30 protein-coding genes (1 of these 30 only partly in view) are annotated in these 57,671 nt (G+C 36.9%); 10 read left to right on the top strand and 20 right to left on the bottom strand.

What is annotated here, in order from left to right:
• Together JM172_RS03875 and JM172_RS03880 are read right to left on the bottom strand one after the other, a co-directional pair.
• On the bottom strand, positions 1 to 77 hold the 5' portion of the coding sequence (locus JM172_RS03875; protein ID WP_214480780.1) for a response regulator transcription factor. 604 nt of this gene lie to the left of the window's left edge; 77 of the gene's 681 nt are visible here — the first part of the coding sequence; it begins with the start codon at positions 75 to 77; its stop codon lies off the left edge, out of view.
• Between the two features lie 543 nt (positions 78 to 620).
• Positions 621 to 1,511, bottom strand: a complete 891-nt coding sequence (locus JM172_RS03880; RefSeq protein ID WP_214480781.1) for a GNAT family N-acetyltransferase — start codon at positions 1,509 to 1,511, stop codon at positions 621 to 623.
• Positions 1,512 to 1,960: 449 nt separating this feature from the next.
• Here JM172_RS03880 and JM172_RS03885 point away from each other — a divergent pair, with 449 nt between their 5' ends.
• Positions 1,961 to 2,098 (top strand): hypothetical protein, encoded by a 138-nt coding sequence (locus JM172_RS03885; protein ID WP_214480782.1) that lies wholly within the window; start codon positions 1,961 to 1,963, stop codon positions 2,096 to 2,098.
• Between the two features lie 339 nt (positions 2,099 to 2,437).
• Here the strand turns inward: JM172_RS03885 and JM172_RS03890 are convergent, their stop codons facing one another.
• Positions 2,438 to 3,013: an MICOS complex subunit MIC60 gene (locus JM172_RS03890; protein WP_214480783.1), complete on the bottom strand. Its 576-nt coding sequence runs from the start codon at positions 3,011 to 3,013 to the stop codon at positions 2,438 to 2,440.
• A gap of 230 nt (positions 3,014 to 3,243) precedes the next feature.
• On the opposite strand from JM172_RS03890, the gene JM172_RS03895 reads away from it, so the two are divergent.
• Complete coding sequence (locus JM172_RS03895) at positions 3,244 to 3,651, top strand: hotdog fold thioesterase (protein WP_214480784.1); 408 nt, start codon at positions 3,244 to 3,246, stop codon at positions 3,649 to 3,651.
• A 105-nt stretch (positions 3,652 to 3,756) separates the two neighbouring features.
• Here the strand turns inward: JM172_RS03895 and JM172_RS03900 are convergent, their stop codons facing one another.
• From JM172_RS03900 to JM172_RS03920, 5 genes are all read right to left on the bottom strand, one after another.
• Positions 3,757 to 5,811 (bottom strand): M4 family metallopeptidase, encoded by a 2,055-nt coding sequence (locus JM172_RS03900; protein WP_214480785.1) that lies wholly within the window; start codon positions 5,809 to 5,811, stop codon positions 3,757 to 3,759.
• Positions 5,812 to 6,834: 1,023 nt separating this feature from the next.
• Positions 6,835 to 9,399, bottom strand: a complete 2,565-nt coding sequence (locus JM172_RS03905) for a M4 family metallopeptidase (RefSeq protein ID WP_214480786.1) — start codon at positions 9,397 to 9,399, stop codon at positions 6,835 to 6,837.
• Between the two features lie 656 nt (positions 9,400 to 10,055).
• Positions 10,056 to 10,394, bottom strand: a complete 339-nt coding sequence (locus JM172_RS03910) for a hypothetical protein (protein ID WP_214480787.1) — start codon at positions 10,392 to 10,394, stop codon at positions 10,056 to 10,058.
• Positions 10,395 to 10,878: 484 nt separating this feature from the next.
• Positions 10,879 to 11,496 (bottom strand): TetR/AcrR family transcriptional regulator, encoded by a 618-nt coding sequence (locus JM172_RS03915; protein ID WP_214480788.1) that lies wholly within the window; start codon positions 11,494 to 11,496, stop codon positions 10,879 to 10,881.
• Positions 11,453 to 12,733: an MFS transporter gene (locus JM172_RS03920; RefSeq protein ID WP_214480789.1), complete on the bottom strand. Its 1,281-nt coding sequence runs from the start codon at positions 12,731 to 12,733 to the stop codon at positions 11,453 to 11,455. The genes JM172_RS03915 and JM172_RS03920 overlap by 44 nt, the downstream gene beginning before the upstream one ends.
• 612 nt (positions 12,734 to 13,345) lie before the next feature.
• Here JM172_RS03920 and JM172_RS03925 point away from each other — a divergent pair.
• The gene (locus JM172_RS03925) at positions 13,346 to 13,600 is read left to right on the top strand and encodes a helix-turn-helix domain-containing protein (RefSeq protein ID WP_214480790.1); all 255 of its coding nucleotides are present in this window, start codon (positions 13,346 to 13,348) and stop codon (positions 13,598 to 13,600) included.
• Positions 13,601 to 13,678: 78 nt separating this feature from the next.
• Positions 13,679 to 14,167 (top strand): competence protein ComK, encoded by a 489-nt coding sequence (locus JM172_RS03930; RefSeq protein ID WP_214480791.1) that lies wholly within the window; start codon positions 13,679 to 13,681, stop codon positions 14,165 to 14,167.
• Positions 14,168 to 14,309: 142 nt separating this feature from the next.
• Here JM172_RS03930 and JM172_RS03935 read toward each other — a convergent pair whose 3' ends face one another.
• The 4 genes from JM172_RS03935 to JM172_RS03950 all read right to left on the bottom strand — a co-directional run bounded on the left by JM172_RS03935 (position 14,310) and on the right by JM172_RS03950 (position 23,125).
• Entirely contained in the window at positions 14,310 to 14,684 is a 375-nt protein-coding gene (locus JM172_RS03935) for a hypothetical protein (protein WP_214480792.1), read from the bottom strand.
• A gap of 404 nt (positions 14,685 to 15,088) precedes the next feature.
• Positions 15,089 to 17,500 (bottom strand): S-layer homology domain-containing protein, encoded by a 2,412-nt coding sequence (locus JM172_RS03940; RefSeq protein WP_214480793.1) that lies wholly within the window; start codon positions 17,498 to 17,500, stop codon positions 15,089 to 15,091.
• 87 nt (positions 17,501 to 17,587) lie between these two features.
• Positions 17,588 to 21,967: a S8 family serine peptidase gene (locus JM172_RS03945; protein ID WP_214480794.1), complete on the bottom strand. Its 4,380-nt coding sequence runs from the start codon at positions 21,965 to 21,967 to the stop codon at positions 17,588 to 17,590.
• 798 nt (positions 21,968 to 22,765) lie between these two features.
• Positions 22,766 to 23,125 carry a hypothetical protein gene (locus JM172_RS03950; protein WP_250886505.1) on the bottom strand — a complete coding sequence of 120 codons (360 nt, stop codon included), beginning with the start codon at positions 23,123 to 23,125 and terminating at the stop codon, positions 22,766 to 22,768.
• A gap of 573 nt (positions 23,126 to 23,698) precedes the next feature.
• Between JM172_RS03950 and JM172_RS03955 the strand changes: the two genes are divergently transcribed.
• Positions 23,699 to 26,887, top strand: a complete 3,189-nt coding sequence (locus JM172_RS03955) for an S-layer homology domain-containing protein (protein ID WP_214480795.1) — start codon at positions 23,699 to 23,701, stop codon at positions 26,885 to 26,887.
• Between the two features lie 1,224 nt (positions 26,888 to 28,111).
• Here JM172_RS03955 and JM172_RS03960 read toward each other — a convergent pair.
• Positions 28,112 to 31,873, bottom strand: coding sequence for an S-layer homology domain-containing protein (locus JM172_RS03960; RefSeq protein WP_214480796.1), 3,762 nt, complete (start codon positions 31,871 to 31,873; stop codon positions 28,112 to 28,114).
• Positions 31,874 to 32,356: 483 nt separating this feature from the next.
• Between JM172_RS03960 and JM172_RS03965 the strand changes: the two genes are divergently transcribed.
• A complete protein-coding gene (locus JM172_RS03965; protein ID WP_250886506.1) occupies positions 32,357 to 33,373 on the top strand; it encodes a C40 family peptidase in 1,017 nt (338 codons plus the stop codon).
• Between the two features lie 139 nt (positions 33,374 to 33,512).
• Here the strand turns inward: JM172_RS03965 and JM172_RS03970 are convergent, their stop codons facing one another.
• From JM172_RS03970 to JM172_RS03990, 5 genes are all read right to left on the bottom strand, one after another.
• On the bottom strand, positions 33,513 to 35,963 hold the full coding sequence (locus tag JM172_RS03970) for an S-layer homology domain-containing protein (protein ID WP_214480797.1): 2,451 nt from the start codon (positions 35,961 to 35,963) through the stop codon (positions 33,513 to 33,515).
• 93 nt (positions 35,964 to 36,056) lie between these two features.
• Entirely contained in the window at positions 36,057 to 37,493 is a 1,437-nt protein-coding gene (locus JM172_RS03975) for an S-layer homology domain-containing protein (RefSeq protein WP_214480798.1), read from the bottom strand.
• Positions 37,494 to 37,841: 348 nt separating this feature from the next.
• The gene (locus tag JM172_RS03980) at positions 37,842 to 41,363 is read right to left on the bottom strand and encodes a S8 family peptidase (protein ID WP_214480799.1); all 3,522 of its coding nucleotides are present in this window, start codon (positions 41,361 to 41,363) and stop codon (positions 37,842 to 37,844) included.
• A gap of 257 nt (positions 41,364 to 41,620) precedes the next feature.
• Positions 41,621 to 45,172, bottom strand: coding sequence for a S8 family peptidase (locus tag JM172_RS03985; protein ID WP_214480800.1), 3,552 nt, complete (start codon positions 45,170 to 45,172; stop codon positions 41,621 to 41,623).
• Between the two features lie 311 nt (positions 45,173 to 45,483).
• On the bottom strand, positions 45,484 to 48,993 hold the full coding sequence (locus tag JM172_RS03990) for a S8 family serine peptidase (protein WP_214480801.1): 3,510 nt from the start codon (positions 48,991 to 48,993) through the stop codon (positions 45,484 to 45,486).
• Between the two features lie 413 nt (positions 48,994 to 49,406).
• Between JM172_RS03990 and secA2 the strand changes: the two genes are divergently transcribed.
• Positions 49,407 to 51,761: an accessory Sec system translocase SecA2 gene (gene secA2, locus JM172_RS03995; protein WP_214480802.1), complete on the top strand. Its 2,355-nt coding sequence runs from the start codon at positions 49,407 to 49,409 to the stop codon at positions 51,759 to 51,761.
• A gap of 57 nt (positions 51,762 to 51,818) precedes the next feature.
• Positions 51,819 to 52,727: an accessory Sec system S-layer assembly protein gene (locus tag JM172_RS04000; protein ID WP_214480803.1), complete on the top strand. Its 909-nt coding sequence runs from the start codon at positions 51,819 to 51,821 to the stop codon at positions 52,725 to 52,727.
• A gap of 786 nt (positions 52,728 to 53,513) precedes the next feature.
• Here the strand turns inward: JM172_RS04000 and JM172_RS04005 are convergent.
• Both JM172_RS04005 and JM172_RS04010 read right to left on the bottom strand, forming a co-directional pair.
• Positions 53,514 to 54,221 carry a WecB/TagA/CpsF family glycosyltransferase gene (locus JM172_RS04005; protein WP_214480804.1) on the bottom strand — a complete coding sequence of 236 codons (708 nt, stop codon included), beginning with the start codon at positions 54,219 to 54,221 and terminating at the stop codon, positions 53,514 to 53,516.
• Between the two features lie 114 nt (positions 54,222 to 54,335).
• On the bottom strand, positions 54,336 to 55,610 hold the full coding sequence (locus tag JM172_RS04010; protein WP_214480805.1) for a nucleotide sugar dehydrogenase: 1,275 nt from the start codon (positions 55,608 to 55,610) through the stop codon (positions 54,336 to 54,338).
• Positions 55,611 to 55,856: 246 nt separating this feature from the next.
• On the opposite strand from JM172_RS04010, the gene JM172_RS04015 reads away from it, so the two are divergent.
• On the top strand, positions 55,857 to 56,822 hold the full coding sequence (locus tag JM172_RS04015; RefSeq protein WP_214480806.1) for an Ig-like domain-containing domain: 966 nt from the start codon (positions 55,857 to 55,859) through the stop codon (positions 56,820 to 56,822).
• Positions 56,822 to 57,517 carry an Ig-like domain-containing protein gene (locus JM172_RS04020; RefSeq protein WP_214480807.1) on the top strand — a complete coding sequence of 232 codons (696 nt, stop codon included), beginning with the start codon at positions 56,822 to 56,824 and terminating at the stop codon, positions 57,515 to 57,517. Before JM172_RS04015 ends, JM172_RS04020 begins: the two co-directional genes overlap by 1 nt.
• The last annotated feature ends 154 nt before the right edge of the window (positions 57,518 to 57,671 follow it).

The raw sequence follows: 57,671 nt of genomic DNA on the forward strand, positions 1-57,671 counted from the left end.
AAGCCTTCCTTACTCAAGTACGCACGAAGAACTCGTGCAATCGGCACCTCATCTTCAACTAACAAAACTGTATTCATGCTTCACCGCCTTTTCGGGTCAGTCCCCTAATGCTTTTATGCATTACGACAACGGGGTACTGTCTCCAATCGCAGTAATGCAGTTATTTATGAATGTATGACTCGTGTTAAAGCTGTTGATTAAGCCATTGTTGTAGGGTACGAGTGGGGCTATACAAAACCTTATATGTTACTTAGACTATTTTTGTAATTACTGCATGTTTGCAAAAAAACACATGCCTAAAAATTGACCTCATGACATCATTTCTCTTATCGATAGCTGTTGTATAAACCTCGAGCTTCTCTTCACATGAAGAACAAATTGCAATATCATTTACGCAAACAACGCTACGTACACGTACGATAAGCTAAATATAAATCATTTATTGCTACCCGATTTTTCTAGATGTTTACATATATTTTATTTGATAATTATGGAAGAAATGTTGTGGAATGATGTGATGTTATGTGATAATAGCAAAAGCTTATAAGTCCCACTTATAAGCTTTTGACTTTTGCATATTAATTTTTTCTCTTACTAAAAGATAATCTACTTACTTCTTCTTATTCTTCGAGCATGATTTTTTTCATATATACTTGTTCTACGCTCTTCTCAAATCCAGCCTCTTCAAGAAATGAGACTACCGATTGATTCGTAGCTGCTAAATTGACTGTAATTCGCTTTATTTTTTGATCAAACGGAGCAAATAATTGCGATAATAAACTTGCATTAATTTGTTGTCGGTCATGTCTATGAGGTGCTGCTTCACACTGATACAATGCTGTTGTGACATGAACGCCTTCTTCATTAAAAATACGCTTAAATAACGCATAGCCTATACTTTCACCAGTATGATCATCGACCGCAATGAATGCTTCTCCATCCCTCACGCTCTTAAACTGTGTTTGCCAGCAATACATATTTTTATAAAATGATAGGTTTTGAACTGCTGGTGGAACAGTTTTAATAAAGTTGTATGTAGCTAGGTGTTCTTCAAAAGGATTCGAGTCAAATGACCCTTCATGGGCGATAAATAGCAAATTATCTTCAATCTCATACCCAAGCTTTTTATACAAATGAATCGCTTTTTCATTTTCTTTAATCGCTTCTAATGTTGCGATTTCAACACCCTCTTCTTCATAGATTGCTATGGTTGCTGCCATCATTTTCTTCCCTACACCTGTACCTCTATATTGTGGTGCAACACCTGTTCCACCGTTCCATGACACCTTTTTACCATTGATGTTTCTTATGCCATTTAAGACAATGCCGATAGGTTCCTTATCATCAAAAGCAATAATTGAATAGTTGGCAGACAAACCTTCCTGTGTAAGTCGATTCAAAAATGAATCAATAGTCATCTGTAAATCGGTAAAATACCCTGTAAACCCCTCATTCCAAGCAGTAACTGCATCCTTTACAGAACACTCAGTTAAACGTTTAATCGTTATCAATATAGACACCCCTTTTATACCCTTACTCAAAAGCTTGTTTAAATACACATGCATTCAACTAAGGTTCGTGGTCAATGAACTACAAACTTCTTTCACTTCACATAAGGAACAATAGCTACAAAACTTAGTCTATCCCTTTTCACTCAATCTATTAACGGTATGCCTTTAGTTTATAAATAATCCCCCTATAATAACAAGTATATTTCCTTAGTAGCATAAAAAAGTTCAGCAATGTTTAATAACACATAAGTACACATTTAAAGTAGTTGGAAGTGAAATAACGTTGCGGTACTACATAATCGATGCAGCAATAAGCTGTTCAAAAAACTAACCTAATAGCATCGATCTTCTCTTTCTTGGACGAATCGTGACAACAGCAAAGCAAATGTATGTGACGTTACGAGCTATATTTCGATGTGAAAGAAGAGTTGAGTAGGGAGGTAATATAAATGATATTTAAACAAAGCGTTGCAGAAATCAAAAACACTCCACTTACTGTTTCGCCATTTCAATTTAAAATTATAAGCATCATTATCGGAATATTTATGGAGGAATTTCTTACAAAACATTTTTTCCTACGATACTGACATCTCTCAATATATCAATTGATATAAACCAAATGACTGAACAAAAAAGTAGGATAAATTCAGAATGCTATCCTACTCCATTATATTGAGATATTTGGTAAGGGAATTACAGTAACATCATCTGATCTACCAAACTTATAGCAAAATGAACAAGCTTACCAACTCATTTTTAAAAGATATTATGTTATGGTAGATGATCATACAATCGCTTTTCAACATTTAACAAAAGAAAGTCCACGCAATCAATAAAGCGGGACTTTCCTTATAAGTAACATATTCACTTAAACTATGATGTTATCCTCTTTGCTCGAACGAGTTTGCTAATTGTATTTGTCTAATTTATTCAGCTATATTACTCTCTAGCTGATCAGTGAATGCAGTGTATTCATCTAGCATCGTTGATAACGTACTAGTAATTGTAGCTTCATCATCATTTGCTACTGCATTATCTAAAGATGCTTTCAATTCTTCCATCTGCTGTTTATGCTCTTCGTGTAGCTGTTCATTTTCTTCTTTTTGTGCAGACCTGTTTGCTTTATATTCCTCGCATAACTGCTTAATGGCCTCTTGCCCTTCTTCACGAGCAATTTCACCATTCTTTATTTGGTCTTTTATGAGTTGTTTTTCGTCTTCAAACTCCTGCTTTTGCACTTCAAGATTGTCTTGTAGCTTTTCTTTAGCTTCCTTGCGTACTTCAATCGCAGCATTCCATGCGTCAAGCTGATCTGGAGTACGAGCTTCTACAATTGCCAGAATTTTTGTTGCCTTATCTTCATCTGAGATTTGGTTAATGCTTTCATTTTCTTGAATAATCGTTGATTGTTCACTTTCTACAGGCTCCTCTGCAAACACAGAAGCCGGGAGCATCATCCCTAGGACTAAGCTACCTGCAAGTAATTTCTTTTTGGTTAACATTACTAACACTCCTCTTTCATTAAAATGATTAAGACTCGATCGAGCAAATGATTTCATAACCTTTCATGCTGTCTGTTCTATACAAAATAAGGTTTCGATTATATTCTAGCAACCAAATATGCGACAATTGTTGTTAAAATATGTGAATTTATGTGATAAGAGAGTGAAAGAATTGGTAAATTTTTATAAGTTGTGTGAAAATAAAAGAAAGAGCATAAGGGGGAGTATTCATGAGCAACGGATTAAATTTTGAACATTCGTTAGTCAGTCATCTCGGTATTGAAATAGTAGAAGTGAGTGAAGAGCGCACTGTCGCTACAATGCCTGTGGATGAACGAACGTGTCAGCCTTTTGGAATTTTACACGGTGGTGCTTCTGTAGCTCTAGCAGAAACCGTCGCAAGCTTTGGGGCTTTCAACCTCATTGATCAGGAAAAAGAAGGCTGCGTCGGTCTCGAGATTAATGCAAACCATATACGTGCCAAAAGAGGTGGTGTTGTGACCGCTATCGGTACACCGTTACACCGAGGTAAAAAAACACACGTATGGGAAATTAAAATTGTGGATGAACAGGACAAATTAATTTGTATTTCTAGATGTACGATGGCCATCGTTGAACTAGATAAAGTAAGCTTCTAATAGCGTCTTTTATATAAAAAGTCCCCCTCACATGTGAAAATATGAGGGGGGTGGCTTAGACATGTATGTTCAATATGGTTTACCTACCTATAACTTTATGCCATTTTATGGATAAGTAATAGTTAGTGTGTATGGGCTTGTACTAAATACACCATCATAACCAACGACTGCTACGTATAATTTTTCACCAGCAGATGCCGTATAAGTAAGTGATTCCGCAAGTGTGTTTACATTTTGTGATGCGGTTATTGTTTCTCCGCGACGATTTAATAAATATAGGTCATAATCATCTGGTACATTTGTTAAATCTACAGTCACTTGACCTCTAGCTCCAGCAGTGAATGTATATACATCTAAATCATCAGCAGAAGAGATATAAGATGTATATATTTCTCCACTTTCTACAGCGTGTGCAGTGCTTAAGGTATCATTTGGCTCAAAATTGTCACTAGAAGCTGCTTGTGTATCATCAATTCCTACAGCTGTAAAACCACTTTCTATTGCCTGATATTCAACCCCATTTGCTCCGTATAAATCTTGGGCAGATTGCAATAAAGCATTTCGTGCATCAATAAATTGAGCTTGCGATGTTAAATGAGTTGTTAAAGCACGGTAATAGATATCGCCAGCTTTTTCAAGACCAATTGCAGATGCAATATTGTAAAATGCTTTATTCGGAATTCCACTATTCGTGTGAACCCCTCCAAAATCCCAATCAAGTGCGTTTTCATCGTTTTTCACGAGGAAATCGTCCATATGATCCGGTTGTCCATATAATGTCGGGTTTGCAACACTTCTTAATGCATCTCCCGCTATAGCAGGTGTATACACATCCTCACCTAACAGCCAGTCAGCTGCTCCGTCTTGTTCTGCTTCGACGAGTACACCGAACACGTCAGAAAATGATTCATTCAGAGCCCCAGGTTCATATTCATATATGAGATTAGCGGATGTGTCCGTAACCGCATGTGTAAGCTCGTGTGCAACAACGTCTAATGAGCCGGATAATGATGTAAATAGTGATCCATCACCGTCTCCATACGCCATCTGTGTTCCAGTCCAAGCAGCATTGTTATAGTTCGTGCCAACGTGTACACTAGAAATAATATTACCACCTTGATTATCATAGCTGTTACGATTATGGTTATTTAAGAAATAATCATATACAACTCCAGCGTATACGTGAGCATCAACACCTGCACGTTGAGTAGCTGAATCAAAGACGTTATCATCATCCGTTACATATACACCAGGTTGCGGGTTAACTCTTAACAACGGGCTAAAAGTATTTTCGGCATCATATGTTGCGATAACACCATTCATAGACTTCGAAGTATCGTATAAATAATACGTCCCGTCTTGTTCAAACGTGTTCACTATTTTTGCATCACCAAGCACGCCTGTTCCAGTCCCTACTTCAGCAGCATGTTCAATTCTATTAAATGATCGTAGTACTTCTCCTTTTTTTGCATCAATATAAAAGAATTCACGACCAATGTATGGTGCATGGAATTGCAATTCAACAATATAAACTGGCATCCATTTATTTTCATGCTTATAAAGATAAAGGTCAGAAGCGGGATCTTTCGTATACGTGTCTGCTTCTGGTGTAAAAGCTAACTTGCTTTCAGCGACCTGAATTGCATCCTCTGCGGATAGCTTCACAAAATTACGCCAATTCTTCTGTTCAAGCTTTGGCTCTACTTGACCAATCATGGAAGTGATGATACCATCACCATCAACTTGAATGAGCATTTCTGATCCATAAACTGGAATACCATCAACAGTCAGCTGAGTACGATATTGCGTCATACCAAGATCATCAGTTACTGTTTGCTTAATCGTAAAATCTCCAGCTTCTAAATCAAATACCTGTCTATTCTCATCAAGGAATGTTAGCACATCAACATTTTGTGCTGATAGTTGACCTGAAATATAGCGTGGAATACCCTTTTTCTCATCCCAAGAAACTCGGAATTTTCCGTTAGATTTTTCTTTCATTTTCTCTAGCTTCTCTAGCTGTTTTATTTTTTTGTCGATCTTCTTTGTCGAATTTTCTGTAAGTGATTTTGCATCAACAGTGCCTGTAGTTGGAACTAACAAAGTACCTAGTACTAATGAGGCTGCTAGAACCGTTGAAACAACTTTTCTCTTTTTCATAGATTTCTTCCTCTCAGTATAAATTTTTCTCTATATGTGCGTGCATTGACATATCGTCAATCACAAGAGTATTTATGTGATTACTAGGATATAAATCGATACCTATTTATACCTCAATGTTGAATCAGACAAGCCATGTAAGCATAAAAAAACTATCACAATCGTACTCAAGGTAGACACATAAACTGAATTAGTGAAGCTAATCAAATTAGTTCTAGTTAACTAGCAATTTCTCTTACACCTATTACGGAACGTTTTACGTGGAAATAAACATTCACATAAAGATATTGTTCAATTATAGGCCCCGGGATATATATATTATCACAATAATATACATGACAAAAAATCTGATAATTTGTCATGGTTCGCCAAAATTTGCACATTTTATAAGGATTTCTCTATTTATCTTACTATTTTGACGACTTATATAAATATATTTATAGTTATATTTATAAAACAATATAGTATTTTTACTCATTAGATAGGCTGACTACGTCACTCTGTATGCGCATTAATTGTTGTTTGTCCCATTCATGTCCGTAGCACTTTTCTTCATTAAATTAATTACTAACATAAACCCATTACTTGCTGTTCTAATGTGGTAAATAGCTCAAAAGCATACATAAGGATGTTTTTGCATTAATTGTTAATATTCGTACTAAGAATTACGTATTACAGCTATGTTCAAGGCACCTTTTGTTCATTAAAATAATTACTACCTTCTACTATTTTAATGAACTTAACCATAACTACATCGTTTATCTATGGTCATCGCATAAAATACTTCTACCTACTCTCACCTAAGTGGCATTAGCAAAAAAACCTTCTAATAGGTTGTCAGTGCAGTCTGTACAACAGAGAATGATTTAAAACTGTACCTTAATTACAAACTTAAAAAAGCCCTTTACGTTAAAAAACCTACAAGTACGTTACGTACTTGTAGGTCTGAGTAAACGGCTTACCAACCGCCAATTTATTCAAGTTGTCAGTATAAGAAAGGGTATATGCATATTCTAGCTAACCTTAGTTTCCTCCGTTACCTTCCTCTTCGCTACCTTCTTCGTTGCCACTTTCCTCGCCTTCACTTACTTCTTCTTTTTCCTCACGTTCTGGAGCAACGTAAGCTTCTGGATCAGGCTTATCTGCTTCTTCTATTTCATCATAAAATGCTTCTGTGGCTTCTTGGTCAATTCCTTGTACGAGTGGTGTATCGCTGAAGTAACCGACTTGATCAATTGTATAGCCGTACGCCGTAATACTGAAATCTGTATCTAATGTCGCATTAATTTCATCACCATCAACTACAACCCAAAATGCATTTTGCGCACCATCATACGATGCTACAGTTGCACCACTTCCGTCTGTAATATGAACAAAATCATATCTTGCCTCTGTTTCAAATGCTGAAAAATGGATGGCTACTTGTTCGGCACCTGCTTTTTGATACGTAAATGTATCAGTGAAATTGTTAGAATATGGGTGTGGTGTATCATAGCTCGCATTTTCATAGAACCATTCACCTACTGTCGTCGTTTCTCCCGGGAACGATGCCGTTAAGGAATATGGGCTCGTGCTATTCGCTCCGTTATAGCCAATTACTTTCACATAGAATGTATCAGCACCAGAAGCTGAGAAAGTAATCGACTCGTTCGACGTTCTTGCATTTTCAGATTGAGCTACAGTTGAACCACTAGCATTTAGTAAATATAAATCGTAATCCTTAGGAACATTTGTTAAATCCACTGTGATGTCTCCCGCACCACCAGTTGTGAACGTATAGAAATCTTCGTCATTTGAAGAAGAAATGTAAGAAGTGTATATGTCACCACTTGTTATACTGTGAGCCTCACTTAATGAATCATTTGGCTCAAACGTATCATTAGGTATGGGACCACCACCGCCGATTCCAACTGCTGAAAAGCCATCAGCAACTGCGTTATACTCTGTACCATCTTCACCGAATAAGTCAGCAGCTGATTGTAACAGTGCGTTACGCGCATCGATAAACTGAGATTGTGAAGTTAAATATCTTGTTAACGCACGGTAATAAATGTCTCCTGACTTATCAAGTCCTATCGTTGTCGCGATATTATAGAAGGCTTTGTTAGGGATACCACTATTTATGTGAACACCGCCCCAGTCGCCTTGTTGAGTATTTGGTAATACAACAAAATCATCATAGTGAGCAGGCTGGTTGTATAGCGTTGGATTTGAAATACTTCTTAATGCATCACCGCTTATATGAGGGGTATATACTTCCTCACCTAATAACCAATCTACTGAACCTTCATAACCAGCTTCGACAATAATACCAAACACATCAGAGAATGATTCGTTTAAAGCACCAGGCTCAAACTCATATACTAAATCAGCAGAAAAATCAGTTACCGCATGTGTTAACTCATGTGCAACAACATCTAATGATCCTGACAGTGCTGTAAATGTTGTGCCATCTCCATCACCGTATACCATTTGAGTACCAACCCATGCCGCATTATTCCACGGTCTATTTAATGCATCAGGGTCACGAACGTGAACACTTGAAATGACATCACTACCTCGATCATCATAGCTATTACGGTTATGCACATCTTTAAAATAATCATAGACGACACCCGCATAATAGTGTGCATCTACTGCTGCTTTATGACGAGAGGAATTGAAGTTGTTATCACTATCGGACACAAGCGTTCCAGTTGCCCATTGATCCCCAGCATCAAACGTTTCAATTTTGCCACTTGCCTTCGTACGATCAGATAAATAGTACGTCCCACCTTGCTCATACGTATTAATCGTTTTCGTATCACCTAATACTCCAGTACCAGTTCCAACCGTTTCTGCATGTTGGAGCTGGTTAAACGACCTCAAAACTTCACCTTTCTTTGCATCAATAAAGAAAAATTCACGTCCAAAATACGGCTCTAGGAATTGCAATTCAACAACATAAACAGGCATCCATTTGTTTTCATGCTTATATACATAAAGGTCGGAAGCTGGTTCAGTCGTATACGTATCTGCATCAGGTGTAAAGCTTAAGCTTGCTTCAGCTACCTCAATCGCATCCTTTTGTGAGAGCTTAACAGACTTACTCCATTTTTTATTCTCAAGCTTTGGCTCAACCTGGCCATTCATAGCTGTGACAACACCATTAGCATCTGTATGAACGAGAAGCTCTGCCCCATATACAGGAATTCCGTCAACAGTTAGCTGCGTACGATAATGTGTCATACCTAGCTCATCTGTTGATACATCGTTAATATTAAACTCTCCAGCCTCGACATTAAATACATCCTTATTCTCTTCAAGGAAACTTGAAATATTGGCGTTTTTATCTGATAGTTTACCAGATACATGGCGTGGAACGCCCTTCTTTTCGTCCCATGACACTTTAAATTTCCCGTTTTGTTTTGTTGTTTTTTCACGTAGCTTATCTAGCTTTTTCTGCTGTTTTGTCTTCTCCTTCTGTTCTTTAGACACTTTTTCTGATTTTACCTCTACTGATGCACTGCCTGTTGCTGGAACGAGTAACGTACTTATTGCTAATCCTGTTGCTAGTGCTGATGAAACAATTTTTCTGTTCTTTTTCATTTTTCTCCTCTTTTCTCTTTTTTTAGTGAGCCCCTTCAAAGGATTTTACAAAGTAATCAAATGTGAAAAATATGAATAGAAGTTGCAAACGTATCTGGAACCATAAAATTGTAAAACTTTCTATACAAAATTAGCCCACATGTAAACTTTACAAAATTCAAAATATTTGTTCAATACATTTTGCCATAATTGAATAATTCCTCCTATAAAGACATGAATATACATTTTTCCACGTTATTTTTATAGTCATATAGTTTGATACTAGATCATTAATAGATATACTGGACATGGGCTTTCATTGTTTAAAACAAGGTGGTTAACCCATTCTATCTTTGTATATAAATACATTATTTCTCTCATTTACAACATTATGGTGTCAACGCACAAAAGTATAAAAGTAGTTTCACAAAGCAAACAAAAAAAGAGCAATCGCCATAATAGCACTGCCCTCGTCAATGAACGACGTTATTAAAGCTTTTTGTCGTTTCATGAAGAATGTCATCTATTTATGTAACATACTTATGATCGTGGCAAAATGATGTAAACACGTTACTTACATTTCCAAAAACTATTATTTCAACATAATGGATGTATGATAATAGACTTATGACCAGTGAAAAAGCACTACGCTTTTTTGCGGTCCAAAAAGTCTTTTTTTATAAATTTTTTGCTAATGGTACGCTAGTTTCTACTCTGCCCTCAACAATAACAACACTCTCTATTTCTTTTGCCATTTCTTTATCAATTTCAATAACAAATGTTCTCGGTGTTGCATCACTCGTACAAGGACCCTTCGTCGAGGATAAAGAAACAGTGATCGATTTGTTATTAGAGCTTTGCTTCATACTTTTTATGCTGTATGGACAAGTGCCAGACTCATGAAATCCAATGAAAAAAACCGCCTTCTCGTTAAAGTCTACAAGTGGCATTTCATCTTCAAAATTGAATAAATCCCATGTTTCTTCTAAAGCTGATTCATTCACAACTTTGCTCACTAAGTAATCACTGTAAGGCGTTTCTTGTCTCTCAAATGCTATTTCATAAAAATTTATTGGTAAAACTTTTTACTTGATATTGCGTTCATGCCATCCTCTATATTGTTATTGCAGCCAAATAATAATAACATCGTTATGCCAAGTGTCAGTATAGGTTTATAGTCTGTTGTCACATCAATCACTCCTCATCACATGAATTAGACGTCAAGCATAAATAAAGGCTGATTTTGGAACTTAGAAAAACACGTAAACATCTAGTAATCGTTGCATCTTTTCTTCTATAGAAGGAAAGACTTCAGCTGCATAAATCCAATTTGCTGTTCGCAAAAAAGCCTATAGACTTTTAAAATGGAACATTATATATTTATAAACAAGTAGAGCACACAAAAAAGAGCATATGCCTAGTCACATTGCTCTTAGCTTAACCATTTAGATCATTTTCTTCACGAATTTCTTTATCAGCAGCAATAACATAACCGAGTAGCTAGTTCTGAACAACCCCTAATGCTTGCGTAAGGTACATTTTCAAGCCTTTAAATTGCTCAATAATATGTGCTCTTTCGTAGCCAACCATATGTGTATGTAAGTATAAGCCGTCTGTAATATTGCTAAGAAAGAGCACAATAGCCTCTAACGGTTGTATTGGCTTGAACTCACCTGTATCGACACCAATTTGTAAAAAGTCTTCTAAGACCTTCATATTTCTATCCACTCTTAACTGTAAAAATGGTCCTCTTTCCTTGTATCTTGAGCTCATAATAAAATACTCTGATTGAACTATGCCGAATTCGCTTTTAAGACTTTTTAAATTGCCCTCGAACTCATCTAAATAATAGCAAAGGGCTTGCCATATCGTTTCGTAGTCACTTGCAAGTTGATTAAAGTAAGCGCTAAATTTTTTATCTCTATCGTCCATAATGGCTTGAAACATTTCATCAGTGCTTGAAAAATATTTATATACTCCTCCGCGACTAAATTCCGTCTCATTAACGATATCAGTCATCGTCGTTGACCCAAATCCTTTTTCACAAAATACCTTTTCTGCTACGTCCAATATTTCACGACGTCGTTTCTCCTTGTAATCGTCCGTGACCTTTGGCAACTCGATCCCTTCTTTCTAAAAATCTTGTTATAATAAATGTCGCGATTCCTACAATTGTTAATAGGCTTCCTGACAGAAGAATTGCACTAACTACACCAAATGCTTCAGCTAACAGCCCACCCATAGCCATACCGATGAGTGCTGCAAACGTCGTCATACTATTAATCGTTCCGAACACTCTACCACTTAATTGTACAGGAGTCGCTTTTTGAGCGCCAACGTTAAATGAAATGATAATGATTCCTGCTGATGTACCCGCAATAAAAAATAAGATTGGAAAGATAATCATAATCATTGATGCCGGTAGATGAATGAGTAACGGAAGCACAGCAAAGCATAAGCCCAGAACAGTCGCACCTACTGCAATCGCAAAATTGATTGGTAATGACTTCTTTTTCCGCGTAAGGATCGCTGATACGATGAACATGCCCGCTCCACTCGCAGCCATACAATAGCCTAGTAGATCAATCGTATTACCATCTATATCGCGAAATAAAATGACGAGCTGCGAATCTGCAATTTGTAGCACGAATAGTGACAGACTTAGCACGATTAAGCCAAATAACAAACTCGGAAAACCTTTTAGAAATTGAAAACCTTCCTTCAGTTGACTTAAAAAAGCAACCTTTTGTTCAGCAGGCTTAGCTTCAACCTTCTCGTAAGTACTTCTTTTGATGCCTATAAGTAATAGTGCAGATACAATAAATGTTGCCGCATCAATATAAAATGCCCAGTAGATACCAGCCGTTGACACGAGAACACCACTGATCATCGGTCCAACAATTTTACTTCCATTATCAATCATGCCACTAATCCCCATCGCCTGCTGCATTTGTTCATCATCTACAATTTCCTTCAGCTTGCCGTTTTTCGCTGGTACAAATAAACTACTGAAAGCCCCTTTAATAAATAATAAAACATATACTTGCCAAAGACTTGTTACGAAGACGAAACCAATGACTACGAGACAGCGAACGATATCTGATAGTATCATCATTTTCTTGCGGTCAAAGCGATCTGCGAACACACCAGCTAATGGACCGAATAAGATCATCGGCAGTGCCATACTGAGCATGACACCAGCCATTTGTAATGGTGATACTTCCCACTTCAAACCGACTAATGCCATTAACGCAAGAATGTCTAACCAGTCTCCAAAGCTTGATACGAGCTGTGACGCAATCAAATATACGTATTGCTTATTTTTTAACAAACTGTTTTGTTTTGTAGCTTCCATTGTTTAATTCCCCCTAATATTTATTATAAAGTGACATCACCGTCACTAAGTGACAACCTTGTCATTTATTATAAGTGACACATCCGTCACTTTCAAGTATTTTTTTCAATTATTTGTTATTTTTTGTACACAACCAGATTTTAAAACGCTGAAAATGGCTTTAAACGTTATTTTGATGCATGTTTACGAAAGAAGCGTTTCTATTTTTTAAAGACTCTTTTTGTAAACTTTATTAATTTCTTCACTTACATGTAAGTAGCTGATGTGTTTTAGATGACTTTCATAGTCTTTAGAATGATAGTTATATTCGTGGTTAGCTTTTATTGCGAAAAGAAACAATTACTGCGAAAACAGCCTATATAAAGGCTTTTTTCGTAAGCTTTGTTTTGCTATTGTTATTAAATTGGTACCATAATTTCACAGAAGCAAAGATGCCGTGAAAGCTAGTTTTGTACGTGTATGTTTCTTCATACAACAAACAACAAGCATTGTGAAAAACAACCTTTATTAAAAAGTTCTCTTTTTTCCTAGTTATTTACATTTAGAGTCTTATAGGACGTGTTCTCTCTCATTTTTCCATTTGATAATAGTCTTAAAAAAGGAGCGAAGCACTTGGAAGAACGAGAGAATTTCGGAAAAGCTGTAGGTAAGTATGTGAGATTAAGAAGATTTAGTAAGGAGTTAACGCTAGAGGATCTAGCGGAAATTACAGATCTTGATGATAAAAATCTAGGAAAAATAGAACGTGGAGAAAAAATCCCGACGACGTTTACTCTTTATAAGCTTCATAAAGGCCTAGACATGAGTGTTGACCGCCTCTTTGAACATGTAACAGCTGAACTAAAAGCGTTAAACGACAATAAGTAGAAAAGTCTCTATCTCCGCTTGATTAGACTCGCGTTTCCCCTACCTGCTATTACCCTCAATAAAGGAGTGTCATTTCCTATGGAAAAAATATTACAAGAGTATGACATCAATCAAAGCACAATGATGCTATTACCCGCTACTCATTGTGACTATGACACCATTGTTTACGAACAACAACAGCAATTGGCAATTGCTAAAACACCGCTACAGCTCGTCAAAGCAGCTTGCTTAGAAGGAGGTGCTACCTATGATGGCAGGCGCAAAGCTATGACACATCTAACCGGCTCAAAGCAGAAGGTTCCCATACCAATTAACCCCCAATATGATATCTTCGCTTTTCCTACGCAGTCCCCACATCGCTTTGAAAATAGCTGGATTTTCTATCATCACATAAAATCTATCAAACCTTATGAAGCTCCAACAAATACAACTATACAGTCAATTGTTACCTTTACAAATGGCGAGCAGTTGCAAATAAAAGAGTCTCACTATATTGTTGAGAAACAAATGCAACGAACAGCGATGTGTATTATAACGTTAGCTAAGAAGCTTCCTATCTCCTTATGAATTGCTAAGCAACTATTCATTGCTAACCTTTCATATGTCGAACACAATAAAAAAACCTGTAGAGTTTCTCGACAGGTTTCCTAAATGATAGACTATTCAGTTAATTGCAAGTGTGCGCTATACTTTATTTACCTTCAACTCGTTATGCTTCTAGCTTCTGTGTTTTTGATTTTCTCAAAATACCCAGCTTCTGTGTTTTTGATTTTCTCAAAATACCCATCAAGCCTGCTGGAATTAGAAATAGGGCAGGAACAACGCCGAATAAACTAATAGATATTAAAATTGCAACACCACTAAGTAACATGAGCCAACCGCCTAGTTTGGCTTTAAACTTCACAACGATCGCTCCTATTATTCCAAGTGCACTAAATAAGAAAGCACTTGCACCTAGACTGCTTATTTCACTAGATCCAGAAACTACTTCATCTACTGTACCAACAAATAAAGCAATAAAGGCACCACCAAATCCTAGTAAACCACCAATAATCCCTAGAATCATTTCAGTTATTCTACTCATAATTAACCTCCTTTCATCCAATCTAAGTATAATTTACCATAAATGTATAAATTAAGTGTTGTTTTATTGTGATTTTTCTAAAAATTTTGTGATTACATAGTGATTTTCTACTAAATTAGTAGCATTTAGTTTCTCTTAATATGCAGTAATAAAATAATTAAACGCTGAATGAACATACCAGGTAGTTAGCTCAAGCATATTATTTGATAAGCGTTATGATAATCATTTGAATGGTTCTAACTAGATACCTAATACTAAATTCAATAACATCATTTATTCAATCGTAGCAGCTGAGACTTTTATAGATAGATAATTAAAAATAATGCTAACAATTAGCATAAAAAGAGGAATAGCTTCTTGGTTTGAGCTATCCCTCACTTAAACACAACTTGTTTATTAGTTTTTTAAAATTCTCCTAATTTCGTTAGTAGATTATAAAGTAACACGGCAGCTTGAGCTCTTGTTGCGGAATCCTTTGGTGCGAATGTTCCGTCTTCTTTTCCTTTCAGTATTCCTAGTTTTGCAGCAATAGCAACGGAGTCTTTTGCATATGCCTCAATCATATGAGCATCAGTAAAAGTTAGCTCAGTTGATACACCTTCTAATAAAGCAGGTTGCTTATAAGTTACTGCGCGAATAATCATTGTAGCCATTTGTTCACGAGTAATATTTTCATTAGGTCCATATGTTCCGTCAGCACGACCTGTAACAATTCCTGCTCGCTGTGCTGCTTCGATTTCAAGCGCACTCCACGTTAAACTTTCAGGAATATCTGAAAAAGTTCCCTTATACTCTTCCGTAGGAATATTTAATGCTCGGACAATTAATACAGCAAATTGAGCTCTTGTAAGATTATCTCCAGGGGCATATTCATTTGTAGATTTTCCTTTAATAATTGCTCTTGAAGCTAATACCTCAATTTGATCTTTCGCCCAATCCCATCCTACAATATCAGCAAACGTTTTATCATTTGTTATAGCAGCATACTTTGAAAGATGCATCGTATAAAATACGACTAAATCATCTTTCACTTTACCACCAACATATTCCCACTCATTATTTTTTTCATTTAAGTAATAACCCGCTACTTTTCTTGTATCTTCTACAAGTGATCGATCAAACTGTATGCTTACCTCAATAGGTTCGTTAAATTCGGTTATTGATATTTGCTTATCATTAACGACAGAATGAATAGTAATATCAAACACATCTGAAACAATTATTTGTCCTTCTACTACCTCTGGTGCTGTAATATCAGCAGCCTGTCCTATTTTGACTGAAATAAGAACATCCTCACCTGCGATTTCAGTAATCCCTTTAATCGTTTCTGGTGATAACTTTATCGTTGTTTTGCCAGTATTAATAACTAATGATTTGCTATTTTTCACAATTTTGTTCAGTATTGTTTTCTTAATTTCAGCACTTACCGTAGTTGCATTTTCAGCACCTGAAGCTTCAATGTCAATTTCAATGTCTTTTTTCGTCTCATCATTAAGATCATCAATAATATCTGATTCTTCTATGACTACCTTCAGCTCACCTTCAATCACTTCACTGCCTTCCTCATCTTCTGTAGGATTTCCAGGCTTTGGAATCCCAACACCACCACTTCCAGACCCAGGTGTTGGTTCAACTATAAATGAGGTCGTTTCTTTTATCCCAACTGAAGTGACTTCAACACTATACGTTCCTAAAGTTTGATCAGCTCCTAAAGACCAAGTTGAGCTATATGTTCCTTCATTATTTGTTTTCGCCTGATCAGTATAGATGATCGCCCCTGTTGAATCCATCACTTTAATCGTTACAGTAATTTGTTTCGCAGCACTTCCATCTTTTTTTACTTTTCCAAAAATAGAAACACTACTACCTTGAGCATACTTAGTTTTATTTGTTGATACTGTCACTTCTTTTAAAGGAACCTCATCCACTTCTTCTACTTCAAAGGTAGCTGTATCAGTTACATCAACCGCAGTAACACTTACTTCATATTCACCTTCTGCAGCATTACCCTGAAGTGTATATGTATCAGTGAAGGTCCCTGTAGCATTTGTTACTTCTTGGCCTAATGATTCTATAACTGTTCCATTCTTCTTAACAGTAATCGTAACAGGTATTTGTACAGCTGGCTCTCCATCTTTTGTAACCGTACCAGAAATCACAACAGCTTCTCCTGGATGGTATGTATTTGAGTCAGTTCCAACTGATACAACGACTACTTCTTCAACAGGTACTTCTTCTTCAATGACTTCAAAGCTCGTTGTTGCTAAAGCTTCTCCTATCTCAACAGTTACTACATGGTTACCCAAATCCATAGAACCGTAATTAAAGACGAAATGACCATTATGATCTGTTGAAGTCACATCATTGTAAACTTCATTATTGTCCTGTTCAATTGTTATCGTTACTTCTGCTGCTTCAACTGGTGTATCACCGTCTGTAACAACACCATATATTTCAACCGTATCACCAATGAAATAACTTAATTCATTGGTAGTCACTGTCATTTCATGATTTGGTTCGTTAGGATCGTCTCCTGGTGGTTCATCCCCTGGCGGCTCATCTCCTGGTGGCTCATCTCCTGGTGGCTCATCTCCTGGTGGCTCATCTCCTGGTGGCTCATCTCCTGGTGGCTCATCTTCATTTGTTAGAGGAATGCTATCATTTAACCGTGAATTCATTCCATCCTTTTCTCCTTGTATATAGGCCTCTTTGTCAGCTTCAGCATGTAGGTTGCTCTTACCCTCAGCAAAAACCGGTAAGACACTCCCGAAAATCATCAATGTAACAACAAATATATTAAGAAGAATCTTCTTCAACATTTTCACTCCTTATTTTGTTGAGTAAAAAGTTTGAGAGAAAGAGGAGCATAAAACTCCCCCTCTCTCTAACATTCTACAAAAATATTATTCTACAATGAAAGTGGCAATACCTTTACTTGCTTCAGATAAAGCAGACGGACTATTCCAATCATCCCATACAAACACATCGATTGAATAAGTTCCTTTATCTAGGTTACTAAGCTGTAATTCTGACCCAAAACCATTGCTAGCACCATCGATTAACTGATCGATCGTGAAGAATGAAAGATCAACAACGACATCCTGATCATCCTTCACTTGAATAATCACTAGCGGACTCTCAGCGTTAGGGCCTAAGTTTTCAATATTTGCCTTAATTCTCACTTTACCACTTTGTGTGAATGTCGTAGCTGCCTCTCCAGCTTCATTTAGGACATCTACCGATTTAATTTTAATCGGGTAATTATACACTTCAAAGGTATCTGTAATTTCATTGACCTGTTGGTCGTCTATAGAACCTGTAACAACGACTTCATAAAGTCCGTTAACCGTAAACTCGTCTGGGGCAAAGGTAGCTGCATATGTTGTTCCAGCATCTGCAGGAAGCGCTATTTCTGCACCAGTAGGATCAATCAATTTAACATCCCAACTAATTGATTCTGTGGAGCTTGCTGCTATTGTCACAGGACGATGTGTACTTACATTGTTCTTAGGATCAATTGATAATTCTTCGATTTGAGCATCAGGTGGATTTTCACCTTTATAAATCGATACTGTTTTCGTTGTAATATTTCCAGCAATGTCTACCGCTTCAAAGACAAATGTGTTATATCCTTCGATTAAATTTAATTCATAATTCTCATTCATCGTTATAGAGTTCATGCCATACGGGGCATCAAATCCGTCATAAAATTCTTCACTACCGTTAAAATAGAAGCGAAGCACATCAAAATTATCAGTAGCAGTAACCGTTACTTCAGGATTTTCCCCATTCGAATCTACATACCCATTCTCTGGTAAACCAGCAACATCAATGGTTGGTGCTGAAGTATCGACTAAAACCTCACGTAAGAAATCAATTTTATTACCAGCAGCATCTTCACCCGCTATACGGATTTCATGAATTCCATCTTCCGTAAAGGAAATTGGGGTATTAAATTCATAGTAACTTTCTTGATCGCTCCATTGTAATTGAATGGATACAGGTGATCCAGCAACGGCATCCCCAGTTAAAGTTAAGTCGAATACTTCAGATGCATCTGTCACGTATCCAGATACAACCACATCTGATGTTGAGTAATACTCTCCACCTACGAAGGAAGCTGGTGAGGTTGCAATGATTCCTGGGATTGTTTCGTCTCCTGCACCAACGAGCGTCTTAGTAGCTGTATTTCCAGCATAGTCTACCGCAACGACATCTATTGTTGCTCCTTCTGCTAGTGCTGAGTCAAAAACATAAGATGCCATACCGTCTTCAGAATGTGGGAGAATAATCTCATCACCACCATTAACTACTACACTATAATAGTAAATACCAATTCCGCTATCTGTCCCTTCTATTGCTAGTTCAAAAGTATCCTTGTCGTAATCTACACTCGTAATTTCAGGTGAAATTGTATCAACAAAGACAGGTATTTGAGTTAATTGTGGCTCTACTCCAGCATAGTCTAGCTGAGTTTTGATTTGATAATAATATAACCCATCAGGAACTTGCTGAAGATTAGCATATCCGTCCCAAACAGTTGTAAAATCGTAAATATAAAAAGGTCGTCTTCCGTCATCATAGTGGGTCTTTGGAACATTATATTCTGTCTTTATTTTTCTTATTTTTTCCATTTCAGCATTTAGAATACTGAATTCTATTACACTTGTATTTCTTAACAAAGATAAAATAGGAGTTACAGTATCGTTAACACCATCTTCGTTAGGTGAAAAGGCTATTTTATCTTTATGCAATCCAGAAAACGCATCAAATCCAAGGAAGTCGCTCTCTTCGTTAAGTAAGCCAGTTGCTTCATAAAATGTTTCCTCTCCGTCATACACCGTACCATCGACAATAGGCGCAGCATTCCAATCACCATGGAAACCGACATAAGGAACGGTTAATTCAGGATATAATTGGTCATCCTGGGTATTAAGGCTATTTGTTAATGTCACAAACCCTTCAACAAAGTAACCATTTTCCATTAGCTCACTCAAGTAAGCATCTGCCTCAGATACGTCAATTGTAACAACAATGTCCTCACTACTGCTTGCTGGGATAGTAATGGACTCTTCACTAATGGTAATATTAGCATCATCAATATTTTGCGCTGATAATACATTATATTGCTGTCCTTCATCATCACTAAGAACTAAATCAGTTAATGCATTTGCCGTAACTTCATATGTCACGTCACTATCGCTATAGTTAGTGGCTGTTAGTGTGAACTTAAATTCATTTCCTACTTCTTGCAAAGCGACTTTGGCTTCATTACTAAATTTTTCAGTTACAACTACTGGTGTATTGATAGCATTAAGCAGCTGCATTAATCCAGCACCTTGACGACGTGGTGAATATACTGTCGTGCCATTAGGATCTACAACTGGTTTAGCTGTATTCATGAGAATATTCTTTACCATATTGACTTTATCAGCGTTTTCTAGGTCAAATTCTTTCTCAACACGTTGCAGAACAAGTGCTGACCCACCAGCAACATGTGGCGCTGCCATTGAGGTACCACTCTTCACCCCATACTCGTCATCATTCAATGTAGAGTAGATCATGCCACCAGGAGCTGTAATTTCTGGTTTAAAGTCCAAGTTAGGTGTCACACCCCAAGAAGTAAAATCTGACATTTGACCAGCTTGTGTATTTGGTATACCTATCACATCACCAGTAAAAGTCACAAACATCGATTCATCAGCATTTAATATTTTCTCTTCCAACATATTTCCATCAGCAATACTTAATGAAGCCATTGGAATTGTTGGATTTTCAAGTGCCATGCTAACATAGTCACCATGGGCCTCATGGCCACGAACGATTACTCCAGCAGCCCCAGCTGCTTCTGCTTGAGCTTGAATCTGCGCATAGAAGAAGCCACCAGTTCTTACTACAAAAACCACTTTACCAGTAACGTCTTTATCTACATAATGAGCAGGTTGTCCATCTCCAACATAAACCACTTCCATTTCGGCGTTACTAAATGGTGGTGTAGACTGCTTTTGGTATCCGATAGAAAACTCTTCATCCCCTACTTTTACAGCAAGTTCATCAAGCGTCACATTAGAATTTTCAAGAGAAGCAACCTGAAGTGATTCATAAGATAATCCAGGAGTTCCAACTACACCGATATCAGGGTTAGAAGCATACGGTAGATCCCACCCTAACCCAAATTGAGCTGAGTTACCTCCTGATATCGACATCAATACTCCGTTATCTACTGCACGTTTAATCGCTTGTTGTTCAAGTGAATTAGAATCAACAAATCCAGCTGGAGCACCTAAACTCATATTTAATACGTCTGCACCTAAAGCGATTCCATCATCAATGGCTTTTATATAAATATCACCATACGTAGAACCCATCTCTACGTCATTACCAAAAACCTTTAACGCTAGTAATTGTGCTTCAGGAGCTATTCCTTTAATTCCTCCATTAGCTTCATCACCATTTGCACCTACTGTACCCGCCACGTGCATACCATGCATTGTTGTACCTGGTCCTAAGTCACGGATTTCATCATTTTTATCAATATAGTTATAACCATAAGGTACTTTGGCTGTGAAGTATTTACCAAGTAATTGTTTCTCACCACTTCTCAGTTCCTCGACTTCTTCTTCAGTGATCTCCCCTGTACTTTCATCAGTTAAAACCATGTCTCTGTGCCAAGGATCGATACCAGAATCGATAATACCTACAACCATGCCCTCACCTTTATAGCCGTATACAGAGTCCCATACTTTTGCGGCTTGAACGATATCACCACTACTATTCATTTCAGGCTCAGGACGTTCATATTCATTCGCGATATGTACACTGGCCACGCTAGATAAACTTTCTAATTCTTCAATATCGCCGAATTTCATCTTCCCACTAATCCCATTGACAACAACTGAAAATTGATTCTCTACCTCGAGCTCAATTTTTTTCTTTTGTAATTGTGATAAAAGGTCAATTTGTTCTTCTTCGATATTTTCATTAAGCTCTACTTTCTTTGTTTGGGATAGATCCTTGTATCTAATGCCTTTATTTTGTGCAAATGTTATTGCAGGATCTCCCTCTAGTTCAACAATCACTCTAACTTCATCCTCATCGTCGAATATAGGAGTCGGTTGAAAATTAACTTTATTCCCCTTATTTTCTGAAGTAAGGTCTAGTAGATTTGAAGATTCAGTTGTAGCAAAAGTTGTTTTCCCGAAACCAGGCTGCGAGATTGCTAGCAATAGAATCAACATGAAAATAACACTTTTCTTTACTTGATTAACACTTTTACGAACCATTCAACGATTACCCCTCTCTTTTAATCTTTAAAAAAACAAAAATCCCTCCTTAATAGAAAAATTTGTTAAAGCGATTTAATTTTATTGGAAAAATTTATAATAATCAATAAATTCTCTGAAAATTATCATTATTCAACAATTTGTTTTTTCACAATACAAACCCTTCTATATTTATACAATATCGAAAAAATTTATAGAATTTGTCTAAACTTGACCATATCAAACGATGATTATGACAACATAAAAATAATCACATTCACAAATTCATTCTTAAGAGGTTATTAATACTTTTTTGAAATACTAATAAAAGGACATGGATTTAGAAGAAGAAATCACAATTGTAGTAAATAAGAAGGTAGAATCATATAGATAGGAAAATGACAGCCATTGATTATTTTGGGAGGTAGTGTTGCAGAGATATTAGGAAGTCTATAGCAATGATATTGGTAATGATTTGTTAAATTTCATTATATCGTTATGAATATCGAAGAAAGTTATTTATTCGTCTAGTTCTGAAACAAGCTGGTTTTCAGAACTATTCAAATCAAACGTACTAATATTGCAATGTTAAAAATACGTATCAATAAAAGCATCAAACAGAATTTTCTCAAATACAGATACAGCATACCTTTCTTTATATCATATGTCTTGGGCCAGCTCCCAAGATATATGCCAGATTCATTCAATATGTTGATTAAATAACTTAAACCACTTACGTTACTCTAATCTGAACTAGTATCTTCATATACACTTTTACTCACTTACGGCATGCGAAAAGTGGCTAGCTGAACAATGATTTTATTCAGGCTCTATCAAAATATTTTCGACATTTTCACCACCTCTGACCGCTTGGACATTAATGGTCATATTGTTATACTCGTTTTTCAATTTATCAGCATATTTTTCTGCTATTTCTTTTGCATCCTGATCACTTACGTTATCTTCTAAGACAAGCGTGCCAACGGCAGTGTCATCATTAACATACACTTGCCCACTTATCACCCCTTCTTCACCCTCTAACTGTTTAGTCAAATCTTCGTTTTGATTGGCATGTGCCCCTTCCTGTTGCTCAGTTTCATTTTTTTCAACTTCATCATTCGTACACCCTATTAACGCTACAGACAGCATAAAGTATGCCATCATCTTTTTTATGACCATGCTTCATTCCTCCAAACCATTTTGTACTTTTTTCACCATGTGATTGCTGAACAATAAGCATTTTCATATTTTACCTATTTTGTATCCAATATATACAATGATGTCATACAATAAGGCTGCTTTCGCACAGATTGTGGCTTTTCGCTCTAAGAGATAAGCATGTGTACATTGGGGGTTCGTGTCATCTTTTCTAAATAATTGAGCTGCTTTCTAAAACTTTTTAGTAAAATCCGCGACAAAGTATACAAAAAGAGCCTATCATAATCAATCATGAGAACTGCTCTTTGACTGTAATTGTGACTTCAGAGTGATTTTTATGAACTACTAGTCCAATCAACATAACCTAAACTACATGCAAATCCCTCAAACTGTGGATTTCTTGTAATTTTCCATTAATCATATATTCCAATAATGATTATAAATTGTCGTTCTATTTCTTTAATACATGGCTCGACAGTACTCACGAGAAATATGTCTAATAGCTTACTAGATTGCTTTAAATATGACTAGATTTGTAGTATTCTTAAATTGGTAATTACTAGTTTTTAACGAAAATTAAGGAGGTATTTCCATTTGAGTTATAAAAAATTTGTAGCATCAACTTTATCAGCTGCTCTCGTTACAAGCATAGCTGTTCCATCTTCAATACATGCAGAGATTTCATTTTCAGATTTAAAAGAGGGCGAAACATTCTATACAGAGGTAAAAACATTTGTTGAAAAAGGCATTATTACCGGCTATCCCGACGGCACGTTTAAACCGTATCAAGCTTTAACAAGAGGACAAGCAGCTAAGCTTTTTACCCGCGCACTCCAGCTTGACATACCCGAAAATGTCGATGAGTTGATTGAAGAGTATACTGATATACGTTCAGGCTCAGAATTTGCAGATTACATCGCAGCGATGAAGAGTGCTGACCTCTTAAAGGAAGATGGCGAAAACGTATTTAATGCAGGCGCACCCCTTACGAGAGATGTCATGGCTATGTGGCTCGTGAAAGCATTTGATTTACAAGAAAATAATGATGTTGAAGTAACGTTAACAGACTTGCATACAATTGAATCAGAGTACGTAAATGCTGTAAAGGTACTGTTTCAAAATGGCATTACGACAGGAAAAAATGATGGGTCATATGCCCCTAAGGAAGCGGTAAAGCGAGGTCAGTTTGCTGCCTTTATGTATCGTTCAATCTTCCAAATACAATCTGTTGAACGCGTTCCTGACATGACGTTCGATATAAGTGAAGAAGTAGTATTACCAGAAACAGTAGAAGTAACTTACTACGATGGTAGAGAAGATGAAGTAGCGGTTACCTGGAATGATGAAGACTTTGACTTTTCAAGCCCTGGATTTTACGAGCTAATTGGTTCCATAGCAGGTAGTGGGACAAAGATATATACAACAGTACTTATTGAAGATGGTCCTTTGGAGATAAAGGGTGTTAAAGCGTCGAATTTACGTCAGATTGAAATTGATTTGAATCATGATAGGTATAATAGCGACATATTAGAAAATGAACGATATTATGAGATAACTGACTCAAAAGATGACGCTATCGATATAGCTCAAGTTAGAGCCTATAAAGACAAAATCGTTATTACACTTGAGAACATCCAACAAAATAACTCAAATACTTTTATTACAATTGATAAAACGATTACCGGTGAAGAGTTTGCAAAAGATGTAAACTTTTTGGATACCCATGTACCAGAAGTCGTTAATGTTACAGCAATTAGTCAAAACAACCTTAAAGTAAGCTTCTCTGAGGCAATGAATTTTGATGCAATACACGGAGAGGAAATTACTAATAGAGACATAAAATCTGCATTTGATATTGATGATGATGACTTTTCTATTAAATCAATATCTGTTCTTGATAACGGGAAAGCAGTAAATATCGAGCTATATTCAAACATAGAAGAAGGAGAACATACGCTAACTCTCGATAATGAGATACGTGATTATGCTAACTTTAAAGTGAAGGAGTCTTCTATTCCGTTTATAGTAGAATATGATGAATCAAAGCCTACCCTAGAAAAGGTTAGTAATGTTTATCCTAATCAATATACTCTAGTATTTAATAAGGATATTGAGCTTGATGACGATAATAATATAGAGGAGAGTTTTCACCACTCAAGCCGTTCAATTGATGCAAGAACTGTGTATCAAAAAAACAACAGAGAAATCGTTGTCATTTTTGATCAGGAACAAGTAATAACAGATGATCAAACAGAAATTCACGTTGATTCCGCTGTCGTTACTGATTTATGGGGTAATAAAAATAATAGTATAACAAAGAAGGTCATTTTAAAGGATGATGAAACTTCTCCAATTATTGAAGCTGTTGAAATGATTGAAGAGGAAGATGCAAGAAGCAGCTATGTTCAACTACTTGTAACTTTTTCAGAACCAGTCAATAGCGAAACTGCTTTAGAAGATGAAAATCTAACCGTCTACGATGATGATGGTAATGAGATCACTACTAAAAAGGTTGAAGTAGAAAAAGATTCTTATAATGATCAAATGTATATCGTAACATTAGATACACGTTATGGAGAGTTCTCCAAAGGTGAATACACGTTTAAAGCTTATGATATACAAGATTTATTTGGCAATGAATTAGATGAAAACAGCTATTCATTTGTAGCTGGCAGCGAAGTTCCTCCACAAGATTTTACCGCAAATGTATTCGTCAATGACGATGAGCTATTTTTCATTATTGATTTTAAAGAAAAAATGGCAAAAAGTGGTCAATATTCCATTGAGGATTTAAGTAAGTACGAACTAGCAACAGATCAGACATCTGTGTTATTAGAAACGTTAGATGAAGATAATAATATTAATATTGATACTAACCCGTACGATGGTGGAGAAAAACTCGAGATTGTTATTAAGAAGGATGGGACTTTATCGGAAAATTACGAGGACTTTTTCGACGATATTTTTGAAGCAATTGAAGAACGTGATCTAGAAGATATAAGCTTATCTGTGGCAATGGTGGCTAATGAAAATGGTGAACGGACTGAAAGCTTATACAATGTCATTGAGCTTAACTCTACGGACACGTTTACAATTGGAGAGGATCATGTTATCGCTTTAACAACAAATTCGATTGAAGTCACTTTTGATGAGCCTCTCTATGACTTCGACGTAGATGATATTGATCTCTTTGTAGATAAGGATGAGGATAAGAAGGCTGATTCCAATGAAATCCTTTCTATTGAAGATTTTGATTTGGATATGAAAGACGATGAAGCAATATTAACATTTACATTAGCAAATGAGCTAGATCATGATGCAACTTACCGTGGTGATAGCATATATATTTCTACTACTAAAAAGCCGTCTACTACTAATCGCTTTGGACAAATTTTAGAGATTGAGAGTATACTCGTAAATGATAAAATAGCACCTGAAATAGCTCAAGATGATGAAGAGGATGAAGTATTCGTCCATTCACTGAAAGGCGATAACGAAAAGGCTGTTATTAGTATGACCTTCACAGAGAAAATCGATGAGGACACATTATCTAGACTGTCCTTTGAAGTTGGAGGAGGAAGATACGAGGTCGAATCTACTGCCGTAGAAGATGAAATTGTTTACCTTATCGTAGATTTAAATGGGGACGAAGTAGATGACCTTATTGGTGAATTTGTTGAGCAAATTGTTCCAATTACTGATTTAAAAAACAATAACGTTGATAATATCGAAGTATCTATTATCAAGAAGAAAAGCGAGAAGAATATAAACATAATTTCTTAAAATAAATATAGAAGAGAAATGAAAAAGATACGTTTTTAATGAACTAGCAATAAATGCAAATAAAGGTGTAGTCTCTTTAAAACAGCTAAAAAAATAATAAATTAACCCTAAACTCATTAATTTAATAAAAGTGGTTTATGTAAAAATAAATACTCTTGCATCTACATTTAAAAAGGCAAGCTCTGATGGAAAAAATTTTGAAAGTTATAACTGAAAAATATATTTCTTATTTAAGTTCTACTTCTAATGTTGGGGAGAGTGAAATAAATTCATCACCAGCCTCCCCAACATTAACAACCTCTTTTTTTTACCTATGAGCAATAAGATTTTTACTCTATATTTTTTTTGAAACTTCTAAATCCAAAAATACTGTGTTTGATGACTTTTGTTAAATTGTAAATCTCCTCAAAACTATAACAATAGTTGTAAGTAAAACTATTAAAAATTTTTAGTTACCAGGGTTTATATAGCTCTGGGATAATAGCATTCTTTGATCTGGTTAACGTTCTTGAGGGTTTTTTTGCTTGTTTAAACCTCGAAAATATTTCTCTCAGTCCTTTTTTTTACTTCCTTTAACAACGCTAAATACTCTTGTCTTCTCCTGTTAACTTTTCTGGTTTTTTGTAGAGTATATACACAAAAACTGGTTTTCTAGTGCTTCACAGATATATCAAATTCTACTCTACAACCATATTGACGCAAAAAGTGTTTAATTCGTCTTTTTCTACCAGTTTTTTAAAAAATGGAAATTGGTTCTCTAGTTTCAGCATTAGCGATGATAACTTTGTACTTTGAAACTTTTGTGTCTCAATTATTTTTATCAATACAACTGCCTTTAGAAGGTCTTCGTTTTACCCAAGGTGCTAATTTTTTAAAGTTTATTAAATTGACTTACAATGGTAAAAACACACTATTAATCTCAGCTCCTTCCTTATAGTTTTTTCAATTGATACTACATCATTTGCGTTGATAGCTTACAACAAAAGCATATTCTTCAGCAAACCTCTTTCCAAAAGAACATGAAAAGCGATGATGTTTTCTCTAATATATACCGAGTTGACGTTCAAGTATCCCTAAGTGCTTGATCTTATGGGCTCTATAATTGTGAATCCTATATATTAAGTTCCTACTATCCGGGCATGGGAGACCTTTTGCTGGCACCACCACTGAAAAAACAAAAAAACTCATAGGAGCAAATCCCCTATGAGTTTCAAACTTTTTGAATTATAGTACTTTGTCAGCAGATGAATCTAAATCTACTTTATTATCTTCTAAATCTTCAGCATCAATATCAGTAATTACATCAGAAGCAACTACATCAGCATCGTCTGCAAGTTCAATTGTTAGTACATTTCCACCTGACAATGTAAATTGAGGAGATGTTCCTAAATTTCGAACAGTATCTTCAGCAGCATTTTTAATCGTAATTTCTGAAGCCGCATTAATCGAAGATGCTTTAATTTCTTCACTAAATGTTAACTCGATTTTTGCAGGCTCAGCTGAAACAGCGTCTACACCTCCTGAAGTTGTACCATTAACAGCAGCTGGTGTAGTAGCAGTACCAGCACCTGCTTCAGCAAGAACTACTGAGAATTTGTTTATTTCATCAATTACTTCAGCTACAGTTGCTGTTACAGAAGACCCATCATCTTTCAATTCAACACTTATTGTATCTGTGCCATTAAACGTAGCAGTTGTGGATGTGCTACTTGCATCGTTATCTACGATTCTAACAGTAATTCCATTACCTGCTACACCCTCACTAGTAGCTGTTATGGTGATTTCATCTCCATTAGCATTACCACCATCGAAATCTAACCCTACGCTAGCTGTAACACCAATTACTTCTGTAACGGCATCTGTAAATGCAGCACCAGTTATAGTAGGAGCTGATTGATCGACAATTTCTACACTTAGCCCTGAAACACTATTGCCATGCATATCTGAAATATCTGCTGTTTGTGTTACAGCAGTTCCAACTTCTGGTGCTTCATAATCAGAAGCAGTGTTATCTAAAGTAAGTGTTACTGTCGATGTATCACCTGAAGAAGCACTCACAACAGTGTAGCCATCTACATCAAAACTAGCTGCAGATACAGTGTTGTCATTAATAGCTTCAGAGAAAACTAATTCAATTTCATTATCAGAAACTAGTTGAACATTTTCAACATCATTTACTTCTGTTAATTCAGGTGCAATTCCATCAGTAACATCATGGTCAGTAAAATCTAATGTTTCTCCAAAACGATTCACAGATTCAACTTCATAGTTTGCTTCGCTATTTAATTTCACTTCTACATTATCATTTTCTGGATCTGTATCTAAAACATCAGCATCACTTAATGTAAATGTAATTACTGATTTTGAACCAGAGTTATCAAGAGATGCTCTTGCAGGAGTAACATCATTTCCACCAATAGAAATTACAAAATCATCTGCTTCAAAGTTTGTAAGCTTATCATTTAATGTAACTTCAATCTTGTCTTTTGCCACTGCTACTGCTGTATCAACACCAACGTGACTATCATTGCCATCTAATAAAGTAATTCCTGTGCTTGAATAATCTTCAGTAGGATTTCCAGCAGCATCTGCTACACGAGCAATTGTTAAATCGTTAGAGCGATCAATAGTAAAGTCTGCTTCTTCAGTATCAATTTCAATTTTTACTTTTTCATTGCTATCAATTGCTGAAATTTTCACACCATCAGCAAGTCCTGATAACTGTTTAGATCCAATTTTATATTTTTTCAAGTCAAGAACTGAAAATTCACCATCAACGGCCATTGGCTCTCCAAAGTCAATTACTAATGTTTGAACATCACCATCAGTATAAACTTTTGCTTCTGTAGGGAATCCAGGAACTTTTGCGTCTTCTGCGTCAAACTCAAAAGTTTCACTAGCATCATTCCCAGCTAAATCTTCAACTCCATCAACTACTAATTGAGTTTTACCATAAAGTTCGTCACTTAATTTAAATGTCACAGTTTTTTTATCTGAACTTAAATCTCCGTCTCTACCAAAGTAATCAAGTTCATCGCCATCTTCATTTAAAAGTTTATAGTTATCACGATCTTCTGCTGAATCAGCATCTAATTCTTCATTGAATGTGATTTCTAACGTTTGTTGATCATCTAGCACTTTAACCTCTTCGACTACAGGTGCTTCTTCATCAACCTCTACTTGTACTTCTAAGCGTAGTTGTTGAGCATTTTCGTTATTCCAAAGGTCACGTACCGTATCTTTATCAACATAAATATATGCGATACCGTTTGGAAGTTGGTTTTCTTCATCGAACGTTAGTTCAATTTCGTTTCCACCCTCCCATGAAACACTAGCAGCTGTGTTTGATGAGTTTGTATGATAGAAATCCAACACGTCAAACTCATCGCCACCATCAGCAGGCTCGATATCTTCACTGAATACTAAAGTAGCTTTTAAAGGTGTTACATTCTTAACTTCAACTAATGTTGGAGCCTCAGTATCCTCAACAACTTCTACTTCAATATTTTCAGCCTTAAGGTTGTAACCAGCATAATCCTCTAACTCATTCGTTACAGTAAGTGTACGAGTACCTTCTTCTATAGAAGAATAGAAAACTACGTTAGCTTCAGTACCATTATTCAAGAAGTTAACTTCATCAATGAAGTACTCCCCGTTATCTAATTCAAATGCATCTTTAAGGTCTACACCATCAGCTTCTGCATTAATTGGTTCACTAAATTTAACTTTAATTGTATCATGACCAATAACTGAAACATCAGTTACAGTTGGAATAGTTGTATCGAAGAATTTAACTTCTTCTTTGTGATCTTCACTCGTTCCAAGGACATCTTTATCAACAACAAGCTCACCTTCAACTTGTTGTTCAACAGCTTCTTCTAATGTAACGATAGCTTGATTACCGTCAAAGCTTATAGCTACAGCGTCAAACGTGTTATCATCAGAATCAACAAATTTGTAGTTATCAACATCCGTAGCTGCTTCACTATCAGATAAGTCTTGATTGAATGTTAATGCAACTTGGATAAGGTTAATTGCTTCTGCACCTACAACTTCAGGCTCAGTTGGTGTGAAACCAACAACAGTATCAACAGCTTCTCCCATGTAAGAAAGTGTATAGTCAACACCATCTTCTTGAACAGAAGTTGTAAGACGTACTGTAGTCATACCTTCAGCAGCTGCTTCAACTTCCTCTTCACCAGCTTCTTCTTCAACAAGAATTTCAGCTTCTAATACTTCAAGGTCGTTGTCGAAAGTGAAGTCTTCAACATTAACTTCTTCAAGTACACTGTTGAATACTACGTCGATAGTCGTGCTATCTACAACAGTTACTTCAGAAATTGGTGATGCTTCCATATTTAATGAACGGTATAAGAATGCTGCGAAGTTTGCACGTGGTACACTTCCGCTTCCATCATAAGTTCCGTCTTCTTTACCAGTTGTAACACCGTTTTGGAATAAGATTGCAACGTTCTCTCTGTGAGACTCATCGATTAAGTCTAAGTCAGTTAAAGTAACTTCAACTTCGTCATTTGCTTCTAAGCCGAATGCACGAACAAGAACTGAAGCCATTTGAGCACGAGTTAACGTGTCGCTTGCTCCGAATACACCGTTGCTACCTTTGAAGATTCCAGCAGCTTTTACTGCAGCAGCAGCTTCTTTAAGCTCTTCGTCAGTTGATTCTGCTACATCGTCAAAAGAAGTTAAATCTTCAGGAACTTCTAAGTTAAGAGCACGTTGGAATAATTTCGCAGCTTGACCGCGAGTTAATTCAACTTGAGGTCCGAATGTTCCGTCTGGGAACCCGTTAATAATTCCTTCATTTGCTAGTTCAGTAATGTACATATGAGCCCAATGGTCTGCTGACACATCAGAGAAGCTAGCACTTTCAGCGCTTGCTGCTACTGGTCCGATTGCAGTTGCTACTAAAGCAGCTGATACAGATCCAGCTAAAAATTTACGATAAGACTTTGGTTGGTAAGCCATTAGATAATTTCCTCCCTTTTGCTACTTGTAATTCTAAATTTAAGGTAATTCAATTTAAGAGAATATGTACTTAATAAGTCATGTTAGTAAGCTATAAATCTCTTAAATCCAATTATAAACAAGTACTAGTATAATTATTTCAGGAACAAATGTCAACGAATTCCTGTTAACAATTTATTACCATAAACAGATACTAGTCTTACAACTACTATTCTACAAGAAATGTCAGTTTATGCAAGAGTTTAATTGCTTTTTTAAAAATTTGCCAAAAATAATTTATAAGTCTATACCTAAGGCGTGGTTCGTCTTACAAATAAATGATGTATCGTCTCTACTATTAATGGATGCTAGATATGAACATTTCAGTATATGTATTTTGGAGGGGGTTTATTACTATGTTTTAAACTTAATTGTTACAAAACTGTAAACTAAGTCAATAGATTAATATGATAAGATAAATTATGTGTAGAAATTTAGCAAACGATGCGTAATTTTCCAAGTGATGGGGTGATTCATATTATTAGACGTTTTAGTTTCATAATAGTTACATTATTTATTGTATTTTTTTCTAATACGATAAGTACATATGCTGCAGCACAAAATTATGACGTGTTAATGCCTGCTGCCAAAAAGTATATCGGTGTTCCATATAAATACGGGGGCACAACTGTGAGTGGCTTTGATTGCTCAGGTTATGTACGGACCGTACTAGGTCAAGCTGGGATCTCTTTACCGAGAACAACTGGTGAGCAATACAATAGTGGAGTAAAAGTTGATAAAGCTAATCTCCGCATCGGTGATCTCGTGTTTTTTAATACGAGCGGTAGTGGCGTATCCCATTCAGGCATTTATATTGGAGATGATCAGTTTATTCATTCTCAAAATGGTAAGGGTGTCTCAATTAGCTCTTTAAATGATCCTTATTATTGGAAAGCTCGTTATTTAGGTGCAAGACGTTACCTTTCTTATGATTTACAAGTAGCTTCATTCCATGATATACCGACGACATACTGGGCGTATAATGAAATTGAGACATTGGCTACAGATCGATTGATCATTGGATATGAAGATAGCTATTTTTATCCGGAAACAATTATTACAAAGGCCGATGTAGCCGCATTACTTGCAGTAGCAAAGAATTTAGATATGTCTAACCGAACGGAAACATTTAAGGATGTATCAAGTGATCATTGGGCTGTAGGTGCGATTAACGCATTGCAGGAACAAGGAATTAACGGTGGTGAAGAAGGAAACTTCAACCCAGACAAAGGTCTCACAAGAGCACAGCTTGCAACATGGTTTTCTACGCTGTTTTCACTAGAAGAGGCTAAAGAACCGATTGAGTTTACTGACGTTGATGCATCACACTGGGCATACGATGCCATTCAAAGGCTCGCTGCTTCAGGCATTACAACAGGGTATGAAGATCAGTCATTCAAGCCAGACGCTGAAATAAACCGTTCTCAATTTGCAGCATTTCTCTATCGTGCCTTGTACTAAGAATTTTCAACTATTACATAATTGTTGTTTAATAAGGTCATACATCGTTATTGATCATGACTAAAGAATGCTACCTATACAATTCTCAAAAGCTAAAAAGCGATACTCCACCGAGGGAGTATCGCTTTTATATTTGATGTTATTCAAGAAGCATCGTTCGCATCACATATAGTGCAAATTCGGCACGTGTAATGTCGTCCGCCGGTCGAAAGGTCTGCTCAGGAATGATGCCGTTATTTGCTAATAAGTTAATATCCTCATAGTTCCAATATGCTTCATCTACATCCGTAAAGACCTTGTTTGTTGTAGCAGGAATATATTTATCTGTATAGGCACGGGCTAAAATAGAGACGATTTGTGATCTCGTTACAAATTCATTCGGACGCAACTTTCCTCCTACACCCATTAAGCCATTTGCTTCAGCGATAGCCATTGCTTCATAGCCTAAATCACCTATATTCATATCTGTTGCTTTTACTTCATAGCCTTCTGGAAGCTTCAAATCAAGTGCTCTTACTATGATTGCCGCTGCATGTCTTCTAAGCAGTGTATGATTTGGTTTGAAAGTGCCATCTTCATAGCCATTGATGACCTCATTCATTTGTAAATACGAGACCGCTGCTGCAATGTCATCATACTCAATATCTGGAAAGATCGTGACAGTACCTTTGTGTACATTCACCGATGCGATATAGCCACCCATCTCATTGCCAAGCACTTCATAAAATAGATAATGGATCGCAGGGTCGTTATTTTCAAAAGGCCCTGCAATAATTTGAAATGGTGTGTAGTCAAAGACGTTTTTCACTGTGTCTCCATCGAGCTCATCGCTAAACTCCGAATAGGATGCATGAGCATTGTTCGTATATACAAGGTCACCATTGCTGAAGGGCTGAGTTGTTTGCGTCATTAACCCGTCCCATTGATAGGACATCGTTGGAAAACTAAGTTGTTCTGGCGCATCAGTATCATCATAAACAAGATCAAAAGGTGGTATTTGTTGAACAAAAACTAAGCTATGCCCACGAATAACCTCAAAGACACGCTCTTGATAAGGGGCTTGCTCCTGTTCAATATGCGGGTCATTTTGCTTAGTTAATCCGTCATATGCCATGATCGTAAAATACCAGTCTTCAATAATGCTTCGGTCATGCTCGTTAATTTTCGGTAGTTTGCTTGATTCCCAGTATTCATTTAACAGTTGTGCTGCGACCTCTACATTATAACGTGTGTCGGTCTCTAATTGATGACGATCAATCCCTCGTTCATTCATCTCCTCATCAGACAGCCTTATTTGCATCATGCCTAGCCCGCCATTCTCTGAGATGATCGGGTGCCCATCGTCATTAAATTGCATCATGCCTGTTTCAACATATGCAATCGCTTTTAGTACTTCTGCTGGAATGCGATATTCATTCGCTATTTCTGATAGTAGCTGCTTTTTTTCCAGAAACGTTAAACTGTTTTGAAGGTTCAATTGCTCGTTAGTGATCTTACTTTCTTCTATATTATTATACGTTATTCTTAACGACTCGGAGCCACGGTTAAAGCCTACCTCTTCATGCTGCCGTGTAATAAATTTAACACGCTTAAATGTATAGCTATCAAACACCCAGGAAAGATTAGCTTGAAGCTCGGATGGACTATACCAACTAGCTGATGGGCTACTCGTCTCAATCGTACCAATCGTTATTGGTTTATATATACCTTCTCCGTCTTGGCCAATTAAAAAGATTGGGTTGTTACTTATTGAAGATGTATGGAACTGCAAATTATAATAGGAACTATCCCGCATGTTCTTCTCGTAATCAAGAAGATATAAATCCATCGGCTCCCTTACTTCATACTCGCTTGAATTGAGCACTTCACGCCAATATTCCTGAATATTAACATTATCGAATGGGGTCTGAATGATGCCATTTAATTGAGCATGATCCTTAATGGCTAACTCTGTACCAAATAATTGTACGTAATCCTCCGCCAAAATTTCTGCTAGCCCCCATACATAGTCCCCTGATCCGTCACTATGAGCTTTGTGATTTGTTGAAAGGCTTCGAACATCAGCGTAATTACTTTTCATCCACTCATCAGGCTCTAGGTTCTCACCTTCTATTAAATGATAAAATGTAAAGTGATGGCCATATTCATGCGATAATGTCTGAGCAATTTCTGGCACTGTTGAGAAGTCATCGACACCATATAAGTAAATCTTCCTGTCTGGTAAAAGGGACCACTTTGTTCCACGTCCTTCATAAAGTGCAAAATACTGCCCTAGTGTTTCGTCTCCGGCAGGATAGTCAGGGAGAAGAACAACCTTCCCTAATAGTTCAAGCTCCTCACCGTGCTTATTACGCAATAGCTCTTGTTCAACTTCAATAAGCTGCTCTTGTGTTTTCCATTTGGAGCTATAGCTTTCAATCGTTACACCACTATCACCTGTATAGCTTTGCATTAACGTGTAATAATCCTCGTACTGAAATTGGGCTGCTGTCGTTGTCTTCGTTTCATCAAATACTGCTGCTTCAACGTCAATCGTATAAGCAAGCATGAATACACATAAAATGACAAACAACCGAAGTAAATTTTTCAATATATACACCACCTGTTTTTTCTATCATTCTACTATAAGGAAAAAGTCTAGACGTATCACTCTAGACTTAATCTACATATATTTTAAAATATTTTACTTTTCAAGTGTAAGCGTCCGTTTTAAAAACAGTGAAAATTCAGCTCGCGTAACATCGTCTTCCGGTCGAAATGCCTGATCGTCAGTGATGCCATTATTCGCTAGTAGATTAATATCCTCATAATTCCAATATGTATTATCCATATCTATAAATGCTACATTTGTTGTAGCTGCTTCGTATGTATCTGTATACGTACGAGCTAATATTGAAGATATTTGCGATCTCGTCAAATATTCATTAGGACGCAGCTTTCCGCCGACACCCATTATGCCATGAGCTTCAGCAATGAGCATCTCATCATAGCCTAGTTCGCCCTGTTCCATATCAGTTGCCTTCATCTTATAGCCCTCAGGTAGCTTTAAGTCAAGAGCCTTCACTAAGATAGACGCGGCATGTCTGCGCAATAAAGTATCGTCCGGCTTAAATGTGCCGTCTACATGACCCGAAATCATACCCTTCAATTGTAAATAAGTAACTGCTGCTGCTACTTCACGATCTTCGATATCAGGAAAAACTGAAACGTTTCCTTGCTGAAGATTAGAAGATGATATGTATGCGTCTACTCCGTTCCCTTTTATTTCGTAATAAACAAGATGGTTTGCATCGTTATCACTTTCAAAAGGTCCACTCACGATTTCTAAAGGGGTATAGTGTGGTAAATTGCCAGCATGTTCACCATCTACATCATGACGAATATATGAATATGACGCAGCATTATTTAATGTATAAACTTGATCACCTGTCGTTAATAATTGAGTTGATTTTGTAGCTAGCTCGGGCCAATCATAAGAGGCTACAGAAAAGGTCATCAACTCCGGCTTGTCTGGATCAGCATAAGTAATATCTACCTTTGGTATGTCCTTAATATCTAGTAAACTATTTTCACGAATGGATTGAAAGACCTTCTCTTGGTAAGGCTCATTCTCTTCCAAGTTTGGATCATTCCTCTTTGATAGACCATTGTAAGCCATTACTGCAAAATACCAGTTTTCAATCACAGTAGGGTCATGATCATTAATAATAGGCAGGAAATCCCACTCCCACTTCTCCTTTAAAATACTTGCTCCTACTTCAATATTATAGCGTAGGTCAGTCTTTAAGCGCTCCACATCTATGTCACTAGTAAGCTGCTGTTCCTCTGTAAGAGTAATTTGCATCATGCCGATGCCGCCATCCTCTGAAATATATGGCGTGCCATCCTCATTAAATTGTGTCATATCCGTTTCTTTTTGTGCGATAGCCTTTAATATCTCAGGCGGAATACCGTATTCAACAGCAACCTCCCATAATAATTGTTTCTTTTCAGCAGCTGTCAATTGCACGACCTCATCTTTTTCGATCGATGCTGTTGTCTCTGCGACCGCTTGTATGCTAGGCTGCCCTGATAGCAATATGAATGACGAAAGACAGGCCGCTGGTAGTATCTTTTTCAATATCTCCACTCCTCTTTTTTCTATTATTCTACTACAAATGATGCTCAGTCGCTAATAGACTTTAATGAATGTTACTAAATGAGCATTTTGTTTTAGTAACTGTTACACGATTACATCCTCATCAAGCTTTTCACTACATATGTCCTAGTATATTATGTACCTACTTTCGCACAAAAAACATGCTAAATCCCGTGTTTGTTTGCATTTTCCCTTCATTAGTATGATGAAGTTCAAACGTTGTGGAGCCATAAAATAAAAAAAGGTGACTCATAGGGTCATAGCTCACTCTCATTACGAACCGTTGTGAGCCATTGCCCTTTTGAGTCAACCTTTTTATGATGTTATATGCTACTTACTAAATGCTACTCGTAAAGTATATGATTCTTTACTTGATTTAGATGCGGCATCTTTCACTTCAAAATAGTATTTACCCGCTTGTAATGATACTGTAGCGACTTCCTCGTCACCTACTCCGTAGAAGTCGATTTCCTGCACAACATCACCTTCGCTGTCATAAATAGTCACAGCGCCATCAATTGATGATGGTACTTGTAGTGACACGTCAAATGCTGCGTCATTTGATACATTAAATTCATAGTAATCTTTGTCACCGAATTCGACGCCACCGTTTAAGTAAGCAACAGCTTCATATGCTCCTTCAACTTTTGTAAAGTGAAGTGGCTCTGTTGGAACATGATTGCTTACCACCGAGTTACTATCCTCGTCATCTGTGTTAGGTTCGAACAACGAAATATCGTATGTTTGGACTGATAAACCATCCCACGTATAATTCATCGCTCCGATAATATATCCTACGTTCTCTTTTGCTTTAAATGAGCCTTGGATCTTTCCATCTGGACTAAAGAACCCTGGCATGAGCATCATTCCTTTTTCTGCTTCGCTATCATCAATCATCATATTACCGTTCGTATCCTCAACGATAACAGCCTCCATTAACAGCGCGCCCTTAACATCTTGTGGTAAGCTTTGCTCTTGTTCCTCTGAATATGGATTTGGCGTTAACGATATACCTAATACTTCCGTATCGCTACGATGTTTATAGTAATACGTGTCCACATCATTAGGAAGAATGAACGAGCCACTTACTGAGCTACCAGGCTTTAATATCGTTGCTAAAATCGGCTTGTCGTTTGGTTCATTTGCGTCATGTGCCACATCGACAAGGGTTGTTGATGACATTTGATAAGGTTCTGCCGACGGCTGCCAAAGGTCGTTTTGAATTTTAACGTAATATTGCTTACCTTGTTCTAGCGCAACAGTCATTTTACGGTTTTCCATGCTACCGTAATAAAAGTCAGTATACGCAATCCAATACAGCTCATTACTTTCTTCGTCATATTCATAAAGCTCTACCCAAGGCATCATCGTTTTTGTATTTTCAAACTCAAATTGATAGACTGCATTTTTGTCAGCGGTAAACGTATAAAAGTCACGGTCACCAGTGTATTGAATATACCCTTCAATATTGTCACCAATGTTGTATTGAATAGCAGAACTAATAATTTGCTCAGTTTCGTCAGGGTCGAATTCAGACCAACTAGACCCAATAAAAATAGAATTTTCTTCTATAGCATCCTTTTTGTACGCAATATATTCCTCTTGATCAATCGTCCCCTCTATCAATTCTTCCTCATATGTTTCCATCATCGGATAGCCATCCTCATCCTCTGGAATATCGACCACTTCAGCTACTAGCTGATATGGTACTGCTGACGCAGGAAGGACATCCGAAGGTGCTTCTATACCTTCAAAGAAATAAAAGAAGAAGTCAAACTCCGGTTCACTTGAAGCCTCAATAATATACTCTATATCTGGCATCGCCTCAAAGGTAGCTACCTCTCCCTCACCTGTTTGACCAGTATTTGCTCGAACAAATGGCCATGGCTCAAACATAAAGAGTTCTTCCTCTGGTACGTCTGCAGGAATTTCCCTATTGAAATCATCTGCAAAATAAATATTCAATGTTGAGTCAATACCAGGTACTTCAGATAATGATATCGAAACAACTTCAGGCTCTTCAACACTAAAGGTGAAATAGTCTTTATCAGCTTTGTACTCCTCATTGTTATCTGCTTCAGGTATGAAAGTGAGTGGCGCATTTTCCAAATTGTCACTATTAAATGGCAACTCAGAAATAGCTGCGATATTGTTCTTTGTCAACCCATCATCATGTAGTTCATCAAATCGTTCAAGCTTCAGCTCGTAACGAGACTTTCCTTCTATATTATAGTTACCATTTGCATCAGTAATTCCGATAGCCAATGTTCCATTTTCAAGGGCTGTATATAACGTGCCTTCTTGCCCCCCTAGGAATGCATCATTTATCTCAATTGTTTCTGCTGCTTCTGCCGCTCCTTCAGGAAAGAAACGCAGCTCTAATTCATAGTCGTATTGGCTCGCACCCATTAACGATGTTTGAACAGCTTGACCTTCTTCTAGATCAAATCGGAACCAATCCACCTCTTCGGGTGAAGTGAGCGCTCCTTCTTGTGTATATTCAGCAGAGGAAATAGTCGTAGCTTCTGCTAATACCCTCTCATCTGTCCAATCTATCACTTGAGGCAAATGGTTCACATCATATTGCAAGGCAGCTACAGGATTAACTATGCCATTTGCATACTTCAAATCATAGCCTTCAGCGCCTAAATCATTAGCTGTTCGCTCTAGAATTGCTTCAACCTCATGCGGCTTTAAATCAGGATATTTAGATAATAAGAGCGAAGCAACACCCGCAACGATTGGCGACGACATTGACGTTCCACTAAGCTCTGCGTATGAGGAAGCTTGCTTCGTAAAATCATATACCGTATTATAAATATCTACACCTGGTGCTACGATATCAACGTACGCGCCATAGCTTGAAAAGTCAGCTAGCTTGTTATTCATATCGGTCGCACCAACACTGATGACACCATCAAAGGCAGCTGGATAACGATATCCATCCGAAGCCGTGTTCCCTGCTGAGGTGACGATGACAATCCCTGCATCAATCGCCTTTTCAACAGCCTCCTCTAAAATAGGACTTGGAAAAGGTGAGCTCAGGCTCATGTTTATGACGTCTACTTCCTGCTCAATCGCATACAAGATTCCTTCTGCAATCACGTAATCATTAACGAAGATACCTCCAAACACGTCAATTGGTAAAATCTTCGCATTCGGATTGACGCCATAGCCACCAACACCGTTATTTGCTTCGGCACCGATAATTCCTGATACGTGTGTGCTATGCACATCTACTGATGCTGTATGGTTCGGGTCACCGACATTATACGGTGGTAAAATTTGAGATTTCAAGTCTGGGTGATTGGCATCAATCCCTGTGTCAATAACCGCTACTGTTACTTCGTGGTCTCCTGCAAGGCTTAACGCTTTATCAATTTCAAGTAAAGATAGATGGTACATATTTTCGGATTTTGGATCATTGCTAATGGCATCTGTTTCATATGTATAACTTGGTGTTACACTAGCAACATGATCCAGCGAAGAGTAATATTTAACAGCATCTTCAAGGTTGCGTCCCTTTTTCAGTTTTACAATATCGTACCCTAGCAATGGTACGGATCGTTCTAGTAGCGTACCTGCTTGATTGTGCATGGCATTTGTTAACTTAGTGTCATATTTAATCACAAGTGTATCTTCACTAATTTGCTCACTCGCATCCGTCTTCTGCTTGTATGCAAGCTTGTGCTTCTCTAATTTAGTTAAATCTAATTGATTGAGTACATTATAGGGCTGATTTGCTTTAAAATCCTGTGCATTGTTCAGTGTCGTCGATGCAGATGCAAAGCTAGGAACCAACATAGTAGATGCTAGCCCTAATGACATCGCTGTTTTTTGCCACTTTTTCATTTACATACTCCCCTTTCATTTCTTTCAAAGTGCGATCATTTTGCATGTTCAAAATAGGTTATAGCTTTTGAACATCCTCTATAAAACTATTATGTTCCCTTTTATTATAGACGTATAAATCACAAAAAAGTTTCATATTTTTTGCAATTAAACTATTATTTTCTTTTATATACTACTCTTTCCTATTCGCACCGGATCTAAATCAAATAGGCTGAGGAAATCAGGTTGCACGATCTCTTCAGCCCATGTATGTCTTGCTAATTATTGCTTGTTACACGTAATGTATATGGCTCCTTACTAAATCGTAAGTATGCGTCTTTCACTTCAAAATAATACGTTCCTGCTGTTAATGATACAGATGAAATCTCTTGATCTCCTTCACCGTAGCTATCCATTTCTAGTACACCTACACCGTGACTATTGTAGATCGTTACAACACCATCTAACCCTCCTGGACTATCTAGTGTTACATCAAATGTACCGTCTTGCTCGACAATAAAGTCATAATAGTCCTTATCCCCAAAATCAACACCTGAATTTAAATATCCGACTGCCTCATATGTTGCTTCGTTTTTCACGAAATGAAGTGGCTTTGACGGGATGTTATTCGTAACGACTGTGGCAGCATCTTCATCCTGACTACCCAGTGTTTGAATGGATACATCATAAGATTTAAGCGATATGCCTAAAAATGCAGTAGATGCAGTTAACACAAAATACCCAACGTTTTCTTTCGCTTTAAACGAACCTGATATATTCGTATCTTCTAAGAAAAACGAATAATAGTTTAATGATTTACTTGCTTCATCATCGTCAATGATCATATTTCCATTCGTGTCTTCAACGATTTGTGCGGACATCATTAACGGATTTTTCAATTCGTTCGGCATAGCTTCCTCTTGCTCAGCAGTTAGCTCATTTGTCTTTAGACCAAATCCAAGAATCTCATCCGCACTGCGATGTTTATAATAATACATATCAATATCATTATTAAATACAAAATACCCAGTTTCAGGTTGGTTCGGCTTTATAATCGTCGCCTGAAGAGGTCGATCATTTTGTTCATTTTTTTCGTGTGGTGCATCAGCAAGTATAGTAGATGTTAACTCGTACGGTACCTCTGAAATTCGGTACATTCTATTTTCTACTTTTAAGAAGTAGCTCTTCTCTTTTTGTAAAGCAATTGTCAATACCGGTTCAGGCTCTCCAGTATAAATGCTATATCCTGATCTTCCTACTGCAATAAGATCATGCTCCTCTTCATCAAACTCGTAAATCGTCACCATTGGCATCATCGATTTATCTTGATTCAATGAAAATTTATATACAGCATCTTTGTCAGTCGTAAAAGTGTAAAAATCCTCATCACCATACATTTGGAAATATCCTTCTGCTTCATCTCCAACAGTATATTCAATGGCTGTAGAAGTCATTCTATCAAGAAATTCATCAGAAAACTCCTCGAAATAACTCTCTATGATGATCACTAAATCTTGTTCGATTTCATCCTTCTTTAATTGCATATATTCCTGCTTGCTTATTTTACCTGCAATAAATTCATCTTCATAACTGTCCATTTGCTCTGCATCTTCATCCGCTGGTAGTTCAACTGTGTTCATTGTTACTTGATACGGATCCGCAGAAGCTGGGATATTGTCTTCTTCCCCCATCATTTGTGAAGGATCAAAAAATGGATTAAATGGATCAAAGAAGAAGAAAAAGAAATCATCCACTGGCTCACTAGATGTTTCTATTACATATTCCATCTCTGGCATCGCTTCAAACGTAAGGACTTCACCTTCACCCATGCGTCCTCCATTCATGCTCTCAATTGCCCACGGTTTATACCATTCAAGCTCTTCAGCTGAAAGACCTACCGGAAGCTCTTGATAAAAATCTTCTGCAAAATAAACATTAATTGCTGAATCTATTCCTACTACTTCTGACAATGAAATACTTACAATTTGCGGTTCATCTACTGAGAATGTGAAATAGTCTTTGTCCGAAATTAATTCTCCATTCTTGTCTTCTTCAGGTAAAAAGGTTAACGGAGCAATATCAAGATCGTTACTATCGAATGGTAATTCTGTAATGATGACAGGCTCATTTTTTGTAATCCCATCCTCATGAAGCTCATCATGACGAGTTAACGTGAGCTCATAGGAAGATTTCCCTTGCAAGCTATAATTTCCATTCACATCGGTAACCCCAATGGCTAATGTTCCTTTTTCAACGGCTGTGAATAAACGGCCTTCTGCACCACCAGCCAGCATATCATTTACTTCTAATATGCTACTAGTTTCCTTTGTTCCTTCAGCGTAAAATCTGAGGTCGAGCTTATAGTCATAATCCTCAGCACCGTTTAAGATCATTTGGACTGATTGACCTTCCTCAAGCTCAACTTTGTGCCAAGCTATTTCGTTAGGTGAGCTAAGCTTTCCTTCTATTGAATAGGCCTCTTCAACAAATGATACATCGGCACCTTCAGCTAACACTCTCTCGTCATTCCACTCTATCACGTCAGGTAAAAGATTCATGTCGAATTGTAAAGCACCCACCGGATTAACTAGCCCATTCGCAAATGTTAAATCATACCCTGCTTCACCTAGGTCAATGGCTGTTTGTTCAAGTATGAATTCAACCTGAGCTGGTGTTAAATCTGGGTATGTAGATAATAAGAGTGATACGACACCTGCAACGACTGGAGATGCCATCGATGTTCCACTCATTTCTACATAGGATGATGCATTTTTTTGAAGGTCAAACACTGTACTATAGACGTCTTCACCAGGTGCTACAATATCTACAGCTGGTCCAAAATTCGAATAATATGAAAGCTCATTTTCACTATTTGTAGAGCCTACACTAATGACTCCATCAAACGCCGCTGGGTAATGATATGCATCAGATGTGCTATTTCCTGCTGCAGCTACAACAGTAATGCCAGCGTCTAGTGCTTTTTGTACTGCGTCCTCCATAATCGGGCTAGGCATCGATCCTCCGAGGCTCATATTAATGACATCTGCCTCTTGCTCAATCGCATACAAAATTCCCTCTGCAATGACATAGTCAGTTAGATAGGACACGTCAATAGGTAAAATCGTTGCCTTAGGATTGATTCCATGCCCACCTTTTCCATTGTCGGCCTCTGCACCAATTATTCCTGAAACGTGTGTACCATGATGGTATGGCATACCTTGATTCGCAGGATCACCAGCGTTATATGGCGGCAATATTTTGGATTTTAAATCTGGGTGGTCTACGTCAATTCCTGAATCTATGACTGCTACAGTTACTTCATGATCCCCTGCAAGATTTAATACTTTATCAATTTGTAACAGCGATAAATGATACATGCTGTCCGCTTTCGGATCACCCTTACCTCCTAGTAGCTCGTACGTATAGCTTGGCAATACGTTTACAACGTCTCTTTGGGAAGTATAATATTGCATCGCATCCTGTAAGCTACGGCCCTTTTTAAGTTTTACAACATCATAGCCAAGTGATGGGAACGATCGTTCAACGAGCGTTCCTGCACGGTTATGTACTTTATCAGATAGCTTTGTGCTATATTTGATGATGAGCGTATCCTCGCTAACTTGATCATTTGCTTCTAATTGTTGTTTAAATGCGAGCTCTTGCTGTTCTTTGTTAGTTAAATTCAATCGATCTAGCACATTATAAAACTCTTGCTCCTTTAATCCTTTCACATTGGTTGGCGTCGGTGTAAAGGCTGCTGATGTAAAGCTTGGTACGACTAATGAAGATGCCAAACCTAATGACAACGCAGTTTTCTTCCACTTTTTCATACCCATTTTCTCCTCCTCATTCTATTAATCATAGACGATTCAACTACTTACAACCCTCTGGCTGCACACAATTCTAGAAAAGCTCTCAATCTCCCATACTTAATAAAAAAATACGAAATGAGATCTACCACGTAATAATAATTCCATATTTTTCTAACCCATGAATACTATAACATAATATACCAGTAAAATAATAGCATTACTATATTTTTTTGGGAGTTCATTAAGGTCCTAACTCATATTGTTAAAACTCAAAAAAAGCTGATGCTCAAAAGTAACAATACTTTTGGCATCAGCCTAGTTTAAAACGATTAGTTTGTTGATTTTACGCGCAATGTGTACGGTTCATTACTAGCATTTAGTTTTGAATCCTTCACTTCGAAATAATACGTACCTTCTGTTAATTGTACAGTTCCGATTTCCTCATCACCAGATCCATAATGATCAAAGGTCTTCACAACATGACCCTCATTGCTGTAAATTGTTAAGTCTCCATCTATGCTTGACGGTATTTGTAACGACACCTCATACTCCCCGCTATTTGACACATCAAATTGATAATAGTCTTTATCTCCAAAGTCAACACCAGCATTTAAATAGCCTACAGCCTCATACACATCTTCATTTTTCACAAACTGAAGTGGCATTGAAGGGATGTTATTAGTTACGACTGAATCAGCATCTTCATCTTGTCTGTCAAGTGTATTTAATGCAATATCATACGATTTGACTGTTTGCCCGAAGAATATAGAACCGTAATTCATCGCGACAACAAAATATCCGATGCCCTCTCGCGCTTTAAATGAGCCGTTCAAATCTCCTTCAACATTCACAAAATCAGGTTCATATACGATTGATTTTCTCGCTTCATCCCCATCAATAAACATGTTACCATTTGTATCTTCAACAATCATAAACCCGAGCATTAATGGTGATTTGATTTCTGATGGCAGCTCTAGCTTTTGTTGATCTGTAAGCTGATTTACTTTGACAGATAAGCCAAATAACTCTTCTTCACTACGGTGCTTATAATAGTAAGTGTCCACATCGTCAGCAAAAATGAAGCTCCCATTCACTGAAACATCTGGTTTTAAAATAGTCGATTGTAGCGGTTCATCATTTTTTTCGTTTTCATCAAATGGCACATCGTATACTATTTTTGATGACATTTCATACATTTCTTTCGCTGGCTGATAGCTACCATTTTCAACCTTCGCATAATATTGCTTGTCTTTCTCTAACGGAATGGTGATCGTTGGTGTTTCTTCCATTTCCATTAAAAAGCTAAATGATTGATTCACAGCATTTAATGTTTGTTCTTCCTCGTTGTATTCATATACTGTTAAGGTAGGTATCATTGTATTCATTTTATTTAAATCGAATTGCAGTATCGCATCCTGCTCCTGGTCGAGCATGAACGTATAAAAATCACTGTCTCCGCTATATTGGAAATACCCTTCAGCTTGCTCTCCAATCGTATAATCGATTGCAGTAGCCATAATGAGCTCTACTTCCTCTGGAGAAAACTCACTCCAGCTTGACTCAAATAATAGATCCAATTGATCTTCCGCTGCATTCTTTTTGGACGTCATGTATGCGAATTTATCGATTTCTCCAGACATAAGCTCTTCTTCTGGAGTTGGTTCAAACGACAAGCTATCTTCATCAACTGGAAAGTCTACCTTCTCAACAAGCAAATGATATGGAACTGCAGACGTTGATACATCATTCTTCAAGTCCATTCCTAGGAACAGTAAACTAAAGAAATCTAACGTTTGTTCACTAGAAATTTCGATGATGTATTCCATACCAGGCATAGCTTCAAACGTTACTGATTCTCCTTCACCAGAAGATCCTGTGTTAGCTGATGCAAATGGCCATAAGCCGTATTCATCAGCAAGCTCTAAGTCTTCAGCGAAATATACATTTAATGAAGTATTAACACCTGGAAGCTCAGATAATGAAATATTGACAGCTTGTAGCTCTTCAACTGTAAGAGCAAAATAGTCTTTATCGTTTACTTTTTCACCCTTGTTATCTACTGATAACATCGTTAATGGTGTCATTTCAAGCTGCTCACTATCAAATGGTAAAGATGTGATCAATGCAGGGTTATCTATCGTTAAGCCATCTTCATGTAATTCATCATAGCGATTTACTGTTAACTCATACGATGATTTTCCTTGCAAGCTATAATTTCCGTTCGTATCTGTAACACCAATTGCTAACATCCCGTTCTCTATTGCCGTAAACAAGCTACCTTCCAAACCACCAGCAACAACATCATTCACTTCTATAGTTTCACTTGCTTCCGTTTTAGTAGCTGGATAAAATCGTAGCTCTAATTTGTAATCATAATGATCAGCTGCTTCTAAAATCGTCTGAACGGATTGACCTTCTTCAAGGTTTACTTTTAACCAATGTCTTTCCTCTGGAGATTGTAGCTTACCTTGCGTCGTAAAACGATCTTCACTAAAAGTGATTAATGATGCCTCGCTCAAAATCTTTTCATCATCCCACTGAATTCTCTCTGGTAATTGAGTAATATCATATTGTAGTGCAGCAACAGGATTTACTAAACCATTTGCATAGGTTAAGTCATAGCCAGCTTCTCCAAGATCAGTTGCTGTACGCTCAAGAACCGCTTCCACTTCGTAAGGCTGTAGATCAGGGTACTTTGATAATAGTAAGGAAACAACACCTGCTACAACTGGTGAAGCCATTGATGTTCCATCACCTTTTAAAAATGAGGAAGCATTCTTTTGAGTATCAAAGATCGAGCTATAAATTCCTTCTCCAGGAGCTACGATGTCAACCTGTGGACCGAAGTTAGAAAAGTCCGCTAAGTTATTTTTATCGTTAGTCGCCCCTACACTAATTACACGATCATGTGCTGCTGGATAAAAATAATCGTCTGTGGCATTATTTCCTGCTGCAGCAACGATAACAATGCCAGCATCAATTGCCTTTTGTACTGCTTCATCTACAATCGGGCTTGGGAAAGGTGAACCTAGACTCATATTTATGACATCAGCTTCGTTGTCAATTGCATAAAGTATCCCTTCAGCAATCGAATAGTCATACGCACCAAATCCTCCATTAAACACATCAATCGGTAAAATTTTTGCATTTGGATTTATACCGTAGCCACCTACGCCGTTGTTTGCCTCACCACTAACGATACCCGCAACATGTGTACCGTGTAAGTCTGCAACACCTTGACTTGCAGGATTCACAGCATTATAAGGTGGTAAAATTTGCGATTTAAGCTCTGGATGATCCGAGCCGATACCAGTATCAATGACTGCAACAGTCACCGCATGATCTCCCGCAAGGCTTAACGCTTCATCAATTTGTAACAATGATAAATGATACATATCCTTTGCCTTTGGATCAGCATTTACACCCAACTTTTCATATGTATAGCTTGGCGATATATTTACTACATTGTTTTGAGAAGCATAGTAGTTTACCACCTCTTGCAAGCTTTGTCCCTTCTTAACGGTTACGATATCATAACCAAGTGTTGGCATAGAGCGCTTTAGCGTCGTTCCTGCACGGTTATGTACAGTGTTAGATAGCTTTTTATTATATTTAATAATTAGCGTATCCTCACTTATTTGCTCATTAGCATCAGCTTTCATATTCATTGCAAGTAAGCTTTTTTGTTCCTTTAAGTTAAATTGATCTAAAGCGTGAAATGGTAACTGTTCTTTTACCACTGGCTCTATATTCAATGTTGTTGAAGCTGAGGCAAAGCTAGGAGCTAATAAAGAAGTAGCTAGTCCCAATGACAGAGCAGACTTTTGCCATTTTTTCATAAATTTTTTCCTCCTTAGATGTGTAAATGTTAAATGAAACTATGAAGCTAGTAAAACCCTTCTTAACACTTAACGATTGAAACCTACAAAGGTTTCATAGTTTTAGTAATTTATCTACTAAATAGTCTATTATCCATTTTTTACTAGACTTAAATACTATATCACAACAATATAAATGTAGAAACAAAAAAGAAAATGTTTGTCTAAAATGTCAGCTTATTTAACTATAGAAGGTAATCATTGTTAATAGTGGGTATGATTCATAAGATGAAAGTAATTGTAAACAATGCTATACTGTTTCTATCTGAGGAAATATTGGCAGTGATGAAGCAATATACCTCTTTTCAATGACGATATTTAGAGAATTTATAAACAAAAAACTAAGTCATATAACAAGGTTAAGGAGAGAAACCATGTTAACCTATATTAAAAAAATGCTTGGAGATTCACAAGAAAAAAAAATCAAAAAATATTATCGGTCAGTAGAGCAAATAAATGCGCTAGAGGCTGATTTTGAGGCATTATCAGATGCTGAACTGAAACAAAAGACTTCCTATTTTAAAGAACAGCTTAACAATGGAAAAACGATATATGATATTCAAGCCGAAGCGTTTGCGACAGTTAGAGAGGCTGCTAAACGTGTGCTAGGACAACGTCATTATGATGTACAGCTCATAGGTGGACTTGTATTAACTGAAGGAAACATAGCTGAAATGGCAACAGGAGAAGGGAAAACGTTGGTTGCTTCGTTGCCAAGTTATTTGCGTGCGTTGGAAGGTAATGGTGTTCACGTCATTACAGTTAACGAATACTTAGCGAAGCGAGACCGCGATCTTATTGGGAAAATTCATGAGTTTTTAGGTCTTTCTGTCGGTTTAAATATCCCAATGATGGAGCCTCATCAAAAGGTAGCAGCTTACAAGGCTGATATTACTTATGGTGTTGGAAATGAGTTCGGATTCGATCACCTACGAGACAATATGGTTTTTGATATAAGCCAACGTGTGCAACGCCCATATCATTTTGCCATCATTGATGAAATAGATAGCGTATTAATCGACGAAGCGAAAACACCACTTATTATTGCGGGTAAAACTGGCATTAGCTCTGAACTAAGCTACTTATGTGCACGCATTGTAAAAACGTTCGTTCTTGATGAGGATTTTATATATGATGATGAAACAAAAACGACGAATTTAACCGAACGAGGGATTGAGAAAATAGAAAAAGGCTTTGGCATTCCAAACCTATACGACCTCGAGCACCAAACATTATATCACTATATGATTCAATCATTACGTGCAAATGTCATGTTTAAACGTGATGTTGATTACATTGTAAAAGAAGGCAAGATTTTGTTAGTTGATATGTTTACCGGTCGTCCAATGGAAGGGCGTAGCTTAAGTAACGGTCTTCATCAGGCTATTGAAGCGAAAGAAGGCTTAGAAATTACTGAAGAAAACAAAACACAGGCATCGATTACAATTCAAAATTACTTCAGATTATATCCTACATTATCTGGTATGACAGGTACTGCGAAAACCGAGGAGAAAGAATTTCAAGAATTGTATGGCATGGACGTTAGGCAAATTCCAACTAATAAGCCGATCAAACGAACTGATTTATCAGATAAAATCTTTGCAACGATTGACGATAAATATACCGCTGTCGCAAAAGAGGTAAATCGGATTCATAAGACGGGACAACCCGTGTTAGTAGGAACGACTTCGATTTTACAATCAGAACAGGTTGCTGAATATTTAACAAAGGAAGGTTTGCAATTTCAACTACTAAATGCCAAAAGCATTGAGCAAGAAATTGAGCTTATTTCATTAGCTGGGCAAAAAAATCACATTACTATCGCTACAAACATGGCTGGTCGTGGAACAGATATTATGCTCGGTGAAGGTGTTTTAGAGCTTGGTGGGTTATTTGTCATCGGTACTGAAAAGCATGAAGCTCGCCGAGTTGATAATCAGCTAAAGGGTCGATCTGGACGTCAAGGTGATCCAGGTTGTTCACAGTTCTATATCTCATTAGAGGATGAAATGTTCACCCGCTTTGCCAAAGAAGAGCTGGAGAAACTACAAAAAGCTGTTAAAGCTGATGACAATGGCTTGATTAACAATAAAAAAGCTGACGAATTTGTTGAACGTGTTCAACGTATTTGCGAAGGTAGTAATTTCTCTATCCGTGAATATCACTTGAAGCTTGATAACATTATGAACGAGCAACGAAATACAATCTATGATTTAAGAGATAACATATTAAAGACGAACGACGCCATATCACTTGCTATTCCAATGATCTCATCCCATGTGCATCATGAAACCGAAAGCATTTGCAAGGAAGAACAATTACCTGAAGAGTGGGATTTATCAACATTAGAAATGAAGCTAAATGCCGTGTTCGGTGAAAATGCTGTTTCATTCTCAAATGATGTTGCTGATATTAACGATGTCAAGGAAGTTGTTAATGAAGCTCTTGCTACATTCCTTGATTTGCTTGAGAATCAAAAAGAAAGTGAGAAGCTACAGTTTGTCATACAACGAGCATTACTATCTCTTACAGACCACCATTGGCTACAGCATATAGACACAATGGAACGTTTAAAAGAAGGAATAGGACTTCGACACTACAGCCAAGAGGACCCAATGCGCCAATACCAGCGTGAAGGACTTGAACTATTTACGATCATGTACGAAAAAATCGAACGCGACGTAAGCAATCAATTCGGGGGACTCGCCCCTGACATTTTAAAGCATTAAAGTATTTGGTGGGATCTCCCACCAAATTCCTGTGAAAAAGTGAAGGGAGTTTTGTAGATGTTACCATTTTTCAAGAAAAAAGATAAAAATATACAAAAACAAGGAGAAGACAGTACAGTAAGTGCAAATGAAGTGCTCGGAACTGACGAACAACCTCATTCAAATGTCGAAGTGAAAACAGAGCTGAGCTTTCACCCATCATCAACTGTCGGTGTGGAAGAAAAATACTATTACCAGTTTTTAAATAATGAGTTGTCTCCATTAAAAGAGAACCAGGTTTCCTTATCAGGAATTGAACTAAAAAATGTAGAGGATGGTTATGTTGTTTCTGCATTTGTGCGCAACAGTCTAAACAAATCTATTCATTTTAATGAAACGGCACTTTTACTCATTGGCCCTGATGGCGAAAGGCTTGCTAGAAAAGTATTTAATTTAAAAGGGCTTGGCAACCTTCCTGCTAGAAGTAGTCGTCCTTGGGAGTTTCACTTTGAGGAGCAGCATGTTATTGCCTCTGAGCTACCAAGTACGGGCTGGAGACTAGCCTTTGAAATAAAAAAACCTCATGCACTTGACCTAGAGGAAAGCTGGGAAAAGAGCCTAGCAGACCAAGATAAGAAGATGCTTGCTAAGCTTGTTCAAGAAACACCAGCACCAAAGCCAGGAGAAGTTAACTTCATGTCTCTACAAGCTAAACAAGCACAGGACGGTAGCCTGCACGTAACGATGCTCATTCGAAACGGCAGTCCAAATCATATTAACCTAGAGAAGCTGCCGCTAATTGTCGAGGATGCTACAGGTGAAGTTATTGCTAAAGGTGGATTTACGTTAAATTCACTTCAAGTAAAAGCAAATACGAGCAAACCATGGACGTTTATTTTTCCACCATCTTTACTATTGAAAGAACAAATAGATTTACAATCTTGGAAGGCATACCCTCAACAAAACGAAAAAGCTAACCAAAAATAACATTATGATTTAATATGTTATCTTAAATCATCATTTATAGTCTAAGGCTCTTTTCGTAAACAATGTTGCGTGGTTTTATATGTTACTCTTCGTTTTACTGAAGAAAAGATGCCCGAACGTTAGGTATAATCGTAATGAACTCTAATTACGGAAAGCAACAATGAATTCGAAAACAGCTTAGTTTAAAGAGGACGGTCAATCGTTCCTCTTTTTTCATGCACTCATTTGTTCATGCAACAATGAATGGTGTTTTCACCTACACTAACTAATACTGGCTCCTTTCGTAACTTTGTTGCGATTATCCCTATTTGAAGATAAGATGTAATTTTACTTCATTTAAAAGAAGAAATGATGCCATGAGCGCTAGTTGTAAACGCAATTATTTCGTCGAACGAAAAACAGTCTAAGCAGAAAAAAGAAGGCTCTAGTAGTTAACTTTGTGTCTATCGTTCCTATACTAGAAGATAAAGATATCGTTTTACTCCGCATTCATCGTTTTATAGAAGAAAAGGTGCACTAAATCTAGTTATTTTCGTGTTAAGTTATTTTGGAATCTATGCAAAAAAACAGCCCAAAAGAAAAACGCCTATCCTAGGATAGGCGCTTTTCTCACTGGGCTACCAACCGAGATATTATATTCTCAAAAGCAAAAAGGATATAAATAGATCCTACAAGTATATATTACCATTGAAAAGCCTTAATAACAAATGATTTTTGCCGTTAGTTTATACCTTTTTTTAAAAAAATCTACTTTCATATGATAAAAGAATGCAAAATGAAAAATTGTTACCTTTTCATCGCTTTTATTAGAAATTTAGGTAAGATTAATTGCCTTTTAAAACGCCACGGCTCCTTTATTAGCCGATATAGCCATTCTAAACCAAGCCTTTGAAATGACTCTGGCGCACGCTTTAAATTTCCAGAAATAACATCATAAGATCCACCTACACCTTGATACACAGTAGGATGCAGCTTATCCATATGTTTTATGATCCAGTTTTCTTGAGAAGGACTACCTAAGGCGACAAAAATAATATCAGGCTTAGCATGATTAATTGTATCAAAAACCACCTGCTCATCCTTCTCATATCCATGTAAAGAACCGACAATTTGTATTCCCGGATATTTATCCTCAAGCCTTGCCTTTGCCTGATCAGCGACCCCAGGCTTTGCTCCATATAAAAACACTCTTTTTTTGTTATTAGCGGCTGCCTCGCAAAGCTTAAGCATTGTATCAATACCTGTCACTCTACTCTTTATTTTGCCTCTTCTCATTTTTGATGCGAGAACGACTCCTATACCATCAGGAATCTGATACGTGGCACTATTTAATAATTTGCGCAATGTAGCATCATTTTGGGCTTTCATTACCTTCTCAGGATTGATTGCCACAAGAAATGATTTTTTATTTTCCTTCATATTATTTAATAATTCATCAATTAGTTCATCATACGAATGTGTGCATACATCTATACCTAATATTGTTTCCTTCATATTCTCTTTCATCACCTTTTACAGGATGTTCATGACCCAATTGTCTCTTTAATTTTAACATACTTTATATTAAATCTTTACGTTAGTAAGGACCACCCTTGCTCACTTTTCTCGTTAGTTTTTCGAGTCGCCTAAACGAAGGACGTCAAAATCATGATCCTTCCATTTCTCTGCTTGAATACAGTTTTTCGTATCAAACACGATTTTCGTCCGTAATCGATTAGCGAATAATTCTGGATCCATGACCTTAAATTCATTATGATCTGTCAATATGACAATGATATCTGCATGATCAACTGCTTCTTCAATGCTTTGAGTTTGGATATCCAAATTATTTTCCTTAATATGCGGATCATAAGCTGAACAATCAAGCCCTAGCTCGCGTAAATGATGAATGACATCAAGCGATGGACTTTCACGCATATCATCTATGTTGCCTTTGAAGGCAAGACCAAACACCGCGACACGTCCATGATTAATCCCTTGATTGTCTAGGATTTCTTTTACCCTTCTTGCAGTATGCTCTGGCATACCATCATTTGTTTGACGAGCAAGTGTAATCATTTTTGCGAGGTCCGGCTCTAATTCAGCTAAAAACCAAGGATCTACTGCAATACAATGTCCGCCTACACCTGGCCCAGGCAAATGGATATTCACACGAGGGTGGAAATTCGCTAGTTTAATTGCTTCCCAAGCATTAACATTTAATTTTTCACTAATTTTGGCCAATTCATTCGCAAAAGCGATATTAACATCACGGTACGTATTCTCAATTACCTTGACCATTTCAGCTGTCGTCGCATCTGTCACGTGAATCTTTCCTTTTACGAAAGTCCTATAAAGCTCTACTGTTAAACGACTTGATTCTTCGTTAATCCCACCAACGATCCGGTCATTATTCGTTAATTCTTCAAATACTTTTCCTGGAATAACTCGTTCTGGTGAATGTGAAATAAATAACTCTGTACCGATATCTAAATTAGCTTCTTTTAATACAGGGATCATAACATCTTCAACTGTACGTGGTGGAACTGTTGATTCTAAAATGATGAGGTTTCCCTTCCTCACATAAGGTACAATTGCCTCTGTTGCTGCTCGTACGTAATCTAAATTGGCTGTCTTGTCTTCATTAATCGGTGATGGCACAGCTATAATAAATACTTCAGCTTCTTCAGGTGTCGTTGAAGCGGTAAAATTCCCGCTATCTACCGCGATATTTAATCTTTCTTGTAGACCTGCTTCCTCTATATGTAACTGCTTATTTTGTATCATCTTCACTGCTGTTGCATTAATATCTACTCCATGGACACGCATACCATGATTAGCAAACATTACTGCGGTCGGTAATCCTATATATCCTAAGCCTACTATACAAAGCTTTTTAGTCATGACAAAAATATCTCCTTTACAATTTCAGTAAAACGTTAGTTAATCTATATTATATCGAAAAATGTCAAATGATGATAGTTTGATAAGAATTGATAATGAAATTGTAACAATACTGTATTTATTCGCTAAAATCCTAAATAATTGAAATTGGTGTACGATATATAAAAAGAAGAATTTTTATTTATATAACATTTATTCATTTATATATGATAGGTATACTAAGCCTTTATTGGAGGGAGTTTTCACATGTTTAAAAAGTATATGATTTTTATTATCTCAATATTATTAGTTTTACCATTTATTACGAATTCAGCTTCAGCGGTTACATACCCAAATTTAGTTGAATCTAAGCCAGAGGATAATGACCAACATGTTCCATTAGGCACTGATATTTATTTTGAATTCAACGAAGATATATTAGAATACGATATAAATAAAATTAAATTACTTAGAAAGCTCTCAAACAATAATTATAAAGAGGAAAAGATTAAGCAAGTTAAGGTCTCTGATGAAGTATTAACAGTCATTCCTGAAAATAAGCTACTTTTTAATAAAGATTATAAGCTTGAGATTGAATCATACTCTATTGAATTATCGAATGGCTTATATTCTCGCAAAATCACACACGACTTTAAAACGAATTATATGACTTTTTATGAAGTTATGGCTGTTGAAAGCGGAGAAATTTCGAAGCTTTTTGCAAACTATTCACCACGTCAATTAATAGTCACAGCTCCCGAGAGGTATGTTGATAAAATTGCTGTAAACCATAAAAAACAAGGTGCTTTTAAAGATCAAGTTACTACTGATGTAACTGATACTTTAACGAGTATCGATATTTTCGTAAATAGTAAAGATGTTGAAAAAGTAAAAGTTGAAATCTACGAAGAGAATACGAGGGTTGCGACAAAGTACGCCAAAAGATATGAATATAGTAGTAATAGACAAGAATATAATATTGGTTTCGGTAATCTACCTGTAAATTTTGATGTAAAAGTGACTGTTCTTGATAAAAATCTTGAGATTAAAGATAAGAAATTTGTCAAAGTAGTTTCTGAAGATCAACTTATTACAAATGTAATAGAAAATTATAAATATAAAACAGCTGGCGAAAGTAACTCGTTAGCTGAGCTCATGGCAGATCCTAAGCTATTTAATACTTATTTGAATGAACATAATATGAATGATATAAGGGTACAGGTTGATAAATAATGAATAATAAAATTGTCGTTTTTTTCGTTACGTTGTTCGTCATCTTAGCATTAGCTATTTCTTTTCCAAATGATCCGCTCCAAGCTTCTGACCCAGAGTTATGGGAAGAAAGCAATATAAATGACCCTCTCAAGCGGTGGGAGATATCATTTAATGAACAGGTAAGAACTAAAAGTGTTGCGTATGATAGAGTATATATTATTGATAACCAAAATAAGCGTTTGAAAACTGATTTACAAGTTAGCTCAAATGGAAAAACAATTATGATTACTCCACTTGAGCAATACAAAACCGATACAAAATATTGGTTATACATTGATAAGTCTGTTCGATCAGTCAATATGGATCCACTCAAGAAAAGCGTAATCATGCCATTTTCTTTATCAGATCAAGTTGCTACGGGCGGCTCGCCTATAGCAGTTAAAAATGATGTGCAAGATACAAGTACAGCTGATAGTCAGGAACAAGCAAAAATGACTATTCAAGTTGAAAAATATGATATGTTTGCAGATGTAACAGTGACAACAAGCTCAAATGTACAATCAGTACTTATGGATAACATAACGATGCAATACGTTGGTAATAATACATTTAATCTTGGAATAGTAGATATTATGCCAGGAGATAAGCTGAATTTTAAAGCGCTCGACCAAAATGGCAAGGTGCTTGAAAACATAAAACATGAAGTGAGATAAGCTTTCACCGTACCCTATTCTGAAAATGTGGCTCCTATACTGTGTAAGGAGCCACTTCGTTTGAAAATATGTATCGTCTTATAAGAAGAATGGTGTTGGAGGGATATAAACACCATACAAACCTTTATAAACGACAACCTTCTTTATTAGCAAC

It is taken from the genome of Bacillus sp. SM2101 (assembly GCF_018588585.1).
Lineage (GTDB): Bacteria > Bacillota > Bacilli > Bacillales > SM2101 > Nanhaiella > Nanhaiella sioensis.

Coding starts and splice junctions, on each gene's coding strand:
- JM172_RS03885 (WP_214480782.1), top strand. CDS start 1,961: ATGATATTTAAACAAAGCGTTGCAGAAATCAAAAACACTCCACTTACT.
- JM172_RS03890 (WP_214480783.1), bottom strand. CDS start 3,013: ATGTTAACCAAAAAGAAATTACTTGCAGGTAGCTTAGTCCTAGGGATG.
- JM172_RS03895 (WP_214480784.1), top strand. CDS start 3,244: ATGAGCAACGGATTAAATTTTGAACATTCGTTAGTCAGTCATCTCGGT.
- JM172_RS03900 (WP_214480785.1), bottom strand. CDS start 5,811: ATGAAAAAGAGAAAAGTTGTTTCAACGGTTCTAGCAGCCTCATTAGTA.
- JM172_RS03905 (WP_214480786.1), bottom strand. CDS start 9,399: ATGAAAAAGAACAGAAAAATTGTTTCATCAGCACTAGCAACAGGATTA.
- JM172_RS03920 (WP_214480789.1), bottom strand. CDS start 12,733: ATGGAAGCTACAAAACAAAACAGTTTGTTAAAAAATAAGCAATACGTA.
- JM172_RS03930 (WP_214480791.1), top strand. CDS start 13,679: ATGGAAAAAATATTACAAGAGTATGACATCAATCAAAGCACAATGATG.
- JM172_RS03935 (WP_214480792.1), bottom strand. CDS start 14,684: ATGAGTAGAATAACTGAAATGATTCTAGGGATTATTGGTGGTTTACTA.
- JM172_RS03945 (WP_214480794.1), bottom strand. CDS start 21,967: ATGGTTCGTAAAAGTGTTAATCAAGTAAAGAAAAGTGTTATTTTCATG.
- JM172_RS03950 (WP_250886505.1), bottom strand. CDS start 23,125: ATGGTCATAAAAAAGATGATGGCATACTTTATGCTGTCTGTAGCGTTA.
- JM172_RS03960 (WP_214480796.1), bottom strand. CDS start 31,873: ATGGCTTACCAACCAAAGTCTTATCGTAAATTTTTAGCTGGATCTGTA.
- JM172_RS03965 (WP_250886506.1), top strand. CDS start 32,357: ATGCGTAATTTTCCAAGTGATGGGGTGATTCATATTATTAGACGTTTT.
- JM172_RS03980 (WP_214480799.1), bottom strand. CDS start 41,363: ATGAAAAAGTGGCAAAAAACAGCGATGTCATTAGGGCTAGCATCTACT.
- JM172_RS03985 (WP_214480800.1), bottom strand. CDS start 45,172: ATGAAAAAGTGGAAGAAAACTGCGTTGTCATTAGGTTTGGCATCTTCA.
- JM172_RS03990 (WP_214480801.1), bottom strand. CDS start 48,993: ATGAAAAAATGGCAAAAGTCTGCTCTGTCATTGGGACTAGCTACTTCT.
- secA2 (WP_214480802.1), top strand. CDS start 49,407: ATGTTAACCTATATTAAAAAAATGCTTGGAGATTCACAAGAAAAAAAA.
- JM172_RS04000 (WP_214480803.1), top strand. CDS start 51,819: ATGTTACCATTTTTCAAGAAAAAAGATAAAAATATACAAAAACAAGGA.
- JM172_RS04005 (WP_214480804.1), bottom strand. CDS start 54,221: ATGAAGGAAACAATATTAGGTATAGATGTATGCACACATTCGTATGAT.
- JM172_RS04010 (WP_214480805.1), bottom strand. CDS start 55,610: ATGACTAAAAAGCTTTGTATAGTAGGCTTAGGATATATAGGATTACCG.
- JM172_RS04015 (WP_214480806.1), top strand. CDS start 55,857: ATGTTTAAAAAGTATATGATTTTTATTATCTCAATATTATTAGTTTTA.
- JM172_RS04020 (WP_214480807.1), top strand. CDS start 56,822: ATGAATAATAAAATTGTCGTTTTTTTCGTTACGTTGTTCGTCATCTTA.